This is a genomic window from Nocardia sp. NPDC059180 (assembly GCF_042754945.1).
Classification (GTDB): Bacteria; Actinomycetota; Actinomycetes; order Mycobacteriales; family Mycobacteriaceae; genus Nocardia.
Genome location: NZ_JBHZBU010000010.1, coordinates 54980 through 111866 on the forward strand (window position 1 = coordinate 54980; position 56887 = coordinate 111866).

Annotated in this window: 52 protein-coding genes (2 of these 52 cut by a window edge); 26 read left to right on the forward strand and 26 right to left on the reverse strand. The window is 66.4% G+C overall.

Going from position 1 to position 56887, the window contains the following annotated elements:
- Positions 1 to 669: the 3' portion of a PLP-dependent cysteine synthase family protein gene (locus tag ACFXNW_RS26145; RefSeq protein ID WP_379420437.1), read on the forward strand. It extends 417 nt beyond the left edge of the window; the window shows 669 of its 1086 coding nt (coding positions 418-1086); the start codon falls outside the window, past its left edge; its stop codon occupies positions 667 to 669.
- Here the strand turns inward: ACFXNW_RS26145 and ACFXNW_RS26150 are convergent.
- Positions 570 to 1283, reverse strand: a complete 714-nt coding sequence (locus ACFXNW_RS26150) for a TetR/AcrR family transcriptional regulator (RefSeq protein ID WP_379420438.1) — start codon at positions 1281 to 1283, stop codon at positions 570 to 572. The genes ACFXNW_RS26145 and ACFXNW_RS26150 overlap by 100 nt on opposite strands.
- A 129-nt stretch (positions 1284 to 1412) precedes the next feature.
- On the opposite strand from ACFXNW_RS26150, the gene ACFXNW_RS26155 reads away from it, so the two are divergent.
- From ACFXNW_RS26155 to ACFXNW_RS26170, 4 genes are all read left to right on the forward strand, one after another.
- Positions 1413 to 2951 carry a long-chain fatty acid--CoA ligase gene (locus tag ACFXNW_RS26155; protein WP_379420439.1) on the forward strand — a complete coding sequence of 513 codons (1539 nt, stop codon included), beginning with the start codon at positions 1413 to 1415 and terminating at the stop codon, positions 2949 to 2951.
- A gap of 163 nt (positions 2952 to 3114) precedes the next feature.
- Positions 3115 to 3336 (forward strand): helix-turn-helix domain-containing protein, encoded by a 222-nt coding sequence (locus ACFXNW_RS26160; RefSeq protein WP_163827917.1) that lies wholly within the window; start codon positions 3115 to 3117, stop codon positions 3334 to 3336.
- Positions 3336 to 3914, forward strand: a complete 579-nt coding sequence (locus ACFXNW_RS26165; protein WP_379420440.1) for a Clp protease N-terminal domain-containing protein — start codon at positions 3336 to 3338, stop codon at positions 3912 to 3914. Before ACFXNW_RS26160 ends, ACFXNW_RS26165 begins: the two co-directional genes overlap by 1 nt.
- A gap of 202 nt (positions 3915 to 4116) precedes the next feature.
- Positions 4117 to 4500 carry a phage holin family protein gene (locus ACFXNW_RS26170; protein WP_379420441.1) on the forward strand — a complete coding sequence of 128 codons (384 nt, stop codon included), beginning with the start codon at positions 4117 to 4119 and terminating at the stop codon, positions 4498 to 4500.
- 101 nt (positions 4501 to 4601) lie between these two features.
- On the opposite strand, the gene ACFXNW_RS26175 is transcribed toward ACFXNW_RS26170, so the two are convergent.
- The 5 genes from ACFXNW_RS26175 to ACFXNW_RS26195 all read right to left on the reverse strand — a co-directional run bounded on the left by ACFXNW_RS26175 (position 4602) and on the right by ACFXNW_RS26195 (position 9684).
- A complete protein-coding gene (locus ACFXNW_RS26175) occupies positions 4602 to 5249 on the reverse strand; it encodes a hypothetical protein (RefSeq protein ID WP_379420442.1) in 648 nt (215 codons plus the stop codon).
- The gene (locus ACFXNW_RS26180) at positions 5246 to 7198 is read right to left on the reverse strand and encodes a hypothetical protein (protein WP_379420443.1); all 1953 of its coding nucleotides are present in this window, start codon (positions 7196 to 7198) and stop codon (positions 5246 to 5248) included. Before ACFXNW_RS26180 ends, ACFXNW_RS26175 begins: the two co-directional genes overlap by 4 nt.
- A gap of 895 nt (positions 7199 to 8093) precedes the next feature.
- Positions 8094 to 9005, reverse strand: coding sequence for an NAD-dependent epimerase/dehydratase family protein (locus tag ACFXNW_RS26185; protein ID WP_379420444.1), 912 nt, complete (start codon positions 9003 to 9005; stop codon positions 8094 to 8096).
- The gene (locus ACFXNW_RS26190) at positions 9002 to 9352 is read right to left on the reverse strand and encodes a hypothetical protein (RefSeq protein ID WP_379420445.1); all 351 of its coding nucleotides are present in this window, start codon (positions 9350 to 9352) and stop codon (positions 9002 to 9004) included. Before ACFXNW_RS26190 ends, ACFXNW_RS26185 begins: the two co-directional genes overlap by 4 nt.
- Positions 9349 to 9684, reverse strand: a complete 336-nt coding sequence (locus tag ACFXNW_RS26195) for a hypothetical protein (protein ID WP_379420446.1) — start codon at positions 9682 to 9684, stop codon at positions 9349 to 9351. The genes ACFXNW_RS26190 and ACFXNW_RS26195 overlap by 4 nt, the downstream gene beginning before the upstream one ends.
- A gap of 901 nt (positions 9685 to 10585) precedes the next feature.
- On the opposite strand from ACFXNW_RS26195, the gene ACFXNW_RS26200 reads away from it, so the two are divergent.
- From ACFXNW_RS26200 to ACFXNW_RS26215, 4 genes are all read left to right on the forward strand, one after another.
- Entirely contained in the window at positions 10586 to 11482 is an 897-nt protein-coding gene (locus ACFXNW_RS26200; RefSeq protein ID WP_379420447.1) for a helix-turn-helix domain-containing protein, read from the forward strand.
- Complete coding sequence (locus ACFXNW_RS26205; RefSeq protein WP_379420448.1) at positions 11479 to 11682, forward strand: DUF397 domain-containing protein; 204 nt, start codon at positions 11479 to 11481, stop codon at positions 11680 to 11682. Before ACFXNW_RS26200 ends, ACFXNW_RS26205 begins: the two co-directional genes overlap by 4 nt.
- Positions 11683 to 11918: 236 nt before the next feature.
- The gene (locus ACFXNW_RS26210) at positions 11919 to 12473 is read left to right on the forward strand and encodes a DUF3558 domain-containing protein (RefSeq protein WP_379420449.1); all 555 of its coding nucleotides are present in this window, start codon (positions 11919 to 11921) and stop codon (positions 12471 to 12473) included.
- 23 nt (positions 12474 to 12496) lie between these two features.
- A complete protein-coding gene (locus tag ACFXNW_RS26215) occupies positions 12497 to 12865 on the forward strand; it encodes a hypothetical protein (RefSeq protein WP_379420450.1) in 369 nt (122 codons plus the stop codon).
- Between the two features lie 83 nt (positions 12866 to 12948).
- Here ACFXNW_RS26215 and ACFXNW_RS26220 read toward each other — a convergent pair whose 3' ends face one another.
- Positions 12949 to 13203: a hypothetical protein gene (locus tag ACFXNW_RS26220; protein WP_379420451.1), complete on the reverse strand. Its 255-nt coding sequence runs from the start codon at positions 13201 to 13203 to the stop codon at positions 12949 to 12951.
- Here ACFXNW_RS26220 and ACFXNW_RS26225 point away from each other — a divergent pair.
- Together ACFXNW_RS26225 and ACFXNW_RS26230 are read left to right on the forward strand one after the other, a co-directional pair.
- Complete coding sequence (locus ACFXNW_RS26225; RefSeq protein WP_379420452.1) at positions 13189 to 14310, forward strand: hypothetical protein; 1122 nt, start codon at positions 13189 to 13191, stop codon at positions 14308 to 14310. The genes ACFXNW_RS26220 and ACFXNW_RS26225 overlap by 15 nt on opposite strands.
- A gap of 16 nt (positions 14311 to 14326) precedes the next feature.
- Positions 14327 to 15136, forward strand: a complete 810-nt coding sequence (locus ACFXNW_RS26230) for an ESX secretion-associated protein EspG (RefSeq protein ID WP_379420453.1) — start codon at positions 14327 to 14329, stop codon at positions 15134 to 15136.
- Between the two features lie 135 nt (positions 15137 to 15271).
- Here ACFXNW_RS26230 and ACFXNW_RS26235 read toward each other — a convergent pair whose 3' ends face one another.
- From ACFXNW_RS26235 to ACFXNW_RS26270, 8 genes are all read right to left on the reverse strand, one after another.
- Positions 15272 to 17815 carry a DEAD/DEAH box helicase gene (locus tag ACFXNW_RS26235; RefSeq protein ID WP_379420454.1) on the reverse strand — a complete coding sequence of 848 codons (2544 nt, stop codon included), beginning with the start codon at positions 17813 to 17815 and terminating at the stop codon, positions 15272 to 15274.
- On the reverse strand, positions 17812 to 19818 hold the full coding sequence (locus ACFXNW_RS26240) for a site-specific DNA-methyltransferase (protein WP_379420455.1): 2007 nt from the start codon (positions 19816 to 19818) through the stop codon (positions 17812 to 17814). The genes ACFXNW_RS26235 and ACFXNW_RS26240 overlap by 4 nt, the downstream gene beginning before the upstream one ends.
- A 354-nt stretch (positions 19819 to 20172) precedes the next feature.
- Positions 20173 to 20412 carry a hypothetical protein gene (locus ACFXNW_RS26245; protein ID WP_379420456.1) on the reverse strand — a complete coding sequence of 80 codons (240 nt, stop codon included), beginning with the start codon at positions 20410 to 20412 and terminating at the stop codon, positions 20173 to 20175.
- The gene (locus ACFXNW_RS26250; protein WP_379420457.1) at positions 20400 to 25373 is read right to left on the reverse strand and encodes a DUF6531 domain-containing protein; all 4974 of its coding nucleotides are present in this window, start codon (positions 25371 to 25373) and stop codon (positions 20400 to 20402) included. The genes ACFXNW_RS26245 and ACFXNW_RS26250 overlap by 13 nt, the downstream gene beginning before the upstream one ends.
- Positions 25370 to 25522 (reverse strand): hypothetical protein, encoded by a 153-nt coding sequence (locus tag ACFXNW_RS26255; RefSeq protein WP_379420458.1) that lies wholly within the window; start codon positions 25520 to 25522, stop codon positions 25370 to 25372. The genes ACFXNW_RS26250 and ACFXNW_RS26255 overlap by 4 nt, the downstream gene beginning before the upstream one ends.
- A 68-nt stretch (positions 25523 to 25590) precedes the next feature.
- Positions 25591 to 25920, reverse strand: coding sequence for a type VII secretion target (locus ACFXNW_RS26260; protein WP_379420459.1), 330 nt, complete (start codon positions 25918 to 25920; stop codon positions 25591 to 25593).
- 156 nt (positions 25921 to 26076) lie between these two features.
- Positions 26077 to 26952 (reverse strand): 1,4-dihydroxy-2-naphthoate polyprenyltransferase, encoded by an 876-nt coding sequence (locus ACFXNW_RS26265; protein WP_379420460.1) that lies wholly within the window; start codon positions 26950 to 26952, stop codon positions 26077 to 26079.
- A 21-nt stretch (positions 26953 to 26973) separates the two neighbouring features.
- Positions 26974 to 27441, reverse strand: coding sequence for an SRPBCC family protein (locus tag ACFXNW_RS26270; RefSeq protein WP_379420461.1), 468 nt, complete (start codon positions 27439 to 27441; stop codon positions 26974 to 26976).
- An 85-nt stretch (positions 27442 to 27526) separates the two neighbouring features.
- On the opposite strand from ACFXNW_RS26270, the gene ACFXNW_RS26275 reads away from it, so the two are divergent.
- Positions 27527 to 31480: a BTAD domain-containing putative transcriptional regulator gene (locus ACFXNW_RS26275; RefSeq protein ID WP_379420462.1), complete on the forward strand. Its 3954-nt coding sequence runs from the start codon at positions 27527 to 27529 to the stop codon at positions 31478 to 31480.
- A gap of 34 nt (positions 31481 to 31514) precedes the next feature.
- Here ACFXNW_RS26275 and ACFXNW_RS26280 read toward each other — a convergent pair whose 3' ends face one another.
- Both ACFXNW_RS26280 and ACFXNW_RS26285 read right to left on the reverse strand, forming a co-directional pair.
- Positions 31515 to 32333, reverse strand: coding sequence for an ABC transporter permease (locus tag ACFXNW_RS26280; protein ID WP_379420463.1), 819 nt, complete (start codon positions 32331 to 32333; stop codon positions 31515 to 31517).
- Positions 32330 to 33328, reverse strand: a complete 999-nt coding sequence (locus tag ACFXNW_RS26285; protein ID WP_379420464.1) for an ATP-binding cassette domain-containing protein — start codon at positions 33326 to 33328, stop codon at positions 32330 to 32332. The genes ACFXNW_RS26280 and ACFXNW_RS26285 overlap by 4 nt, the downstream gene beginning before the upstream one ends.
- Positions 33329 to 33507: 179 nt before the next feature.
- On the opposite strand from ACFXNW_RS26285, the gene ACFXNW_RS26290 reads away from it, so the two are divergent.
- A complete protein-coding gene (locus tag ACFXNW_RS26290) occupies positions 33508 to 34083 on the forward strand; it encodes an NADPH-dependent FMN reductase (RefSeq protein ID WP_379420465.1) in 576 nt (191 codons plus the stop codon).
- A gap of 34 nt (positions 34084 to 34117) precedes the next feature.
- Here the strand turns inward: ACFXNW_RS26290 and menE are convergent, their stop codons facing one another.
- From menE to ACFXNW_RS26305, 3 genes are all read right to left on the reverse strand, one after another.
- Positions 34118 to 35275 carry an o-succinylbenzoate--CoA ligase gene (menE, locus tag ACFXNW_RS26295; protein WP_379420466.1) on the reverse strand — a complete coding sequence of 386 codons (1158 nt, stop codon included), beginning with the start codon at positions 35273 to 35275 and terminating at the stop codon, positions 34118 to 34120.
- 280 nt (positions 35276 to 35555) lie between these two features.
- A complete protein-coding gene (locus ACFXNW_RS26300) occupies positions 35556 to 35948 on the reverse strand; it encodes a VOC family protein (RefSeq protein WP_379420467.1) in 393 nt (130 codons plus the stop codon).
- Between the two features lie 57 nt (positions 35949 to 36005).
- On the reverse strand, positions 36006 to 36899 hold the full coding sequence (locus ACFXNW_RS26305; RefSeq protein ID WP_379420468.1) for a 1,4-dihydroxy-2-naphthoyl-CoA synthase: 894 nt from the start codon (positions 36897 to 36899) through the stop codon (positions 36006 to 36008).
- A gap of 115 nt (positions 36900 to 37014) precedes the next feature.
- Here ACFXNW_RS26305 and ACFXNW_RS26310 point away from each other — a divergent pair, with 115 nt between their 5' ends.
- Entirely contained in the window at positions 37015 to 37671 is a 657-nt protein-coding gene (locus ACFXNW_RS26310) for a PaaI family thioesterase (RefSeq protein ID WP_379420469.1), read from the forward strand.
- A 76-nt stretch (positions 37672 to 37747) separates the two neighbouring features.
- On the forward strand, positions 37748 to 38194 hold the full coding sequence (locus ACFXNW_RS26315; RefSeq protein ID WP_379420470.1) for a DUF6918 family protein: 447 nt from the start codon (positions 37748 to 37750) through the stop codon (positions 38192 to 38194).
- 127 nt (positions 38195 to 38321) lie between these two features.
- On the opposite strand, the gene ACFXNW_RS26320 is transcribed toward ACFXNW_RS26315, so the two are convergent.
- Positions 38322 to 39152, reverse strand: a complete 831-nt coding sequence (locus tag ACFXNW_RS26320; protein WP_379420471.1) for a siderophore-interacting protein — start codon at positions 39150 to 39152, stop codon at positions 38322 to 38324.
- Positions 39153 to 39238: 86 nt separating this feature from the next.
- Here ACFXNW_RS26320 and menD point away from each other — a divergent pair, with 86 nt between their 5' ends.
- The gene (gene menD, locus ACFXNW_RS26325; RefSeq protein ID WP_379420472.1) at positions 39239 to 40873 is read left to right on the forward strand and encodes a 2-succinyl-5-enolpyruvyl-6-hydroxy-3-cyclohexene-1-carboxylic-acid synthase; all 1635 of its coding nucleotides are present in this window, start codon (positions 39239 to 39241) and stop codon (positions 40871 to 40873) included.
- Between the two features lie 22 nt (positions 40874 to 40895).
- On the opposite strand, the gene ACFXNW_RS26330 is transcribed toward menD, so the two are convergent.
- Entirely contained in the window at positions 40896 to 41111 is a 216-nt protein-coding gene (locus ACFXNW_RS26330) for a hypothetical protein (RefSeq protein ID WP_379420473.1), read from the reverse strand.
- Positions 41112 to 41309: 198 nt separating this feature from the next.
- On the opposite strand from ACFXNW_RS26330, the gene ACFXNW_RS26335 reads away from it, so the two are divergent.
- From ACFXNW_RS26335 to ACFXNW_RS26360, 6 genes are all read left to right on the forward strand, one after another.
- The gene (locus tag ACFXNW_RS26335) at positions 41310 to 41906 is read left to right on the forward strand and encodes a TIGR03086 family metal-binding protein (RefSeq protein WP_379420474.1); all 597 of its coding nucleotides are present in this window, start codon (positions 41310 to 41312) and stop codon (positions 41904 to 41906) included.
- A gap of 175 nt (positions 41907 to 42081) precedes the next feature.
- A complete protein-coding gene (locus tag ACFXNW_RS26340; protein WP_379420475.1) occupies positions 42082 to 42762 on the forward strand; it encodes a GAP family protein in 681 nt (226 codons plus the stop codon).
- A gap of 71 nt (positions 42763 to 42833) precedes the next feature.
- Positions 42834 to 43538 (forward strand): demethylmenaquinone methyltransferase, encoded by a 705-nt coding sequence (locus tag ACFXNW_RS26345; RefSeq protein WP_379420476.1) that lies wholly within the window; start codon positions 42834 to 42836, stop codon positions 43536 to 43538.
- 109 nt (positions 43539 to 43647) lie between these two features.
- A complete protein-coding gene (locus ACFXNW_RS26350; protein WP_379420477.1) occupies positions 43648 to 47871 on the forward strand; it encodes a molybdopterin-dependent oxidoreductase in 4224 nt (1407 codons plus the stop codon).
- Between the two features lie 293 nt (positions 47872 to 48164).
- The gene (locus tag ACFXNW_RS26355; protein WP_379420478.1) at positions 48165 to 49112 is read left to right on the forward strand and encodes an NADP-dependent oxidoreductase; all 948 of its coding nucleotides are present in this window, start codon (positions 48165 to 48167) and stop codon (positions 49110 to 49112) included.
- Between the two features lie 19 nt (positions 49113 to 49131).
- Positions 49132 to 49668 carry an ester cyclase gene (locus ACFXNW_RS26360; protein ID WP_379420479.1) on the forward strand — a complete coding sequence of 179 codons (537 nt, stop codon included), beginning with the start codon at positions 49132 to 49134 and terminating at the stop codon, positions 49666 to 49668.
- Here the strand turns inward: ACFXNW_RS26360 and ACFXNW_RS26365 are convergent.
- Positions 49591 to 50214 carry a TetR/AcrR family transcriptional regulator gene (locus tag ACFXNW_RS26365; RefSeq protein WP_379420480.1) on the reverse strand — a complete coding sequence of 208 codons (624 nt, stop codon included), beginning with the start codon at positions 50212 to 50214 and terminating at the stop codon, positions 49591 to 49593. The two genes, ACFXNW_RS26360 and ACFXNW_RS26365, sit on opposite strands and share 78 nt — an antisense overlap.
- Positions 50215 to 50356: 142 nt before the next feature.
- Positions 50357 to 51391 (reverse strand): aldo/keto reductase, encoded by a 1035-nt coding sequence (locus ACFXNW_RS26370; protein ID WP_379420481.1) that lies wholly within the window; start codon positions 51389 to 51391, stop codon positions 50357 to 50359.
- 82 nt (positions 51392 to 51473) lie between these two features.
- Here ACFXNW_RS26370 and ACFXNW_RS26375 point away from each other — a divergent pair, with 82 nt between their 5' ends.
- On the forward strand, positions 51474 to 52130 hold the full coding sequence (locus ACFXNW_RS26375; RefSeq protein WP_379420482.1) for a TetR/AcrR family transcriptional regulator: 657 nt from the start codon (positions 51474 to 51476) through the stop codon (positions 52128 to 52130).
- Positions 52131 to 52243: 113 nt separating this feature from the next.
- Here ACFXNW_RS26375 and ACFXNW_RS26380 read toward each other — a convergent pair whose 3' ends face one another.
- The gene (locus ACFXNW_RS26380; RefSeq protein ID WP_379420483.1) at positions 52244 to 52549 is read right to left on the reverse strand and encodes a hypothetical protein; all 306 of its coding nucleotides are present in this window, start codon (positions 52547 to 52549) and stop codon (positions 52244 to 52246) included.
- Between the two features lie 166 nt (positions 52550 to 52715).
- Between ACFXNW_RS26380 and ACFXNW_RS26385 the strand changes: the two genes are divergently transcribed.
- On the forward strand, positions 52716 to 53942 hold the full coding sequence (locus ACFXNW_RS26385) for a helix-turn-helix domain-containing protein (protein ID WP_379420484.1): 1227 nt from the start codon (positions 52716 to 52718) through the stop codon (positions 53940 to 53942).
- A gap of 58 nt (positions 53943 to 54000) precedes the next feature.
- Entirely contained in the window at positions 54001 to 54165 is a 165-nt protein-coding gene (locus ACFXNW_RS26390) for a hypothetical protein (RefSeq protein WP_379420485.1), read from the forward strand.
- 579 nt (positions 54166 to 54744) lie between these two features.
- Here the strand turns inward: ACFXNW_RS26390 and ACFXNW_RS26395 are convergent.
- Positions 54745 to 55383 carry a GIN domain-containing protein gene (locus ACFXNW_RS26395; protein WP_379420486.1) on the reverse strand — a complete coding sequence of 213 codons (639 nt, stop codon included), beginning with the start codon at positions 55381 to 55383 and terminating at the stop codon, positions 54745 to 54747.
- A gap of 198 nt (positions 55384 to 55581) precedes the next feature.
- On the opposite strand from ACFXNW_RS26395, the gene ACFXNW_RS26400 reads away from it, so the two are divergent.
- A protein-coding gene (locus ACFXNW_RS26400; protein ID WP_379420487.1) for a BTAD domain-containing putative transcriptional regulator crosses the window boundary here: on the forward strand, positions 55582 to 56887 show its 5' end (the start). It continues 1829 nt past the right edge of the window; the window shows 1306 of its 3135 coding nt (coding positions 1-1306); its start codon is at positions 55582 to 55584; the stop codon falls past the right edge of the window.

Sequence of the window (56887 nt, forward strand, 5' to 3'; positions counted from 1 at the left end):
GAGGCGGCACGGCTGGCCGCCGAATGCGGCGGCCACTACATGGACCAGTTCACCCACGCCGAGCGGGCGACGGATTGGCGCGGCAACAACAACATCGCCGAATCGATCTTCCAGCAGTTGCAGTTGGAGAACCACGCGGTCCCGGAATGGATCGTCACCGGTGCGGGTACCGGCGGCACCGGCGCCACCATCGGCCGCTACATCCGCTACCGCAGGCATGCTACGAAACTGGCGATCGTCGACCCGGAGAACTCCGCGTTCTTCGGCGGCTATGAAACCGGTGACCCCGGATATACGACGGGGATGCCGTCGCGGATCGAAGGCATCGGGCGTCCGCGGGTGGAACCGTCGTTCATCGCGCAGGTGGTGGACCGGATGATCGAGGTGCCGGATGCCGCGTCGATCGCGACGGCGCGCCATGCGAGCCAGGTACTCGGCCGACGCGTCGGCGGCTCGACCGGCACGAACCTGTGGGGTGCGTTCGCGCTGATCGCCGAGATGCTGTCCGAAGGGCGCACCGGAAGCGTGGTCACCCTGCTCTGTGACGGCGGTGATCGATACGCGGGCACCTATTTCGACGACGCCTGGGTCGCGGCAGAGGGCTTCGATCTCGACGAACCGGCCGGTGTGCTGGCCGATTTCGCCGCGACGGGTATCTGGCGCGGCTGATCGGCGGCACGCACCGTCGCGCGAACACCGGCGATGATCGTGTCCACCAAAGCGGCGATGTAGTCGGCGGATTCGGCTTTTGCTCGTTCACGTAGGTGCGGCGGTGTCGCGGTGACGTGGTTGGACACCGCTCCCGCGATCAGATCGGCGACCAGGGCGACCGATGTCTGGGGTGGGAGCTCGCCGCGTTCGATGCCGCGCCGGATGATCGCACGGGTGGCACGCAGATGTTCGGGGTAGGGATCGCCGGCGAGGGTGTCGCCCAGTTTCGCCACACGGTGCGCGTCGGCCGACAATTGGCGGGCGAGCGACCCGTCGTCGGTGCTTTCGTGGGCCAGCCAGCTGGTGGCGAACTCGATCAGATCCGCCCGCAGGTCGCCGGTGTCGATATCGGCGATGAACCGGATCCGTGCACGCACCGCATCCACCAGTAGCGCCTCCTTCGACGGCCACCGTAGATAGAGCGACCCTTTGCCGATTCCGGAGCGGCGGGCAACTTCGTCCAGCGTGAACCCGCTCCATCCGCGTTCGGCATAGACCGAGCGGGCGGCCTGTTGGGCGCGATGTTCCAGCTCCGGATCGCGCGGGCGCCCGGCTCGTCGCGTGTCAACCACCGCCACATTGTGGCACCGGTCTCATTTCCTATTTACGACGGGCACCGTCCGTAATAGGCTGGCGCGAAACTACTGCGATGTCCGTCACAGTGGCCGGTCGGCTCGTGACGGTGAGCTGGAGGTAAGCCGATGATCACCCCGCCGACCGACCTCGGTTCCTGGATCGGGCGCAGGGCCGCATCCGGCCCGGAGCGTCCGGCCATCACCTTCGAAGGGCAGACGCTGACTTACGGAGCGTTGCTCGATCGCATCGACCGGATGGCCGCGGAGTTGGCCGCGGGTGGGGTGGAACCCGGCGACCGCGTCGGCTACCTGGGGCTGAACCATCCGGATTTCCTGGTCACGCTGTTCGCCGCATCGCGCGCCGGTGCGGTTTTCGTCCCGCTCAACTTTCGGCTTGCAGCCGCCGAGCTCGGCTACATCCTGGCCGACGCGGGAGTGCACACCCTGATCGCCGATGCCGAGCGCGCCGACGTGGTCGATCCGGTACTCGCCGAATCCGGGGTGCGGCGAGCGATTTCACTGACAGCCCGGCCCGGTTGGGAGGTGCTCGACGATGTGCTGATCGCGCGCGACCCGATCGCCGAACCGAAGCATCCGGACGTCGATGAGATCGCGGTGATCATGTACACCTCGGGGACCACCGGTCGCCCCAAGGGTGCGATGCTCACGCACGGAAATCTGTTCTGGAACAACGTCAACGCGTTGCTGTCCTTCGACACCCTGCACGACGACGTCACCCTGGTCTGTGCGCCGCTGTTCCATATCGGCGGGCTGAATGTGACCACCCTGGTCTGCCTCCAGAAGGGCGCCCACCTGGTGCTGATGCCGGTGTTCGATCCGGGTCGTGCACTCGAACTCATTGCCGAACACAAGGTCACCACGATGTTCGGTGTGCCCGCGATGTACCTGTTCATGGCGCAGGTCCCGCAGTTCGCGAGCACGGATCTGTCCAGTGTGCGCACCTTCATCTGTGGCGGCGCGCCGGTGCCGGAAGCGCTCATCACGCGCTACGGCGAGCGCGGGGTGCCTTTCGCGCAGGGGTACGGGCTCACCGAAACGGCGCCGCTGGCGTTGGTGCTGTCCACCGACGATGTCGCGACCCGGATCGGCGCCGCCGGACACAAGGTGCTGCCGCTGTCGGACGTCCGCCTTGTCGACCTGGACAACAATCCGGTCCCGGACGGCGAACGCGGCGAGATCTGTGTACGCGGACCGCAGGTCATGAAGGGCTATTGGAACAACAAGGCCGCCACCGACGCGGTCATCGATGCCGAGGGCTGGTTCCACACCGGCGATATCGGCGAGGCCGACCAGGACGGCTTCGTCTACGTGGTCGACCGGGTCAAGGACATGGTGATCACCGGCGGCGAGAACGTGTACCCGGCCGAGGTGGAGAACGTGCTCTATCGGCATCCGGCGGTCGCCGAAGTGGCCGTGCTCGGACTGCCGCACGAGAAGTGGGGTGAGGCCGTGACGGCGGTCGTCGCCGTGCAGCCCGGCACTTCGCTGACGCTGGACGAGCTGCGCGAGTTCGCGCGCGGTGACCTGGCGGGATACAAGGTGCCGTTGCGGCTGGAGTTCGTCGACGCACTGCCGCGCAATGCGTCGGGCAAGGTGCTGAAGTACCGCCTGCGGGAGGAGTTGAGCGAAGCGGCAGAAGGCTGATCGCCGGCCGGTCTCGCGGATCGGCAGCGCCCCGGATTCCGGACTCTCGGCACCGTCGAACCCGCGTGATCGTGGGAAGCCGGAGAGTCGGCCGGGGCGTTTCCTTTGGCCGGTGCGTCAATTTTTGTTGACAACGCCGACACCGTCAATCAATATTGACGACATGACAGAGGCAACAACGCTGGCGGCGGCGGCCGGCAGTCCGGACCCGGAAGTCGGGTTGCGGGCCGTGCTGGCGCTGCGGCGGCTGCTCGAACGGCTCGAAGCGATCCAGGTGACCAATGCCAGGGATCAGGGCTGGTCGTGGCAGGCGATCGCGGACGCGCTCGAGGTCAGCAAACAAGCGGTGCATCAGAAGTACAACCGGAGAGGCAGGGGTCGCTGATGTTCGAGAGGTTCACCAAGAACGCCAAAATGGCGGTGGTCGTCGCGCAGGAAGAAGCTCGCGAGCTGCGGGCGCCGGAGATTCGCGTCGAGCACGTGCTGCTGGGTGTGCTGTCTCAGGCCGAGCCCGCGATGAAGGACATGCTGGCTTCTGCCGGACTCACTCACGATGCCGTGATCGCCTTGCTGGCCGAGGACGGAAAGAACGAACCGCTCGGCGACCGCGACGCCGAGGCGTTGCGCTCCATCGGTATCGACCTCGACGCCGTGCGCGACAGCCTGGAAGCGACTTTCGGCGAAGACGCACTCGATCGGGCAGAGCCGCCGCAACCGCGCGGCCGCTTCGGTCGCGGCGGCATGAACTTCGGGCATATCCGCTTCTCCCGTGACGCGAAGAAGACGCTGGAGCTGTCACTGCGAGAGGCGCTGGCGCGTAAGGATAAAACGATCGAGTCCGGCCACCTGCTACTCGGTATCCTTCGCGCGCCCGACGCGACCACCACCACCCTGATCGGTGGACCCGAATCTGTTGCGGCTCTGCGCACCCAGGTTCACGGGCTGCTCGATCGAGCCGCCTAGGTCGACCCGCGAGCCCCCTCGTCCCAGGTGGGGAATCCGTCCGGCCGCCGCTCGGTGGTGGATTCACGCGCGGAAGCGCCCGTTGGGGTCGGCTCGCAGCACCTCGAATGTGGCTGCGTGCCCGGGCGTGTATCGCGATCGGAAGCGCGGAGGTTCGGCTCGGTACCGCCCGGATCGTGGTATCGGGCTCTAGCATGGCTCCATGCAGCTTGTGCTTCGGTTGATCATCAATGCCTTCGCGATCTGGCTGGCCGCGACCTGGATCGACAAGATCGACATCATCAGTCCGGAGGATCAGGGCAACGGCGCCAAGATCGTCACCCTGCTTGCCGTCGCGGCGGTGTTCACCGCGATCAACGCCCTCGTCAAGCCGATAGTGCAATTGCTGTCGCTGCCACTGGTCATCGTGACTCTCGGCCTGTTCCTGCTGGTGGTCAACGCCCTGATGCTGTGGCTGACCGCGTGGATCACCGAGTTCACCGAGTACGGCCTGCGCATCGACGGCTTCTGGGCCGCGTTCTGGGGGGCGCTGATCGTCACGGTGGTCAACTGGCTGCTCGGCGTACTGGTGCCCGACCGGGACTGAGGATCAGGCCGTTCTCGGCCGATGAATGCAGGCCTCGGATCCGCGTGTAAGACCACGTGGCCGAGGTCGCCCGATGGCAATCGCGCGGACGAGCCCTGGGTTCACAACCATTCGGAGACGTCCATGGGTTCCCCGTCCTCGTCGAGCGGGGGCTCGATACCCCGCGGTTGCGGGGTGCCGAAGGTCGAGGGCGGTCCTGGCTCGGCCGCGACGCCCAGCATCGTGTCGAAGCCGGCAAGTGTGGCGGCCAGCCGGGGCGCGTTGCCGCGGTGGATCTCCGGTTGTGGCCGGCCACGAAAGTCGTTGGTCAGCCAGATGTCGTGATAGACCTCGAGATCGACCATCGGCTCGGCGCCGGTGAGATCCACACCCAGCCGCAGCAGGTCGTCCTCGGTGTGGGGGGTGCCGGAGGCGTCGACGCGAGTGCCGGGGCCGGTCACGGTCAGCGCGCCGATGCTCGCGTGGGCGGGGACCTCTGCCGGGCGCGCGGATTCCAGCAGCGTCGGCAATGCGCGATCGGCGAGGTCACCGGCCACGGCGACTGCCGAGTGCGCGCCCGGCACCATCTGGTCCTCGACCAGCCAACGACAACTCACCTGCGACGGAGAGAGAACGCCGTGTCGCTCGGCGCAGGCCGCGAGCCGCGCCGCCAGCTCGAACTGGGCAGCCACACCCTCTCCGACGTCGGTAGGCCACCAGGTCCACCCGAACGAGAACGCCGGAGCCCGCAGCGGATCGGCCGCGGTCATTCCGGGAAGACTTTCGCGCCGTCGGGAATGGTCAACTCCTTGCCATCGGAAAAGCGCAGAACAAAGGCGATACCGCTGGAGGTGGATCTGTCGGTCAGCGATCGCAGCGTATCGGTATCCAGCGCGGTCGACGGCGCGGCCACCTCCAGCACGCCGACCTTCCGTTCGGCGGGTGCGTCCACCAACTGTTTGACGACCGACGCCGACGCCGACCGGATGCCCTTGATCGAGGAGACCTCCTTGGCCTGATAGGCGAAGAGCACCCGGCCGTCGGCTCCCTTGACGCCGACATCGATGTCGTAGCGCCCCTGACCCTCCTTTGTCCGCCCGAACACCAGCTCACGGCTGCCCCGCCTATACAACTCGTCGCCGAGGCGCAGCTCCTGCATGGCCGCGGGCCGGGCAGCGGCGGGTCCACGGAACTTGGACACCAGATCCTTGAAGCCTTCGGCGCCGGCGAGATGGCCCTTCCCGATGATGTCGGCGGCCTCGGCGCCCATCGGGGTGCTGCGCGCATTGCGCAGCGCCTGGATCGTGCGCTGTTGATCAGGCCCGGATATGCCGAGGCGATCCATGACGCTCGATACCTTCGCGACCTGATCCTCGCGCATCGGCTGCCCGGCGCTGCCGCGTTCCTGCGCCGAACTGTTCGCGCGGTCATAGCGCTGGGTCCACTTCGGCTTCGGCAGAGTGCCGCCGGTTTCGGCGTATCGCCGGTAGCTGTCCGGCGCTTCCTCGGCGATGTCCTTGACCTTCCGGCCACGGTCGATCGTCCGGTCGTGAAGTTCGGTGACCTGCTGTGGATCGAGCGCGCGCACGGTGATCTGGATGGTGGCCGTGATCGGCCTGGTCTGTCCGGCCGGGATCAGCTGCGGGTTGTAGGACGCGCTGCACGACAGCGTGGTCGAGCCGTTGGCCGGCATGGTGCCGCTGCCGTTGCACCCGGCTCCGAGCGCGATCGGCACCGACGACTGCATGGTGACGGTGTAATCGAAGGCGACCGTGGTGACTCGCATATCGGGCGAGGTGTTCACCGTATTGCTGATGACGAACTGGATCGTGCAGGTGCCCATGCACGGGTTCTGCAAGAAGTGGCCGTTGACATTGCCGCCAAGCGTCACCCGGGAATCGACGGCATCACCGAGACCGTCCACCCGGCCGGGCAGCTCCTCGTAGATGCCCTGGGCATCGTCGGCTTCGCCGGGCGTCGGATCGAGAATGAATTCGGGCAGCTCCGGTTCGTCGGCGCCGGGTTCATCCGACGCTGACGCGCTGACGATGCGGTCGATGACCGGCCGATCGGATCCGCCGGTGCTCGGCTCGTCCGCCGCATCGAGGTTGCTCAGGTAGGTGGTGATTGAGCCGCTGGTGATCGGCGTGGACTCGTGGCCATCGATCTCGATCGGTTCCCCGATGGTGACGTCTTCGCTGTGCTGCGCATCGGGGTCGAGCGCCAGCGCCAGCCGCGCAGGCGCCAAGGTGCTCGCCAGATCGAACCCGAAGCGATCGGGGCCGACCAGCACCGGTACTCCCGCGTAGCGGGCGGCGTTGTCCGCGGATTCGCCGAACGCGAGCCATGCCTGCTCGTCGCCCTGGAGAAAGGACTTCCCGCCGACACCGAGATAGTCCAGCTCCACGCCGTCACGCACCGATACCTTGCCCGTCGCATCGCCGACATTGGTGACGGTGAGATCTACCCGGAGCCGATCTGCCGAGGCACCTTTCGGTTTCATCGTTCCGGTGAAATGCGTGGCAGGCGTATCCAGCAGACGCAGCTGGGCGGTGGCCAGAGCAGCCCGGCCACGCTGCTCGGCACTCGGCTCGTTGCCGGTGAGCCGCCAGATCGCCACCCCACCACCGATCCCGAGCGCGCAGACGACCAGGATCACCAGCGACGCGATGAGCCACGGGCGGCGGCGTGAGCGCGTCGGCGGGGCTGCGGCGAGCATCGGCCCGCCTTGCCGCGGATCGAATCCGTACCCCGGACCCGGATACGGTGGAAACGGCCCACCTGGCCCCGGTCCGCCCAGTTGTGGTGGGACCGGTCCGCTGCCTGGTGTCTGTCCGCCGTGTTGCGGCGGAAATGGTCCGCCGCCTGGTGCCTGGGCGCCGGGTTGTGGTGGGAACGGTCGACCACCCGGTGTCTGACCGCCGGTTTGCGGCGGAAATGGTCCGCCACCGGGCATCTGTCCGCCGTGTTGCGGGCGAAATGGCCCGGTGGGCGGCTCCTGTCGTCCGGGCTGCGGGGGAAATGGCCCGCCGCCCGGCGTCTGCCCGCCGAGTTGTGATGGATGCGGTCCGCCGCCCGGCATCTGTCCGCCGTGCTGCGGGTTCGCGTACGGAGATCGTCCCGAATGCCCTTGTGCCGAAGCCTGATACGAGCCTGGATGCGGCTGGGCCTGTGGTGGGTAGGAACTCGGCGGCATAGCCGGAGGAGGCGAGTATTGGGCATGCGGAGGATGGGTGGCAGGAGGGCCCGGTACGGCCGGTGTTGATCCCGTGGGCGGGTGCTGGCCGGGCGGTCGGTTCGACGGCACCGGTGGCTGCGGAATCGCGGGTTGGCCCGGTCCGGCGGCGGCTGTCGGATTCGATCCGGTGAACGGCTGCGACTCCGGCGACGACGACTGTGGATTCGGTACAGGTTGCCCAGAAGGCGAATCGGTTCGCCGCTCCGACTTTTCGCGGTCGCCGTCCTCCGACATGGCCCCTCCTCGAAATTGCGGGGCCACTGAGCGCCGTGCCGCCGGATCCCTCGCCCCTGCCTCAACAGTACGGCCTGACCACGCTTTTCGGGTCCGATCCAGACACCAGTACCGGCGGCCACCGGCGTGGCGGTCTGCGATGTCATGGTGGGGCGCCTCGGCGGCGAAGCGTCGTCTGCATCCAGTTCACCGTGTGATGCAGTCCGGTATGCAGGGGTGTGGCCGGTTGCCAGCCCAGCAGCGCCTTGGTACGGGTGAGATCGGGTTGCCGTGGGGTGGGGTGCGAGGGTGTCGATCGGCAGACCTCCACCCAGCCGCTGCCGGCGATCTCGACTGCGGTGCGGGCGAATTCGGCGAGTCTGGTCGGTTGGGCGCCGACGTCCACGGGACCGGGTGTGTCGCTGTCGAGCAGCGCGACCAACGCGGCAACCGTATCGGCCACATAGACGAATGACCGTGCTTCATCATCGAGGTGGATCGTCTGATCGCGCAGCGCCGCCGCGCAGATCGCGGCGCTCACACCGCGCCCCGGCCATAGATGCGGCCCGTACACCTCGAACGGCCGCGCGATCGCGACGTTCGCGCCGGGATAGTGGCGGGCCGCGGCTTCGGTGATCAGTTCGATCGCCATCCGGGCACAGTCCCCGTCCGGCCCGGAATGAGCTGCGGGCCGGTGTCCGCGCGGTTCCTCGCGGGCGCGCGGCCCGGACACGATGACGATGCGGGCATCGTGGGCGGCACCCAGATCCAGCACGGCCAGCGTGCCGGTCGACGCGGTCCTGATGGCGTCGACCGGATGCCGTGCCCGCTCCCGCGTCCCGCCCGCGAGGTGCACGACATGGGTGACGGTGTCGAGTTCGGCGAACGCGCCAAGCGCGGTCACGTCGGTAGTGCGCAGGGTGAACAGCGGATACTCGAGCAGGTCGGCGATGGCCCGAGTGCCCGCGCCGCGCAGATCGTCCACAGCCGTGACGTGGTCGCCCCGATCGAGCAGCGCCCGGCACAGATGTGAGCCGATGAACCCGGCGCCCCCGGTGATGACGACATGGTTCACGACAGCTCCCACCGGGGGTACCGGCGCGACGAATCGGGTCTGATCCGCCCGGCCGCGACCAGCGTGGCGAACGCGGCCCGCTTGCGGGCGCAATCGTGTTCGCGATGATGGCGCATGGCTTGGTGCGCGTCGTCGATGGTCAACGGCGCCAACGGGAGATCGCAGGTCCACGCCGTGGGCCGGACGATCGTCCGCACGTGACTCGACGTGGCGCCGCGCCGATGTGCGGGCGTGTGCTGCGGCGAGTCGGTCGGCCACAAGCATCCGATGATGAGCACCGCGATACCGCATCCGGCCAGTACCGAAGCGACACTGGAGAGAATGTGCCACGAATCCACTGCGGTCATGTCGCTCGGCCCTCATCGTTGGTCGTGCGTATGAGCCCGTCGAGTACTTGGCGCAGGGTCGCGACGTCGGTCATGGCAGTCAGGGCCGTGCTGTTGCCGTCCGGCGTGGGTGCGGCCGAGACGGGTGCGACGGTCCGGCTGTGGGAACTCGAACCCGCAGAGGGGAACTCGATGCCCCGCAAGTAGGCCCGTTCCCGTGCGCTCAGTGTTTGCGGCGCGAGCCGCCCGAGGTGCACCAATGTGCAGTACGCGACCCACTTCCAGGCGCACCGCTCGATCCGGCACTCCCGATGCCGCCGCATCAGCCGATGCGCCGACTCCGCATCGGCCATCCCACACACCATCGGCGGCGCGAACCCGCCCTCGAACCCCCTCACGCAACCACCCGCTCTGGCTGCGGGATAGCCGGATTCGACCGCGGTGGCTGCGTGCCGCGACGAGGGAGACATGAGCCTGGGCTCTGCGGCGTGTCGCCGGTCTGATGTCTCCGTCGTGCGGAGGTGGTGGCAGTTGGGGCGGGGCGGCGTTGATTGGAATGTGGGGCGGGTGGTGGTGGGGTGGTGCGGGTCCAGAGGGTGGGTGGGCAGACGGTTTCGAGGTGGAAGCCGGCGTCGCAGACGCGGGCTGGGGTGTGGTTCGTGTGGGCGAGGTCGAAGACCACGATGGTGTCGACGGAATGGGCTGCCGCAAACCTGAGGACATAGCCGGTCGGGTCGGGGCAGTCGGCCGGCGGACGCACGGTGTAGATGTAGCTGCGCCCCGATCTGGTTGCGTAACGCTGGATTTCGGCCGCGTGACGAGCAGCGTGCGGCCCGGAGATTTCAGTACGAACGAACCCGATGACTGTGCTGCAGTCGCCGCTCGGCGCGGGTCCGGCGGTGTGCGGGGATGACATGGTCCCTCCGTGGATCTGATCGATGGGTGAGATGCGCGGCCATCCGAGCGGGTCACGGCAACGAATCCTCTTCGAGGGGGCAGAACTATCGGCACACTTGCCGTCGAAGCGAACTGCCCACAGATAGTGTTGTGGAACAGTGGGATTCATGAGGGTTGTGACCTGCGGTGATGCTCGAATGCTGACACCAGGACACCATGTTCGCTACTCATAGCCAAGGAGAATCGAATGGGCCGAACTCAGTTGGTCGAAAGCTCCAGAGTGGGACTCGATCGTCGTCGCGGGTTGATTCGATTTCGGGGTTCCATTTGGTTCGATTTCGCACCGGTGGTGCGCCGATGACGAACGATGACGCAACGGAACCATCGACCCTGCCCAGACGGCAGCTGGCCCGATTCCTGCGAGAGAAGCGCGAAGGCGTGGGGTTGAGCATCGCCAAGGCGGCGGCGCTCGTAGAACTGAGTCAAGCGGCTCTGCAACGCATCGAGGCAGCGAAGACTCAGAAGGTCCGGGCGGTCGACGTGCAAGCTCTGTGCGATCTCTACGAGGTGCCAAAGGCGGCCGCATTTGATGCGGTCGAGTTGGCCAAGCAGTCGAGGGTCACGTCTTGGTACTCGGCGTTTGCCGGTCTCTATAGCGACCCGACATTCAACATGCACGTCGAGTTGACAGCCGCAGCGCGCCAGCTGATCTCGTATCAAGAGATTGTTCTTGGTCTGCTACAGACCCCAGACTATGCGCGGGCCTTGATCAGTGACTTCTACAGGGATGACTGCCCGGAGAACATTGAGCGTCGTGTGGAACTGAGGATGCGACGACAGTCAATCATCACCCGAAAGGCCGATCCGGTTCATCTGGAACTGCTGCTCCACGAGTCTGCGCTCCACCGGGTCGTGGGCGGACCCCGGGTGATGGCTGCACAACTGCGACACTTGGCCGAGATCGGCAAACGGCCGAACATCAGCATTCGGATCCATCCGTTCAGTGCTGGGTATGCCCGGGGGTTGCTACACGGCCCGTTCGTAATCTTGAAGTTCGGTACCGGCGCCAAGGGCACGCCGATAGAACCACCTTTGGTCTACTTCGAGGGGCACGGGAAACCGGATATTTACCTCGAGAGCGCTGATGACTACCGGCGCTACGATGAGCTTGCTTCGACTGTACGAAGCACTTCGCACGATGAAGTGAAATCGCGAGACCTGCTCCGGCGGGTTGCAAGGGAGTATGAAGCGTGATTACGGATCTAGGCGGTACGACTTGGTTCAAGAGCAGCTACAGCGGTGGCCAGACCGACTGCGTAGAGGTGGCCTGGCTCCGGGGTGGGCGCGTTGGCGTACGTGACTCGAAGAACCCCGCCGGGCCTGCGTTGGTCTTTGCTCCGGACCAGTGGGATGTGTTCGCGAGCGCACTGCGATCGGGTGACTTCGACCGCTAGTCTCGCTCACCGGGCGGGAACCTGCCGATATATCGCGAGTGGCGCCTGAGCGTAGCGAATAGCGAGAAGACACCAGGCTCAGGTGCCGCTCGACGACCTGGATGAACGTCGATCGTCGCCTTGCGGTGCGTGGTGGGCGAACTGTGCGACCGCACGTGCAAGTCGATGGAACCGATCCGGCTATCCGTGCGTCCTACACTACGAGCGGATCAATCGGCGGCTGAACGGGAGCAGCGGTGGGACGACGAAAGACGGCAGTGGTTGCGGTGCTGGCGGGAGCCTTGCTGGCGGCCGCCGGGTGTGGCTCCGCAAACGAGGGCACCGCGACGCCAACTGCCACCACGGACCAGGCAGCGGCCGAGGAGGCCTTGTGGGATCCGTGCCAGATTAGCGACGACGTGCTCGTGCGGATCGGGGTGGATCCTTCTACCGAAGACAACACCATCGCTGGGGTGGAGAACGTCGAGGGGTGGGAGTTGTGCTCGTGGAAGGACAAGCCGACGAGGTCGAATTACACCGTCGGAGCGTGGTCGACCACTCACAGCCTCGAAGACATCAAGAGCGATTCGAACAACATCGAATACGAAGAACTTTCAGTTGCAGGGCGTACTGGCATCCAGTTTCGGAAGTCGCACGACGAGGATAAGAGTGAGTGCTATATAGCCTTTCCCTCAGGTGCGCAAACTTTGGAGGTATCGGCGTACAAATCGACTCTCACGGAAGACGTCCGCGATTCGTGTGAGATCGCCCTCTCCGCCGCAGAGGCGCTGGTTCCAATCTTTCCCAGTTAGAGAAAGTGGGCAAGGCTGTGGGAATGCAAGACGACATCTCCTTATGGCAGCACCTTTCCGATGAGGCGAAGGCTGGAAGCCTTTACCTCGACGATGCAGTGGCGAAAAGTTGCCGCACCGCGATCGACGACCAGATCGAGGTATACGAAGGCGTTCGACAAGGCATAAGTCAGATGGCGAACGTGACCGGACTCGGCGAATTCGAGTGTGGAAAAGAGCTGGCGAAACTTCTGGGATTGAAGGCGATCGATGCAGGTGGTGATGGCGACCTGGACACCGCACTCGCGGACCACCTCCGGGTCTTGGCGCTCATGGGCGATACCATCCAAGTAACTCTAGATCGTCTGCAAGAGCAGGATTCCAGCAATTCTCAAGGCTACAACGGCGTTTAACCACAGGGGGGTTCGAAATGCTCGGTCTTCCATCGTTCGAGACGGTCGTGTCGAATGTCGGCAAGCTGGTTTTGTCCGGACCTCTAGGTGCCGTCCTGACCTCCAACAATGAATTCGATGCCGCCGCAAACGCTTTGGCTGTCGCGCTCGGCGATCAGAGTCCGGAATCGATCGCGGCGCGCAACCGTATCAAAGATCTGGCCGATAACCATTTTGACGGCGAGTTTCATGATCCGCGCATTCCTGACAGCTTGTTCGGCAATGTTCGCAGCGAAGATCTGGACGAGTTGTACCGCAAAGCACAGGCCGTCGATGTCGCGGCGATGACCACGTTGCATCAGGCGTGGCAGTCGCGGGCCGACAAGCTGGAGCAGGGGCTCAGCACCTTCGGGCCGAAAATCCTTGCGGCGATGGAAGACACCTGGGAGGGCCAGTCGAAGAAGGCCGCCGCTCAGGGGATCGTCGACTATGTCGAGAAGGCCGGGAACCTGGTCTCGGGGACGAAGATCGTCGCGGGCAAGGTCGAGTTGGTGAAGTCGGCTGTCGAGGTCACCAAGGCCAATGTGCAGCCAAGTCCGGACACCAGCGGATGGGGCAGCAAGGTCGCCAGCTGGACGCCCGGCCCGACCTGGAAAATGAACGAAGACCGCACCAACGCGGCCGAGCTCGCGACCTACACCATCCTCGAGAAGGTCTATCAACCCGGCATCCGCGAAGGCGACACCGGCCAGCCACGAATCCCACTCGCCTACAACCCTGTCCACGATCCCGGCACCGTTCCTCCGGTCGTGCCCCCGCCCGGTTCATGGCCGCCCGACGAGCGCGGCGGCGGCCAATGGGATCCGCCGGCCACCCCCGGCGGCGACGAGGAAGAAGAAGGCCCCGGCACCACCGGCGAGGACACCGACGACACGACGACTGCGGGCGTCGACCCGTCGACCAACCCGTCGACCGTGAACAACAACACCACCTCGGGCATCGGCACCACACCCGCCTCCACCACCGCGGCCTCCACTGGCACCGGCAGCCTTGCCGGGACCGGCTACGCCCCAGGCGGTCTCGGTACGGGCACCCTCGGCTCCGGCTCGGGCGGCGGCTCCGACGCAGGCGGCACGGGATCCGGATCCCGTGCGGGCGGCTCAGTTTCCGGCGTCCCGGGCGGCGCAGCCCCCGGCGGCCCCGGACGATCCCTACCCGGCACCGGCGGACCCGGTATCGGCGCCGCCACCACCGGTGCGGGTGCGGCACCCCGCGGCGGCGCTCGTCCCATGGCTATGGGCCCGATGATGCCGCCCGGCGCCCGCGGCGGAAAGGGCGACGAGGAGAACGAAAAGGGCAAGTCGGCGATCGCCGAAGCGCTGGTGAATCAGCGCAACGGTGAAGAGCTGACCGGCCTCGATCCGGAGCATCGACCCAAGACCGTGCCGCCGGTCCTGGGCGAATAGCGCCGGGCGGAAATCAATGACGCAAAAAACCTGGACGATGTCCGGCCTGGAACTGACCGTGCTCTGGCACGCCATCGGCCGCGACATCCTCCCGTACCCACTGCAATACCGCCCGTCCGAAGACACCGCCGACGCCTACGACCGCGCCTACAAATCCGCCGCCACCCGCATCCAATCCATTCTCGACGAAGACATTTACGGCCCCCTGCGAGTGCTCGTCGAACCCGAAGCCCGCATCGAAATCGCCGGATTCGCCGGCGCCGCAACCCCGATCATGCCCCGCGCCGACGCCGACCCCACCGCCATGCTGCGCATCCACGCCGCCGTATCCGGCGGCGGCGCAGTCATCCTCACCCAGCAACCCACCGCGAAACCGAACACCGGCGGCGCCGTCCGCATGGAATACCTGCGCGCCCACAACGCCGCCCGCCGCATCATCGCCGCCCTCCCCGAAGCCCCCCAAGGCACCGCCCGCCCCTTCCAGATCAACCGCACCGACATCGAATCCCCCGAAGACGCCCCCTTCACCCGCTTCCGCGACGACGCCCCGCGCCCACAACACGACCGAATCACCCGCTTCTTCGAACGCCCCCGCACCACCGTCGCCCACATAGCCGTCTACCCCGGCCCCGCCTTCGACAACCGCCCCACCCCCACCCGCGACTTCCACCTCATCGACTACCCCGAAGGCCGCTACCGAATCCGCACCACCGCCTCCATCCAATCCACCCCCACCAACACCCCCGACCTCCAGTCCCACCTCCAATCCCTCCTAGACCGAACCCTCCAAGACCATCGCGAAGACAATGACCCCACCTACCGCTGAAGCTCAGGTCGCCAAGCCGTGTCATCGGTCATTCCCCGGCCGTCGCACTGACCACGTCGGAGCCCGATGATCCGTCCCGGACATGGCCGAACCCGCGACTAGCGCCAACGCTGTGTCTCCTGCTCGGTCGGACCGCTATGCGTAGTCCATCCCATCGCTATCGAATACGGCTTCTACCAGGCTCTTATTTGTGGCGGCACCGATTCTCTTCCCGATGCCCGGATCGGTGAGGGGCAATGCGCGGAGCTGGTCCCCGACCTTGATGACCGCCAGGCATCGTCGGATTCGGTCACCATGATCCTGGGCATATCGAGCCAGCGCTGCCCATTTCGCCGCGGTGTCGGCAAGGTCATGGCGGTGCGGATCTACTATGTCCATGACGTAGTCGCTGCCACCGTCGTCGTGCCAGAACAGGAAGTCGGGGTGCATCAGCTGGAACTTATCCCCGAACTCGTACGGGATGGCGAGCGCGTTCCGGCCAGAGGATGGGTTCCGATACCAGCCAACCAACGTCGAAGGACCCAGCTCCGCGGCCAGGACAGCTTCCTCCCATGATGACCGCGACGTGTCGACTGGGAACCGGCCGGCGTTTTGCTTGCCAGCAGGGATGACGTACAGGTGACCCGGGTAGGTGCCGATCGACTCGGTCGCATTGCCCTTGATCCGCTCCGTCGACGCGGGATACGCGTCGCGTGCTTCGACCGTGGTCGGATGCATCGGCGTGGTGCCGAGATACCACAACGGCTCGATCAAATCGCGCGTCGACCGCTGCATGCGCGAAACCGCGGATTGGTGCTGATCGCGCCACATGTCGATAAGAGCGGCGGCCTGCTCCTCGATGAGGCCCTTGAAACCCAGCTGCGCCATGGCCGTGACCCTCACGCCTGCGTCGACCTCGTCATAGTCCCGATCACATAAGTCGTTGTAATACCAGGACGCCGAGCCGTCAGGAAGGAGGCGAACCGCTCGGGCGTAGTACCCGTCGAGGTCCCGCTCGGCGATAGTAGCTTCTTCCTCGCCCACGCTCAGCATGAGTGCTTCGCCATAGCTGACGACTGTCGTACCGAGTCTCAACGACAGAATATCCTTGACCTTGGCATCGATCTCTTCCTTCTGCTGGCTGTCACCAGCCCGCATCTGATCGACGATCCAGGAACGAACCTTCAAGGACGCGTTCGGCACGAGGCCATGCTCGTTGAGCGCGGCTGCCAGCCGCACGAGCTGTGTCGTTCGGTTCGCGAAGACCGCCTTCGGGCGGGTGAACGACGGCAGCGTATCGAGGAGTTCGAATACAGCATTCGGAACCGCGGGCGATCGGACACAGACCTCCGGCGTGATCAGAATCTCGACCTTGACGTTCTCGTCTTCGGTGAGCGCGTTGACGACACGAACGACGTGATCGGTCTTGAACCCTGGCAAGTATGCGACAACCTCATTGAGGCGGTCATCGCCGCCATCGACCCGTTTCGCGAGCGGCGTTCGGACCAGTCGGCCGATCAGCTGAGCGATTTCGGTGTAGGACTCCTTGCCTTGGAACGACACCAGCACCTCGGCGCGCGGGCAGTCCCAACCAGTGGTCAGAGCTGATTTGAATAGCACGACGCGAGCCTTGTCATCGCCCGCGATAGCTTCCGGTGGGAGGTACCGGACCGTTTTGTCGCCGACCTTGAGCGGTCCGTGTGGATCGCCGAACGCGTGCGCCACCGAATAGTCCGTGAGTTCCGGCCAAGCTGATTCGATGACGGACAGAATCTCGGCGAGCCGGGACTCGGTCACCTTCGGCTCCACCTGCACGACGAGCAGCGGCTCAACAAGCCGGTCGCCGGTGTGTTCGTGATGCGTACGCCACGCTTGATCCGCATCGCGCAGGTCCTTGACGGCAAGTCCGAGCATCGTGTTGTCGGCCGACTGCGACTCGGCGATATTCCGAAGGAGGATCCGGTCCTTGAGCAGACCAGATTCTCTGACGTCGCCTGGCGGCACTTCGGCCAGCCGGATCGTGCGCCCGGCCGCCGACATGGCGGCCTGAAACCGATCCGGCGTCGCTGATATCCCCAACACGACGGGGGCCGGTGGCTGGACGGTGCCGATGTTGGTCTGACCGCCATCGACAATGGTGCCGGCAATCGACTTCCGCTCGGTCTTCGTCGTCCCGGACCCGCGGTGTGCCTCGTCCCAGATGACCAAAAAATCAGCGCCCCGGTCCTGGATCGTGTTGGCAATCATGTCCCATGCGCCGTAACTACGCTTGTCGTTTCGAGTGCCATCTGCGCGGACGGCATGCAACGTCGAATTCTTCTGCAGCGCTTGGATATGCACGAAATAGATGTATCCCGCTTCGAGTGTCCGCTCGTCCGTTTCGCCTAGGAACCGCACCCGATTGGCATCGATACGGCCACCGGATGCCGTCAGGATCTTGCTGATCGTCTGCGCATTCAGCGCCCGGTCATCGGTAAGCCACAGCACGGTCAAACCCGGCTGCGGGTCGCGGGTGGATGTGCCGAAGTACAGGTCTTCCAGCACAGCGGTGGCGATCACGGTCTTGCCAGCCCCGGTCGGCGCCGTCAGCCCGACAGCTGTCCGTTCACCGTCCTCGCGGTAGCCGTTCCGAGCTTTCGCGAGGGAGGACAGGATGCTGTCAACAGCTTTGTCCTGGTACTCCTCCAGCGTGAACTTCACCGAGTCCTCCCACCGATATTGATCGTGTAGTTCGACAGGTAGTCGGAGTACAGCTGCACCGTCTCGATGCCAACCGGGAGCTGCTCGACCGCCGCCTGGTACTCGGCTGGCGAGTCGGTGATGATGAACAGCACTTGCAGTACCGAGTCGGTTGTTGCGGTCTCGGCAACGGCCGTCGCGAACGGTTTCAATGCATCGATCGTGAACAGCACGCCGTAAGACTCGGTCAAGGCCCAGCCCACCTCAGGGATGGCTTGAATCCTCTCGCCTCGTGCCCCACCCTCCAACCACATCAGCGGTGCAACTGCCGAATACTCTGATCCACGCCGGACGCGGCCAGGATCAAGGTAGGTCAGTTCGAAGAACTCGACGTTTGCTTCCAATCCGTCCGAGTACACCGAGCCGTCAGGACGCTTGCCGGTCGCGACCGTGGAGATGCGAGGTCGGCAGACATGCTCGAAGACGCCTTTCGCCTCCCAAGCCGGATCGCCGGGATGGGCACCACCCTTGCGCATCGCGCTAGCCTGCTTAGCCCCGACCTCATTGTTCGTCACCAGGATCGACTGTCGGCTACCTCCATCCTGAGCGTTGAGCCGCATAGCCGCCTCGGTGGTAGTGCCCGAGCCACCGAAGAAATCCAAAATCAGAGCGTTCGGAGGAGCCAGGGGCCCCATCCATCGCATAATGACTTCTACGTCCTTTGGGTTCGGAAAGCGACGATCACCCAGGATTGTTTCAAGCCGTTTCGATCCAGCCATTCGGGATTCAGTAAATGTCGGGTAAAGAACACGATCCTCCTGGTCGGCGAGAAATCGCTTAAGTCGAGGTGTTGTCGTTTCATCTGACCCGAACAATATTCGATTATCGTCAATCAATGACTTCATTGTATCACGTGAGTAACGCCATCCGTTCACTGGCGTAGGCACGGCATTGCCAGTCACGGGGTGATCAACCTGATACTTCAGATTCTCGCGGGGATTAGGACTAACCAAACTGGTCGCCTGAAAGGCTCGGCCCTCGCTGTCGATTTGATCGTAGCGGAAGACTGCAGGCTCCAACTGATCTCTTAAACGGCGAAGAGCTGCCCGGTATTTTGTCGTCGCAACAATTGGATCATACGATGAATCGGCCCAGGAGCGGTCAGCAGCCGAAAGCGCGAGGCCTAGCCCGGGTTTCGGCTCACGCCAACGAATATCTGCGGCACTCAGCGAATCTTCGTCACGGGCATACAGAAGCATATAGTCGACGCCCCCGGCAGTGTACCGCGCATCATTCTTGCCCGCTCCTTGCCATGTAATATTCGCAAGAAAGTTTCCGGAGCCAAATACTTGATCGAGCAGCATTCTCAGACGGTGATGCTCCTCGTCTCCGATAGCAACAATTACAACGCCGGTCGGCTTCAGAAGATCACGAGCGACCAGCAGCCGACGCTCCAGGAATGAGAGCCACTTCGAAGACTTGGCCCGGTCATTCTGGTCGACATACCGATCGTTGTAGATCCAGCCATCGTTGCCGGTGTTATACGGCGGGTCGATGTAAATGAGGTCAACCTTGCCACGATGAGTCGAACGCAGCGCCTGCAGTGCATGGAAGTTTTCGCCCTTGATGACGACATGCCACGGAGCATCGTCAGCCCCTCGCTGGATCCGCTCGACTGTTGATAGGCCAGGGTATATCGGCTCCCCGAACTCGCGGACCACCACGAGATCGCCGACTGGACGCTCGCCGCCATCACCATCGAGTACCGCAACGGACCGTGAGGTGTCGGTGAATCCGAGGACCGTCCATGTCGCCGTTGTGGATTCGTCCCGCAAGGACACCCGGATACCTTTTCGGACCGGATAGTCGGTCAGTCGCACAGACTCGGGCAAGTGGCGATCGAAGACCAATCCGAATCGACGTGACCCACGAAGCAGCTCAACCTCGCGAGCGATCCGACTTCGTAGCGACTCGTCCCCAACCTGCGTGATCAGCTGGTCGAGGATGTTGGTCTCGTCCACCATAGGAAAACCACCCCTCTGTACTTGAGCGGTCCACTCAACCGACTCCTGCGTACCTTATCGTTTGGCGGCCAGTCTGCCTGCAGGCGGCGGCAAGGCGGGCTCGGCGGCTGAGGCGCGTCATCCATCGCCAACCAGGCTCGTGATGTAGCGCTATGGGGCCTCGGCAAATCCAGTCGTCCTGGCATGGAATCAGCGTGCGCGGACGCACTGAATAGCTCGAAACGTTCCCGTGCCCGTTTTCCAGTCCGCCGCTTGCGACTTGCTCCGTCTGTCGCGTCAGCCCGAGGTTCAGCGCAGGGCTATGGGGCGCGTTACCAACTCTCCGTGCCGCCGATGGTTACTGCGCCCACGCGGCTACTCGTAAATCAGCCCCGCAGCAATCAGGCGTGCGACAAATTTCCACTCCTCGAAACTGCTGATATAGGGATCGATTGACTGCGCATCTTCCAGCCATGCTGCTGCACCTTCCAGGAAATCCGAAGAGCTGACGTTCATGTAGGCGTCCGGATGCATTTCTAATTCACGTGACACCTCCCGCGCGAACCGGATGAACGAGCCGAGATTTTCCACTTCATTAGGATCTAGGATTGCCATACAAATCCTCCTTCGCCACGTATTCGAATGCTAAGACCTTCAGATCTGGACGTAAACTTGAACGCCTCGCGTGCAACCTGCGTGTCCGACGCCATCACATACGGGACGTCAACTCCAGCCATTTGGAACGCTACAAGTCTCCTGTTGTCGAGTGTGTATAGGTGGCCCTGTTGTTCAAATATTCTAATCGGCGGAATAGATTCTGAGTCGATGTCGCCCGACCGCAGGCCATCCACCAGATCGAACACCGAGGAACCGTCCTTGAATGTTGCCCTGACGGAGTCCTGTGTGAATCGAACCTGATTGGGGTCAATCGTATTGCACGGGGTAAGGCCTAGTGGGTCTGTCCAGGAAATTGGGTTGTGTGGATATGTAATCGGATTTGCCGCTGGTGAAAGACCGAGCGGATCGCCCGTGAGGAATCGCCCAGTTGCGGGGTCGTAGACCCTCATTAGGTTGTAATGAAGACCGGTTTCGTCGTCGTACAGCTGACCAGGCATACGAAGAGGAGTGCAGACCTCGCCGGTCCACAACGCTCGGCCCCATAGATCGAATTTCGCGCTGCCGACTGTACGACCCGTTACGGGCTCCACGAGCTGATTCGGGGTGCCGACCAGATCGCTAACAATGATGTTTAGTCGAGGTTCAGCACCTGCTCGGTGAGAAACCTCGGTGACGGGCGTATAGACACCCGGCAGGTAAGTCCACGACAAACCGGCGGTCGGGGTAGCCTGCCCGGCCAGCTGGGCGCCATCCCATTCGTATGTGGTTGTTTCGAGTACGGCCCGTTCGTTGGTTAGGCGTCGCTTGGTCGTCCTGCGCCCGAGTGCGTCGTAGGTGTAGTGCCACCACTGCTGATCCGGGGTGTAGACGTCCGTGAGCTGGTCGAAGGCGTTGTACCGGTAGTGCCAGACGTCAGGTTTCCGCGACAGGCGTGTAGTCGTTTTGCGGATGAGGCGGCCGGCGGGGTCGTAGGTGTAGTGGTTGCGGCCGTCTCGGATGAGGAGGTTGTTGTGGTATTCGCGGCGGGTGTTTAGAGGCGAGTTGCCCCGGGCGGCAGCTGGGTTCGGAGGGATGCCTGGTGGGGCGTAATGGTCTGGGGGAGTGGTCGGGAACCTAGGTGCGTTGCTGGGGTTGGAGGCGTCCGGGGTGAGGACGCCGACGGAGGTGATGTTGCTGAGTTTGTCGTAGGTGTATTGCTCGGCGAGGGTGCCGTTTCGGGTGATGGTGGTGACTCGGCCGATAGGGTCGAGGGTGTATTGGCGGTGGTCGGGGGCGGTATTGGGGTGGGTGGTGGTGTGGGAGGTGAGGTAGCCGTCGGGGCGCCAGGTGTAGTCGTCGCGGCGGAGAATGCTCGGGTTGGGGCCGGGAGGCGTTTCGTAGTCGTTGGGTTGGCGGGTGCCGTATGGGTCGAGCGATCCCGTTCCACCCATGTGGGTCATCGATCCGGGCGGTCCAGGGTATTCGCCTCGGGAGGGCGTGCCCGGCGTTGCTCCGTGGGCGGGGTTTTCGTCGGCCCCGCCTGTGTGTCCTGGGTATCCACCTGCGTTGGGTCGCGGGTTGAGCTCGCTCCCAGCAGGATTCATGGCGACACCCGGGCGGTGTGCGGTGACGATCTGGTGGGTGGTGTGACCGACCGGCGTGTATGCGCGGTCGATGGAGATGTTGCCGATGCGCCAGCCGGTGGTCCGGCCGAGGGGATCGTGGGCGAAGGTGATGGCGTGGCCGTCGGTGGTCATCGATGTGACGCGGCCGGTCTGGTCGTGGGTCCAGGCGGTGACGCCGCCGGAGGGGGTGGTGCGTGAAGTACGGCGGCCGTGCTCGTCGTGGGTGAAGACCATCGGTGGTTGGTCGTCGACCTGTTGGGTGGCGAGTCGGCCGGTGGGGGTGTGGGTGAATTGGAGGGTGTGGGTTCGGGTTTCGCCGGTGCCGGAGACGGCGGTCTTTACTCGGCCTGTGGTGTCGTGGGTGTAGTGGATCCATTCGCCGGTGTCGGCGGTGATCGAGACCAGGCGGCCGAGGATGTCGTGGGTGTGGTGGCGGGTTACGCCGGTGGCGGGGGTGACGGTCTTGACGCGGCCCGCCACGTCGTGGGTGTAGTGGGTGGTAGCGCCGGTGTAGTCGGTCTCCGAGGCAAGGTGCCCGGCGGGGGCATAGGTGTAGTGCCAGGTCTGGCCGATGGGGTTGGCGACGGCGGTGAGGCGGCGTTGGGTGTCCCAGCGGTAGTGGGTCATGGCGCCGTCGGGTTCGGTGCGGGCGGTGAGGAGATCGAACGCGCCGTAGACGTAGCGGGTGATGCCGTTCGCGCGGTTGACGTGGGCGGTGAGGTTGAGTTCGCCGTCCCAAACCCAGGATTCGCCGATGTCGTCGGGGTCGATGCGGCGCAGCAGTTTGCCCTCGCCGGACCAGATGTATTGCACGGTCGAGCCGAGGGGGTCTGTTACCCGGATCGGGCGGCCGAAGTGGTCGCGTTCGATGGTGGTGACTGCGCCGTAAGGGTCGGTGACACGGGTCGGGAGCCCGGCAAGGTCGACATCGATGGTGGTGTGCGCGCCGGTGGGTTCGGTGACCGTAGCGACCGCGCCGGAAACATGGTGTGTGTATTCGGTGCGGTTTCCGACGGGGTCGATGACGGCGGTGAGGTTGCCGTCGCTGGTCCATTCTTGGCGGGTGGTCGTGCCGTCGACATTGGTGACGGTGATCGGCCGGTTGTGGGCCTGGTAGGTGATGTCGATGGGTAGGCCGTCGGGGCGCGTGATGCGGTGGACGTCGCCGGCTGGGGTGTACTCGTAGGTCGTAGCGGCGCCGTCGGGGGCGATTACTTGGGTGGGGCGGCGGCGGTCGTCGTAGTCGGTGCGGGTGCGGGCACCGTTGGGGTCGATCTGTTCGATCAGGCGCAGGTCGGCGTTGAAGATGAAGGTGGTGGGCGCGCCGGTCGAGTCGGTGTGGATGGTGCGGTGGGTGCTGTTGTCGGGGGTGGTGAAGTAGTCGAAGGTGGCGTTGAGGATGCCGGAGTTGCCGTGCTGGGTTACGACGCGGCCGTCGGGGTCGTAGGCGTTGACCATGCGGTTGCCGTTGGAATCGGTCCACCCGGTCAGACGATGTTCGTCGTCGTAGTCGTAGCGGGTGGTCGCACCGACACCGTTGGTGACCGCGACCAGTTCACCGGCGTCGTAACCGAATTCGCGGACCTTCGTGACGATTTCGGCGACCGATCCAGGGCCGGTGGCAGCGTCGGAGCCGGTTCCGCTTCCTGCATTGTTGACGCCTCCGGCTCCCGAATTCGTGACCGAACCGTCTTCGGCGTCCGTGGCTGTCGGCTTACTGCTGTCCGGTTGGGAAGCCGGTGGGATGGCTGGATTCGGCCCGACCACGGATAGCCCGGTCACCCGACCGTCGGCGGTGCTCACACGGACCCGGTATCCGCCGGAGTGGGTGATTTCGACGGGGGCGCCGTCGCGGTCGTAATGGAAGCGGATGTGGTTGTGGTGGCGGTCGGTGATCTCCGAGATCGCGTGGTTGCCGAGCAGGCCATCGAGGCCGCCGAGTTCGGGGGCGGGGTCGAAATGCCAGGTCAGTTCGCGGTCGGGGTCGTAGACGCGGTAGCCGCCGACCTCGGTGCGGGTCAGGGTCCAGCGTTGACCGCCGTTGCTGGGGCGGACGGGCTTGCCGACCTCGGCGTGGGGGTAGACCAGAAGCAGGCCGTGTTCGCCGATGAAGGTGACCGTCTGGTCCTCGATCACCACGCGCATGTCCAGAGTTGCCGACCAGGATGGGCCGAACCAGCGGCCGAATCGGTAACTCGAGCGATGCCGCCGCAGCAACACCAGCGGTAGGACGCCCGGCAGGGTCAGGTCGGTTTCCGGGAGCAGGAATTCACCTGTGGCGACGTCGACGGGGTCGTTGCATTCGGTGACGTCTTTGTCGTCCTGGGTGTTCTTCGGGCCGCCCTCGGTGGCTTTGTCGCCGGCGCCTTCGTCGGCTTTGGCTTGGTTCTCCGGCTTCCCGGACTGATCCGGCGTGCGCTGCGTCTCCGGGTCACCGGTCTTCGACGGGTTATCGGTCGACGCCGTCGAGGTGTCGGGGGACTTGTCGCCGGGCTTGCTCGGGGTATCGGGGTCGGTGGTCTTCTTAGGGGTATCTGTCGAGGCGGTGGTGGTGTCGGTGGAGGTCTTCTTCGTCGACGATGGTGTGGATTTGCTGCCCTTGCCGAGGACCTTCGTGATGGCCTTCCATGCGTCCTTGAGCTTGGCGAGCAGGGGTTTGAGTTTGGCGAAGGTGGAGGCGACCTTGGAGAACAGGCGCGCGATGGTCGTCATCGTCTTCGCCACAAACGTTGCTGCCTGGGCGGCGATGATCGGGGTCGCGGTGCCCAACGAGAACACCGCCTCCGCCGCCCACACCGCGAGCCGCCCCACTGCTTGGGCGACGATGTCGCGCACCGTCATCCGGACCGCGGCCACGATCCCGCCCGCCATCTCGATGGCCTGCGACGCCGCCGTCGCCGCAGCAGACGCGGCAGCTAACGCGTCCGAGGTTTCCGCCGCCCGCGCCCGATACGCCGACGCCGACGCCCCGGTCCAGTTCGCGATATCGGCAGAGACGGCCTGCTTGTGCGTATCGACAGCCGAACTCACCTGCGTGGCAACGTTTTCCCACGTCTTCGCATACGCCGTGATCTGATCAGGATCCCCGGCCACCCAATCCAGAGCATCCGAGAGCGGCTGCACGTGCTCGATCAGGAAACTGACCCCGAACCCGGCCAGGGTGCCGATCGGATCGACCACCATCGCCGCGACTTCCATACCGGCGGCCGCGATCCCTACACCGGCCTCGATCCACGAACCCGACGAAATCGCATCACCCACATCAGCGACCGACTCGAACAACGTGACACCGGAATACCACTCGGTCGAATCCTCACGCGCGGCGATCAACGGATTCGACGCCGTGTCCGTCACCGCGACACCCCACAACCCGCCGCGCCAGGCACGACCGCCAGCGACGCAGCCCCACCAGCCACACCGACCCCGACGACCGCGTCGAGCACGTCGACCGCGTCGAGCACGTCGACCGCGTCGAGCACGTCGACCACGAGACCATCACCCACGACGAGGCCGGACTCCCTGCACCACAACTCGACCGAAACCCGAGCCGCGACCGCCGCCCGCGCGCCCGTCACTGCGACACTCCGTTTCCCGCCGCACGCACCGCCGCCGCATTCGAGGTGTCCGCCTGGGAGAACGAATCCGCTGCCGACCGCAGCTTCCCCGCATCCTCGGACAACGCCGTCAGCGCCGTCTCCAACGCCGTGATCCCGTCGGTCTCCACCGAATCCACGAACAACGGCGGCAGAAACGCACACAACTTCCCAAACGCATCCGACGGCGCCGACACCGCCTTCGCCGCCTCCAACGCCTGACCCATCGGGCCCTGCAAACCCTCCACATTCCCCGCATGAGTCCGTAAATCCTCCGGCTCCACCTGCACCGGCTGCGCGTCCGTCATCGAAATCCCCCGTCTAGCAGTAGAACAGTCCGTCAACCATACCGGCGCCGAACACCGGATCGGTTTGCTCGCGACGGCCGTGGGGGAACGACAGCCCTACCGAATTGTCGTGCGACGTGTCATCAGCGAACGTGCGTTAGGTGTAGTGAGACAACCTCATACAGTCGCGAATCCGAGCGCGAGCGCCGTCAGGATCGACCAGGTCAGTAGGGCGAGCCCGGAATCGCGCAAGGCCGGGATCAGTTCGAGTCCGCCACGGCCTGATCGGACCGGGGCGTTGGCGCGCACGGCCAGCGGGACGGCGAGCAAGCCCACCAGTGCCCACGGCGAGCGCACCACCAGCAGCAACGTCGCCACGAACGGCACCGCGAGCAGGACCAGGTGCAACGTCCGGGTTCGAGGGTCGCCGAGCTTCACGGCGAGAGTGACTTTCCCGGATTCGGTGTCGGTGCGGATATCGCGCAGGTTGTTGGCGACCAGGACCGCGCTGGAGAACGCGCCGACCGCGACGGCGAGGGCCGCGCCCACCCAGTCGATCCGCTCGGCTTGGACGAACTGGGTGCCGAGCACGCCGATCAGGCCGAAGAAGACGAAGACGGCGATCTCGCCGAAACCGCTGTATCCGTAGGGCTTGCTGCCGCCGGTGTAATACCAGGCGCCTGCCAGGCAGGCGGCGCCGATCAGGATCAACCACCAGGCCGTCAGGGCGACCAAGACGAGACCGAACACCGCGCCGATGGCGAGGCTGACGACGGCGGCGGTGCGGACGGCGGCGGGGGAGGCCAGGCCCGAGCCGACCAGGCGCAGCGGGCCGACGCGCTCGTCATCGGTGCCGCGGATACCGTCGGAGTAGTCGTTGGCGTAGTTCACGCCGATGATGAGCGCCAGCGAGACCAGCAGCGCCAGAATCGCTTTCCACCACACCACGGCGTCGATGGACGCGGCGGCGCCGGTGCCTGCGATGACCGGGGCGATAGCGTTCGGCAGGGTGCGGGGCCGGGCGCCCTCGATCCATTGCGCTGCGGTAGCCATGACCGCAGCCTAATCGGGTGGTCAGGACTGTGTGGCTTCGGCGGCCACCCGCAGCCGGCCCAGACCCTTCTCGAAATCCTTGCCGACCAGGCTGTCCATCGAGATGACCTTGCCCATCAGAGCCATCAGTCCGCGCTGTTCACCACTCATCCGCCACACCACCTGGGTGCCGCCACTCTCGTCGGGCGCAAGGGTGAAGACGACGTTGTTGGTGGACTTGAACGGCTTCTCGAAGTCCAGTGTTATCCGGATCTCCTGCTCGGTGCTGGAGGTGATCTCCATATTGCCGCGACCGGCGCGGCGATTGCCCTCCCAGGCGTAGCGCGCTCCGACTCCCGCGTCGGGGCCGCTGTACATGCGGCGGATCTCCGGGTCGAGATCCTCCCACGGTGACCAGGCGACCCACTCGTGGAAGTCGTTGATCAGCCCGTGGATGCGTGCCGGTTCGGCCGCGATGACGATCTGGCGCACCACCTCGAATTCGGCCATTCGCCCAGCGTATGCGACCGACCGGTCGGACCGCAGGTAAATCGGCGCGCTTCGCGGCCGGACCAGCGCATACGATGGCCACGGCATGGTTTCTGAGCTGAGCGGTCCGAGCGGCCGAATACCAGTGGTGACGCCCGCAGAATCGGTCGTGGTGGCCCTGCTGGGCGAGGTCGCGCTACGCCGGAATGGCGCGCTGGCGCCGGTGCCTGGGGTGCGGGCAAGGGCATTGCTGGCGGCGTTGGCGGTGACGCCGGGTCGCAGCCGCAGCGCGCAGGCCCTAATCGATGAGGTCTGGGGCGAGCAGCCGCCACGGGCTCCGATGAACGCCCTGCACACGCAGGTTTCCCGGTTGCGCACCGCACTGCCCGACGGAGCATTGGATATCGGGCCTGCCGGCTACCGCTTGCGGCTGACGGCCGAGCAGGTGGACCTCACCGCGGTCACGACGCTGCTGCGGCAGGCCCGCGAAGCCTGCGCCGCGCACGAGTACACCCACTGTCTCGACCTGGTGGCGCGGGCACGAGCGCTGTGGCGTGGCGAACCAGGAGCCGATCTCACGCCCGGCCCGCTCGCCGACGAACTCGCCACCGCGGCCGCCGGCCACTGGGCCGCCCTGGATGCGACCGAACTCGCCGCTCGAGAAGCGATCGGTGACCTGGACGGCGCCATCGCGCTGGCCCGCGTCGCAGCCTCCGCCGATCCACTCAGCGAACCCGCCGCCCGAGCGCTGATGCGCCTGCTGGCCACCGCAGGCGATGCGAACGCGGCCCTTGACGTCTTCGCCACGATCCGCGCCGCGCTGGCAGACCACCTCGGTACCGATCCCGGTCCGGCGCTGGTCGAGCTGAATTCCGCCATCCTGCGCGGAGAATTCGCACCGGCGGCGCCGTCATCGGAAGTGTCGGCGGCCGAACCCCGGTCGATACCCGGGGACGAACGGCCGTCCGAACAGCATGGCGGCAACGGTGTCGGATCACCGCCTGTGCCGCACGGCTGGGAACGGCCCCGGGCACCAGGAGGGCACTCGGCAACCGGATCGCCGTCGCTGCCGAGAAACGATCACGCGGTCCGGCCGCCGACAGCCATTGGTCCTGGTACGGCGATGGAGCAAGCTGGCCACGCGGAGCCGCAGCGGCGGCTGTCGGACGTGACGCACCCGTTGGTCGCCGCGGATGAGCGCACGGCATCGCCGGGCCGATCCGAGCGTTCGGCAGCGTCGAGTCCGGGAGCGGCCGAGCCGCCGTTCTCGCCGCGAACGGGTGCCGCGATCGGGGTGCGTGCGGCACCTAATGCCTTGCTCGGGCGTGCGGGCGATATAACCGCGCTCACCGCGCTGCTGCGGAACTCGCGCGTCACCACCGTGCTCGGTCCGGGCGGCACCGGAAAGACCCGGATCGCCAACGAACTCGGTGCGCGGATGGCGCGAGATCAACCGGTGGTGCTGGTGGAGCTCGCCTCGGTGCGGGCCGATGGCGCCGATGATGCGCGCGGTGAGGTCGAGGCGGCGATCGGCGCGATGCTCGGGCTCGGTGATTTCGCCCGTGACCCGACGCTGATCCGGTCCGGGCTTCGGATCGATATTCGGCAGCGATTGAGGGACGCGCTGTCGGAGCGGCCGACCCTGCTGATCTTGGACAACTGTGAGCATCTGATCGACGCGGTGGCCGAGGTGGTGGCCGATCTGGTGGGTGGGTGCGACCAGCTGACCGTGCTCACCACCAGCCGGTCGCCGCTGGCCATCACCGCGGAGACGGTCTATCCGCTGGCTCCGCTGACGATCGACGCCGCCGGATCGCCGGCCACCGAGCTGTTCATCGCCAGGGCCAAGGCGGTGCGCCCGGCCGCGCGGCTGAATCCGGAGGTGGTGGCGCGGCTGTGTCATCGCCTCGACGGGCTGCCACTGGCGATCGAATTGGCCGCCGCGCGGGTGCGGACGATGAGCGTGGAGGAGATCGACACCAGGCTCGAGCACCGGTTCGCGCTGTTGCGCAGCGGCGATCGGTCCTCGCCGGAACGACACCGCACCCTGCACGCCGTGATCGCCTGGAGCTGGAATCTGCTCGATGAACCGCAGCAGATCACCCTGCGCAGGCTGTGCCGGTTCCCGGCCGGATTCACCCTCGATGCGGCGGAATTCGTGGCCGGCGGCCCCGAGGTCGGCGATGTGGTCGCCGCGGTGGAAGGGTTGGTCGGGCAGTCGCTGCTCACCGTGCTCGAGGACGATCGGCCCGATCCGGACGTCAGCCTGCCGCTGCGCTATCGGATGTTGGAAACGGTCCGCGAATTCGGTGAGGAGCAACTCACCGCGTCGCGAAACTGCGCCGACGAGGGCACCCGGGCAGTCGCCGACGAGATAAATGCGGCGGCGACCGGACATCTCGGTGCCCCCGGGGCAGCCGCCCACCACCCATCGGCCCGCGCGGCCTGGACCGCCGCCAGCCCGGATTTCACCGACGTGCGCGGCAGCGCTGGTGGACAACCTGGCGTTCCACCACCTCCCGCCCGTCCGCGAACCGGAACTGCCGATACATCGGGCCGAGGCGATACCGGCGGCCCACTCACCGAATCGGAGCTGGTCGCCGACCGAATGTGCGGATGGGCACGTCATTTCGCCTTGACCGCCACCCGCCGCTATCACGACGACGACCAGGTGACGCTGGTTCTCACCGTCGCCGCCGAGATGGACAATCTCACCGCGGTGCTGCGATTGGCCGACGAGCGCAGTGACACGCGAACGATGTACACGGTCTTCCCGGTGACCGCGTTGCTGTGGGTGATGCGCGGTGCGCATATGGAACTCGTCGGGTGGGTGCGCCGGATGCTGACCATGGAGCCGCCGGTCAGCCACGGCACCGAAGCAGACCTCGAGATGCTCGGCTATGTGTACAGCGGCCTGCATCTGATGTACATGGAGAGCAGCTTCCGCGATGCGGCGCTGGTTCGGATCCGCGCGCGCCGCCTGCTGCGAAGCGACTGTGGGCTCGGCGAACTGGCACAGTTCTTCGGCAAGCTCATCACCTGCACTGTCGACGGGTGGGCCCTGGCGCGGCTGCTCGCCGCGGGGGTGCGCTCGGCCGACCGCGATACCAAGGTGGCGGCATTGATCATGCGCGCCAATTCCTGGGAGAACCACGGTCAGCTACGTGGTTCGACGCGGGACGCGCGGATCGCGGCGTCGGTGATCACCGAACAGGATGTCTGGCTGGGCGCCATGATCAACCAGCACCTCGGCGGATTGGCCGGGCAGAGTGGTCGTTACGGCGAAGCGAACCGGTATTACGAGTTCGCCGCCGAGCAGTTGCGCAGGTTGGGCGCCTATGAGGAGAGCCTGGAGATGCGTAGTTTCCTCGCCGCATCGTTGACCGCGTCCGGGCAGACCGGCCGCGCACGGGACGAAATCGACATCGCGGTGGGCCTCACCGATTCCGCCACCTCCCGGCTGGCCGCGCTCGACGACCCCGGCATCCGGCGCAATCACCGGTTGTCGACGATCGCCGCGAGCCTGGCCGAAATCGAACTCGTCGAAGGCGATACCGATCGCGGCCTGTGGCTTTTCCGTCGTTCGCTCGAGTTGCTCGGCTGGCCCGGTCGCGAGTTCGTACCAGGGCCCGGCGTGCTGATGCTGTGCAGCGCGATGCTCGACGCGCACACCCTCTACGGGCATGCGGCCGAGGTCACGAGCACGGCCGCGCAGCTGGCGGATATCGCGGTGGAACGACTCGTCCAGTTCTGGGACGTGCCGCAGATCGGTTCGGTCGCCTGCGCGGTGGGATCGAACCGGCTCGCCACCGATCCGGACTCCAGGATCGGCCTCGAATTGCTCGCCCTGGCCCAGCCCGCGAAGGCCAGACAGGACTATCCGGTGATGGCGCTGTCGCGGCATCGGGAGCTGCATCGCGACACCGTCGGCATCGACCGCATCGATCAGGCGAGGGCCGAGGTGGCGGGTCTGCGCAAGCTGGTCGCCGCGGATCGGATCATGACATTGCTGAAACAAGTCGCGGGCCGCGCAGACGAACCGGGCACGCTCGCACGATGACGTGCAAGCGTGCCCGGTCGGGTGCGGCACAGTTTCAGACTCGCCGCATGTAGGCGCGCACCGTCAGCGGGGCGAAGATCGCCATGATCACCCCGGCGCCGACCAGCGACCAGAGCACGTGCGAACCGACATGCCCATCGTTCATCAGGTCACGGCACGCCCACACCAGATGCGAGACCGGGTTGACGTCGATGAAGGCCTGCAACCAGCCCGGCATGGTCTCCTTCGGCACGAACGCGGGGGAGGCGAAGGTCAGCGGGAACATCACCAGCATCGAATAGCCCTGCACCGCAGAGGCCTTGTTGGCGATGACGCCGAAGAACGCCCAGATCCAGCTGGTCGCGAACGAGCAGACGATCACCAGCGCGACACCGGCGATCGCGCCGAGCGGATTCGGCCGGAAGCCCATGATCACGCCCATGACCAGCGTCAGCACCGAGGCGATGGCGTAGCGAACCATATCGGCGGTCAGCGCGCCCGACAGTGCCGAGATGCGGGCGATGGGCAGGGATTTGAAGCGGTCGAAGACGCCTTTCTCCATATCCTCCTTGAGCTGCACACCGGTGACGATGGAGGTCATGATGACCGTCTGCACCAGGATGCCGGGGATGATGACCGGCAGGTAGCTCTGCACGTCACCGGAGATGGCGCCGCCGAAGATGTAGGTGAACATCAGCGTGAAGATGATCGGCTGGATCACCACATCGAAGAGCTGCTCGGGGTTGTGCTTGATCTTCAGTAGGCCGCGATAGGCCATGGTGAGGGTGTTGTCGAAGGTCTGTTTCAGGGTGATGGGGCCTGCGGGCTGCGGCAGCGGCTTGGTGGGCGCGGGGGCCGTGAGGGTAGTGGTCACGCCACACTCCGTTCCAGTTCGGATTCGTCGTTGTTGTCTTCGGCCGGATGGCCGGTGATGGTGAGGAAGACCTCGTCGAGGCTCGGCTTGCTGACCGAGATCTCTTCGATGCCGATCTCCCACTCGCGCAGCCGGATCAGCAGATCGGCGGTGACACCCGGATCGGGCAGTGCCGCGGTGAGGCGGCCTGCCTCGGGGGAGATGGTGGCGTCGGTGCCGAGGAAGTCGCCGATGATGCGGCCCGCGTCGGCGAGCTGGTCGCGCTCGGCCAGGGTCAGGTGCAGCGAGGACTGCCCGACCGAGGATTTGAGTTCGTCGGCGGTGCCGTCGGCGATCACCCGGCCGCGGTCGATCACGGCGATCCGGTCGGCCAGTTGGTCGGCCTCGTCCAGGTACTGGGTGGTGAGCAGCACCGTCGCGCCCTCGCGCACCAGCCTGCGGATGGTCTCCCACATCTGGGCGCGGGTGCGCGGGTCAAGGCCGGTGGTCGGCTCGTCGAGGAACAGCAGCGGCGGGGTGGAGATCAGGCTGGCGGCCAGATCCAGCCGCCTGCGCATTCCGCCGGAGAAGTTTTTCAGCGCCTTGTCCGCGGCTTCGGACAGGTCGAATTCCTCGAGCAGATCGGCGGTCTTGCGGCGTGCGTCCGCGCGGGAGAGCCCGAGCAGCCTGGAGAAGATCATCAGGTTCTCCGAGGCGGTCAGATCCTCGTCTACGGAGGCGTACTGCCCGGTGACGCCGATGAGCGAGCGCACGGCATCCGGCTCGGCGAGCACATCGTGGCCGAAGATCCTGGCGCTGCCGCCGTCGGGGCGCAGCAGGGTCGCCAGCATGCGGATGGTGGTGGTCTTGCCCGCGCCGTTGGGCCCGAGCACCCCGTAGACCGCGCCCTGTGGCACGGCCAGACTCACCCCGTCGACGGCGCGCTGGGCGCCGAACATCTTGACCAGGCCGTCGGCCTCGATGGCGAGGGTGCCGGTCGATGCGTAATCGTTCATGCCGACGACTGTGCGCGCCCGTTCTTGCACCCGGCTTGCATCGCTATTGCGTGCGTCGTGCAAGCGGACGCAAGCGGGCACGATGCCTTCGATTTGACCTGAACGTTTGTTGAGCTTCTACCGTCGTCGGTGACGGTCGAAAGCCGTTGAACAAGCCCTCCGACCAGCGAAGGTATCTGATGAACCCCAAGACCGCAGTGAGCGATCTCCGTGTGGCCGCGATCATCGGCAGTGTCCGTGACGGCCGATTCGGTGTCCGGATCGGCGCGTGGGTGCACGACCGGCTGACCAGCTCCGGCATCGATGTCGACCTCATCGATCTGGCTGAATCGACCATCCCGCACACGATGGGCGCGCACGAGGATTTCACGACTCTCACCGAACGTATAGGCCGTGCCGACGCGATCATCGTGATCACGCCCGAGTACAACCACAGCTATCCGGGCCCGCTCAAGACCGCCATCGACATGCTCGGCCACGAATTGCGCGCGAAACCGGTCGGATTCGTCTCCTACGGCGGAATCTCCGGCGGGCTGCGCGCGGTGGAGGCGCTGCGCCCGGTGCTGGCGGAACTGCATGCGATGACCGTCCGGGAGACCGTCAGCCTGCACAACCCGTGGCAGTCGGTCGCGGAGTCGGCGGACGGGTACCCGGATCAGGCGGCGACCGATGCACTGCACGTCATGGCACGACAGCTGCTCTGGTGGGCCGATGCGCTGCGCACGGCCAAGGAGCGGGTGCCTTACCCGGCCTGATCGGCGCGGGCTCTGCTCGGAAGTGGCCGCTTGCCTAGTGAGCCGACTCCGACATCAGGATCTCGCGCAGCTTCGCGCGGTCGGGTTTGCCGGGCCCGTGTAGCGGCAACTCGTCGAGCACCGCCAGCTCCCTTGGTGCTGCGATGGGATCCAGCTCGCGCAGCACATGATCGCGCAGGTCGTCGAGGGTCGGGGTGGCGCCGGCCACCGGCACCACCGCGACCGCGACGCGCTGGCCGAGCCGCTCGTCCGGTACGCCGAGCACCACGCATTCACTGATCGCCGGATGGGTGACCAGCACGGCCTCCACCACCTGCGGGATCACCAGCAGCCCGCCGGTCATGATGGCCTCGTCGAGGCGGCCGCTGATGCTGAGCACGCCGTCGTCGAAGGCGCCCGCGTCCTCGGTACGGAACCAGCCGGGTTCGGAGAAGGCGGGGTGGTCGGGCAGGCCGCGGTAACCCGAGGCCAGCATCGCGCCGCCGAGCAGCACCCGGCCGTCCTCGATGCGCACCTTCGCGCCGTCGAGCGGGACGCCGTCGTAAACGCAGCCACCGCAGGTCTCGCTCATACCGTAGGTCCGGACGACGTTGATACCCGCGGCTTTCGCGCGCTCCAGCACCGGGATCGGCGTGGCCGCACCGCCGACGAGCACCGCGTCCAGCTGGGCCAGCGCGGCGGCGCCCGCCGGGGCGTCGAGCGCCTTGATCAACTGGGTCGGCACGAGTGAGGTGTAGCGGCGCGGGCCCGGCATGCTCGCGACAGCACCTGCCAGGGCCTCCGGCAGAAAACCACCGGAGACGTCGAGCACGGTCGGTTCGATCCCGGCAAGGATGCTGCGCAGCAGCACCTGGATACCGGCGATGTGGTGAGTCGGCAGCGCGAGCAGCCAGCTGCCCGGCCCACCGAGCCGGTCATGGGTGGCAGTGCCGCTGGCGCGCAGGGCGGCCGCGCTCAGCATCGCGCCCTTGGGCACACCGGTGGTGCCGGAGGTGGTGACCACCAGCGCGACATCGTCTTCGATCGGCTCGCCGGGGGACAACGCGCCGCTCAGCCTGCGGGCCTCGCGCCGATCGCTGGTCGGGATAGGCAGCCAGGCAGGGCCGTTGCCTTCCAGCGCCTCGCGCAGATGCGGCAGCACATCGCCCAGCCCAGAGCCGGTGGGCATCGGCAGGGTACGCAGGGTACTCATGGCTCCACCTCGCCGCGCTCGTTCACGGTAGGGATCGTGTCATGCGAACCCGATCGGGCACGGAACGGGTTGCCGTGACGGTGCGTACCAGCTGCGACCGGCACGGGAAAAGAGGGCTCGGATAGGCCAAACATCGAAACTGCGATTCGTTCGTCGGATGTACGCGGGCTACGGTCACCCGGGCATCGACGGTCGGGCGGCCATCCGAGCGCTATCGTTCCCCTCGGCTGTCCGAATGGCAACTCGGTTGCCTGCCTACAGTCGCAGGGCGCGGCCGCGTTCACTCCGGCTGCCTGCGGTTGTCGCGGCGAATCGGATGATCGTCGGGCACTTCGACGAGCACGATCGCCACACCGTCGGGATCGCGCACCCACATCTCGATCAACCCCCACGGCTCCTGCACCGGCGCCCGCTCGATGGCCACACCCTTGAGCGCGAGCTCCACCGCGGCGTTCGAGGCGTCGCGGATCTGCAACCAGAGAGCTCCGTCGAAGCTCGACGAACCACCCGACCCACCGTGGCCGGCGATCTCGATCAGCGACTGCCCGGCGAAGAAGACCGTGCCGCCCGGATACTCCCTGGCGATGGCCAGCCCGAGATCGTCGCGGTAGAAGGTGAGTGTCCGGTCGTAATCGGCCGGTCGCAGCAGGATTCGGCTACTCAGGATGTCCATCCGTCTCCCTCGGGGTGTTGGTCCGCGCCGTGGTGCCCGGGTCCGGGCTGTGGCAGGTCAGAAGTACCAGGGGTAGGGGGCCCAGTCGGGTGCGCGCTTCTCCAGGAAGGAGTCGCGGCCTTCGACGGCCTCGTCGGTCATGTAGGCCATCCGGGTCGCCTCGCCCGCGAACAGCTGCTGGCCGACCAAACCGTCGTCGAGCAGGTTGAACGCATACTTCAGCATGCGCTGAGCCTGCGGCGATTTGCCGTTGATGTCGGCGGCCCACTCGAGCGCGACGTTCTCGAGCTCGGCATGGTCGACGACCTTGTTCACCGCGCCCATCTGATGCATTTCCTCGGCGGTGTAGGGCCTGCCGAGGAAGAAGATCTCCCGCGCGAACTTCTGCCCGACCATCTTGGCCAGGTACGCGCTGCCGTAGCCGCCGTCGAAGCTGCCGACATCGGCATCGGTCTGCTTGAACCTGGCGTGCTCACGGCTGGCCAGAGTGAGATCGCAGACCACGTGCAGGCTGTGCCCGCCACCGGCGGCCCAGCCGTTGACCAGCGCGATCACCACTTTGGGCATGAATCGGATCAGCCGCTGCACCTCGAGGATGTGCAGCCGGCCCGCCCTGGCCTGGTCGACCGTATCGGCGGTGTCGCCGCTGGCGTACTGGTATCCGTTGCGTCCCCGGATGCGCTGGTCGCCGCCGGAGCAGAAGGCCCAGCCGCCGTCCTTGGGGCTCGGTCCGTTGCCGGTGAGCAGGACCGCGCCGACGTCGGAGGTCATCCTGGCGTGGTCGAGCGCGCGGAAGAGCTCGTCGACGGTGTGCGGGCGGAAGGCGTTGCGCACCTCGGGCCGGTCGAACGCGATCCGGACGGTGCCCTGATCGATATGCCGGTGGTAGGTGATGTCGGTCAGGTTCTCGAACCCGGGTACGGGCCGCCACAGCGTCGGATTGAACGTCACGCCAGTGATTATGGCCCTGCGGTCGCCGAGTTCGGCCGCAGGTGTGAGCCGCCAGACTCCCGGCGTACGGGACACATCGACTTGACGGTGTAAAAAATCGCGTTAGCGTGCAGGTATGAGCGAGCGAGTGGAACCGGTTATCGACGACAGCGCGGTGGACGTGTCCCGGTACGAGGATCACGGCGGGTTTCCGAAGATCACCCCCGCACAGGTCGGACCCGAGTACGGGCAGTTCGTCGAGGCCATGCGCACCCTGCAGGACCTCACCGTTTCCGTGGACGCACCGGATGAGGTCTACGGCGCCGCGCTAGACCAGGCGCGCCGGCTGATCGATCTGCTCGAGCCCTACCGCGCGCCCGAACGTCAGGGCCCGGCCGGTCGCGCGGTCGAGCTGCCCGGCCGCGGCAGCCTGCTGCTGCTCCCGTGGCGGACCGTTGAAGCCGGCCCGGACGGCATCGTGATGACGGGTGTCTTCCGCCGCTTCCATCTCGGCGGCAATTCCGCCGCGCACGGCGGCGTGCTGCCGCTGCTGTTCGACGACCTGCTCGGCATGATCGTGCACTACTCCGGACGCCCGATCAGCCGCACCGCCTACTTGCATGTGAACTACCGCAAGGTGACTCCACTGGAGACCCCGCTGACCGTGCGCGGGCGAGTCGAACGAATCGAAGGTCGCAAGACGTTCATCAGCGCGGAATTGGCCGATGAGCAGGGCAGCGTGCTCGCCGATTGTGAAGGGCTGATGGTGCAGTTGCTGCCATGGCAGCCGTAGCCACCGCGAAGCTGGAAGCGATGCGTATAGTTGCGGCAGCTCGTCCATCGAAATAACGATCCGGAGGACCCTGAAAGTGGTTGCAGCACTGTCTGAATCCCTGCTCGACGAGGCCAAGCGTCCGGCCTTTCTCGCCGAGGCCGTCCAGGTTCTGGACGCCGAGGTCTCGGACAAGGGTGGTGCGTCCGGCCTGGCTGTGAAGGGTGGATACGCGGCGGTCAAGAAGATCAGCCCGTCCATCGTGCCCGACGCGCTGGAGTCGCTGGCGCCCAAGCTGCTCGCGCAGCTGGAGCCGTTCTGGCAGGAGTACGTCGCTGCCGGTTCGGGTAGTTTCGCCGACCTGCTCGTCGCCAAGTCCGACGAGGTCGCCGAGGCGTTGCTCGTGGTGACCGACGAGCGTGCCGAAGGCTCCACCCGGCCCGCCATCAAGAAGGTCTACTCGTCGATGCGTTCGTCGGCGAAGAAGAACGTCATCGAGGCGCTGCCGCGCGTCGGCGACCTGGTGCAGCGGCACGCGGGCTGATTTCGCCCCTGTGATGCCGCCGCGGAATCTCGCGGCGGCATCGCAATGCCGTGCGGCCTCCGGCTTCTCGTACCGGCCGGGGGTCCGCCACCGAATTCCTGGACCGGCGGCATGTTTACGGCTCTGATCAGCTCGGAGCGGCCTTGCCGAATCGCCAGTAGCCGGTGAAGGTGACGTCCGCCTTGGGAATTCCCCGCTCGTTCACCAGATGCCTGCGCACGCCCGAGGCGAGTGCCTGTTCGCCCGCGATGAATCCGTATACGCCCGTGCCGGGCAGCTCGGCCTCGCGGACCGTGGCCGCCGCCAACTCCCCGATCTTGGCCGCGCTGTCAGTGCGCGGCAGCCAATGCACCGCGACGCCTTCGGGTTCGTCCAGCTCCTGAACGTCATCGGCGTGCGGGATCTCGATATATGCCGCGCCACGCAGATCGCGCGGCGCCGACCGCAGCACACCCGCGATCGCGGGCAGCGCGCTCTCGTCGCCGACCAGCAGTGACCAGTCCGTGTGATCCGGCGCCTGGTACATCAGGCCTTCGTCGAACAGGCCGACCGTGGTTCCGGTGCTGACATTGTTCGCCCACGCCGAGGCTGGACTGTCGTCACCGTGCGATACGAAATCGATATCGATCTCTGGATGTTCACCGAACTGCCCGGAGCCCGCAGGGCGGAAATCGCGCACTGTGTAGTTGCGCACCAGCGGCCGGGTGTCCTTGCTCATCATCAGGTACTGCGCGTACCAGAGGTTGTTCGCGGCCGTCGGCAGGCGCAATTCGCTCTGCTGGGGGCGGCGCAGGAACAGCCGGAACCACTGGTCGTAGCCCATCGAGGTGAAGTCACCGAGGTCCGCGCCGCCGACGGTCACACGGACGAAGTGCGGACTCACCTGCTTGCTCGCCACGACCTCGGCGGTGCAGATCCGCCGGTCCTCCGGCTTGACGTACTTGGTGCGCTTGGCCATATGGCGTAGGTTAGCAAACCCTAAGTTGCTTCGGGTGTGAGCAGGCTGACGCACCGCGGCGGCGCACGGTCTGAGAGTCTGGAGACGTGAACCCGTCAACAGCACAGGCCCAGGTCGTCGTCGACGAGCTGGCGCGCGGGGGCGTGCGAGATGTCGTGCTGTGCCCCGGCTCGCGCAATGCGCCGCTGGCCTTCGCATTGCAGGCCGCCGACGCCGCCGGACGGCTGCGGTTGCATATGCGGATCGACGAACGCACCGCCGGGTTCCTCGCGATCGGGCTCGCCATCGCCTCCGGCTGTCCGGTGCCCGTCGTCATGACCTCCGGCACCGCCGTGGCCAACCTCGGGCCCGCCGTGCTCGAGGCCAACTACGCGCGGGTTCCGATCATCGTGCTCAGCGCGAACCGGCCCTACGAGATGCTCGGCACCGGCGCCAATCAGACCGTCGAACAGCTCGGTCTGTTCGGCAGCCAGGTGCGCGCAACCATCAGCCTCGGGCTGGCCGAAGCCGACGATCCGAGCGGCGGGTACGACCAGCACAACAGCGTCTGGCGCTCGGCGGTCTGCCGGGTGCTCGCCGCCGCGCGCGGCACCCGATCCGGCAATGCCGGGCCGGTCCATTTCGACATTCCACTGCGGGAGCCGCTGGTCCCCGATCTCGCACAGGGAGAACCGCTGCCGCAGGGCCGCGCCGACGGTAGCGCCTGGACCGCGACCCGCTACGCCACCCTCGACGTCCCGCTCGATATCGACCTCACCCTCGACACTGTCGTCATCTCCGGCCACGGTGCCGGGCTGCGGCCGGAATTGGCGCAGTTGCCGACCGTCGCCGAGCCGACCGCCCCGATGCACGGTCCCGCGCTGCATCCGCTGGCCCTGCCCCTACTGAAGCCGCGGCAGGCGATCATCACCGGCCGGCCAACCCTGCATCGTCAGGTGTCGAAGGTGCTGGCCGATCCCGACGTCACGGTATTCGCACTGACCACCGGCCCGCGCTGGCCCGATGTGTCCGGCAATGTCGTTGGCACCGGCACACGCGCGGTGACGACCGGGCAGCCGAGCCCGCAATGGCTGGCTCATTGCCGCGACCTCGACGCCAAGGCGAGCGAGGTCGTGCGCGATGAGCTGGCGTGTCATCCGAAGCCGACCGGCCTGCATGTGGCCGCTGTCGTGATGGACGCCCTGCGCGACGGTGATCAGCTGCTGCTGGGCGCTTCCAACCCGGTGCGTGACGCGGCGCTCGTATCGCAGCCGCGCCCGGGCGTTCGGGTGCTGTCCAACCGCGGTGTCGCAGGTATCGACGGCACCGTCTCCACCGCGGTCGGCGCGGCCCTGCATCATCCCGGCCGCACCATCGCGTTGATCGGTGACCTGACCTTCCTGCACGACGCGGCCGGGCTGTTGATCGGGCGCGGCGAGCCTCGGCCCGCCGATCTGACCATCGTGGTCGCCAATGACGACGGCGGGGGCATCTTCGAGCTGCTCGAACAGGGCGATCCGCAGTACGCGGGCGTGTTCGAACGCGTCTTCGGTACCCCGCACGGCATGGATCTCGCGGCATTGTGTGCGGCATACCGTATTCCGCATCAGCAGGTCACGCCGGAGAAGCTGGCGATCGAGCTCGGCGGGAACGCGCACGGGATCCGGGTGCTCGAGGTGGTGACCGAACGGTCCAGCCTGCGTGAGCTGCACGCGACGGTGCGCGCCAAGATCCAGGGCTGAATCCGGCGCGCGCGTCGTGCTGTCAGGCCGGGGCCTCTGACTCCTCGCCGTATTCGTCGTCCATCGGTACCGGGATGGACTGCTCCAGCAGGTCGGCGGGGTCGGCGTTCCAGTTGTCGCGGGTGTGGAGCTCGGCGCCGTCGGGGGCGGTGTCGTCCTCGGGTTCGACCTGCAGGGACTGCTCGGCCAGATCGGCGGTGTCGGCGGCCGGGACCGGGTCGGGTGTACTCGGGATCATCGTGGGCTCCTCTCCGCGAATGCCCCGGGCGAGTGCCGCCACGGGGCGGACAACAGTCCAACGCTGTCGAGCATGCCCCGCTTACCGCGATCCGGCAACCGGCCCTCTGCACTCGTTGTTTTCCACGGGCGCGATGAATTCCGGTGCGTCCGGCCGTCTCAACAACTGGACGTCCCACCCCTCGCTCCAGGAGAAACGATGACACCGGAGTTCGATTTCACACCGGCCGCCGCCACCCTCGCCACCGTCGTCGCAGGCATCACCGACGACCAGCTCGACGCCCCGACTCCCTGCGCCGACACCACCGTGCGCGATCTACTCGCCCATGTCGTCGACCTGACCGAAGCCTTCCGGCAGGCCGCCACCAAGGAAGCGGTCGGTGGTTCGGTCGCGCCGACCACCGGTCCGGAGAATCCGCTCGTGCCGGAGTGGCGTGCTCGCATTCCCCGGCAGCTCGACGCGCTGGTCCTGGCCTGGCGCGAGGATTCGGCCTGGGACGGTGACACCGAAGCGGGTGGGGTCAGCATGCCCGCGAACATCATGGCCCGCGTCGCCCTCGACGAAGTGGTGATCCACGCGTGGGATCTCGCCCGCGCCACCGGCCAGGACGTCACGCCCACCGATGCCGACCTCGAGATCCTGCTGGAGTTCCTGCACGACAGCCCCGCGGAGGGGACGCCGGGGATGTTCGGTCCGGTGGTGTCGGTCTCCGCGGATGCCCCGCGCCTGGACCGCGTGTTGGCGCTGACCGGGCGTGCGGCGAACTGGTTGTCGCCGGCAGATTCGACGGTCTGATTACGCGCAGACAACTGCGTGATTCAAGAGTTCGTTCAGTCGATTCCGAAGTGCTGCCCGGCTGAGCGGGTTCACGGCTGCCCAGGCCGGACTGTGGTCACGCTGAGCCCGGCGTCCGCGCTGCGGCGCATCGGCACAGAGCGGGCTGGTTCGACGCCGGTACGCTGGCGTCGTCATGCTGACCCTTTTTCTCGCGCTCGCCGGGTTCGCATTCATCGATTCACTAGACCTGTTGCTCATCGGAGTCACCACCGCGATCGTGCTCGACAGCAGGCTCGGGCGGCGCTCGCCCATCCTCGGTGGGCTGAGTTTCATCGCCGGTGTCTTCGCCGTTACCACGACCTTCGGTCTGCTGGCGGTTCTCGGGATCAACTTCCTGACCGGACTGGTGAGCTTCCAGCTGACGCCCACCATCCGGGCCTGGGGTGAGTTGGCGATCGGCATCGCACTCATCGCCGTCGCTTGCCTGCCCGCAGGCGCCCGCGCCGAACCGCCGCCCTGGGCGACGACGTTCCGTCGAAAACCCTGGCTGCTCGGCATCGTCGGTGTCGCCATCGGGCTCGCGCAGGCACCGACCGCCATCCCGTACCTCGCCGGGCTGGCGATGATCTCGGCCCGCGACCCACTGCCGACGCTGTGGCCGCTGATCATCGTCGCCTACTGCGCCCTCGCCCTGCTGCCCCCGCTGCTCGTCCTGGCGCTCGGCACCCGCCGCACTCCGACAGCCCAGCGGATCTACCGGAAAGTGGTGCGGGTCTGCACCCGATACGGGCCGGCCTCGGTCCGCGTGATCTTTGTCGTTCTCGGTATCGCGCTGCTGGTCGATGCGGGCATCCATTACGAGCACTTGTGGTGAGCCACGCGGGTAACCAAGGCAACACCGGTGCGAGCACCGAGACTCCGTCGGCGCCCGTTAATGTCGGTGGCGTGGCGAAAACACACTCGGTCCGGGCCTCGCTGGACAAGCAGCCCAATGAGGTCGCGGCGATGTTCGACGAGGTCGCGCAGAAGTACGACTCCACCAACATCCTGATCTCCGGCGGGCAGGACTGGTACTGGCGCCGCGAGACCCGCAAGGCGATCGCACCGCGACCCGGCGAGCGGGTGCTCGACCTGGCCGCGGGTACCGGAGTGTCCACCGCGGAGTTCAGCAAATCGGGTGCGTGGTGCGTGGCGGCCGACTTCTCGCAGGGCATGTTGAAAGCGGGTCGATTCCGCAACGTACCGATGGTCGCCGGCGACGCGATGGCGCTGCCCTTCGCCGACAACTCCTTCGACGCGGTCACGATCTCCTATGGTCTGCGCAATGTGGCCGACCCGGATCTGGCGTTGCGGGAGATGCTGCGCGTCACCAAGCCGGGCGGGCGGCTGGTGATCTGCGAGTTCTCCACGCCCGTGGTGCGGGCGTTCCGGGGCATCTACGTCAAGTATCTGACTAAAGTCATGCCGCAGATCGCCCGCGTGGCCAGCAGCAATCCCGAGGCCTACGCCTACCTCGCCGAGTCCATTCCGGACTGGTCGAATCAGCGTCAGCTCGCGCTGCGGATCGCCGACGCGGGCTGGTCCGGAGTCAAATGGCGCAACCTCAGCCTCGGCGCGGTAGCGCTGCACCGAGCCTACAAGCTGGGGTGATGCACGTCTCACCGACGTGAACCCCCTGGTCCCGGCCGAAAATCCGGCGCTGAGCGGAAACGTCATCTGCCGATAACATCGGGCAAAACTGCCGAAACCGAGCGCGGCAATGATCGGTGGCATGTCCGATGCGGCGACCAACCGGCAGCCGGGCACGACCAGGACGGCGTGCTCGTACTGCGGCGTCGGCTGCGGTATCACCGTCGAGACCGGCCGCGACGCCTCGGGCGCCACCGTGATCGCCAAGGTCAGCGGCGACAAACTGCATCCGTCGAACGCGGGCAGGCTGTGCACCAAGGGCGCCACCCACGCCGAACTCATGCGCGCCGACGGCCGCATGGGCACCGCCTACCGCCGCGACGGCCGTGGCGAGACGCCCGCGCCGATCGATGTGGACGCCGCGGTCGCCGAGGCCGCCAACCGGCTGCGCGCGATCCTCGACGAACACGGCCCCGACGCCATCGCCCTCTATGTCTCCGGGCAGATGTCATTGGAAGCGCAGTATCTGGCCACCAAACTGGCCAAGGGCTATCTGCGCACCGTGCACATCGAGGCCAATTCCCGGCTGTGCATGGCGAGTGCGGGCACCGGCTACAAGCAGTCGCTCGGTGCGGACGGACCGCCCGGCTCCTACGACGATATCGATCACGCCGACCTGTTCTTCGTCATCGGGGCGAACATGGCCGACTGCCACCCCATCCTTTTCCTCCGGATGGCCGACCGCCTGAAGTCGGGCGCGAAGCTGATCGTGGTGGATCCACGACGCACCGATACCGCGGCCCGCGCCGACCTGTTCTTGCAGATCGCGCCGGGTACCGATCTGGCCCTGCTGAACGGGCTGCTGCATCTATTGGTAGAGGCCGGCGATATCGACGCCGAGTTCATCGCCGAGCACACCGAGGGCTGGGCGGCGATGCCGGAGTTCCTCGCCGACTACACCCCTGACCGGGTCGCGGAGATCACTGGCCTGGCCGCGGACGATATCCGCACCGCGGCCCGCTGGATCGGCGAAGCCGGTGAATGGATGAGCCTGTGGACGATGGGCTTGAACCAGTCCACCCACGGCACTTGGAACACCAATGCGCTGATCAATCTGCATCTGGCCACCGGCGCTATCTGCCGCCCCGGTAGTGGGCCGTTCTCGCTGACCGGTCAGCCGAACGCCATGGGTGGTCGGGAGATGGGCTATATGGGTCCGGGCCTGCCGGGTCAGCGCAGTGTGCTGTCTCCTGCCGACCGGACCTTCGTGGAGTCGGCGTGGGGCGTCGCACCGGGCACTCTCCGCGCCGAGTCGGGGCCGGGGACCATCGAGATGTTCCGTGAGCTGTCCGCGGGCAACATCAAAGCGGCCTGGATCATCTGCACCAATCCCGTGGCCACCGTTGCCAATAGGAAGACGGTCATCGCGGGCCTGGAGGCGGCCGAGCTGGTGATCGCCCAGGACACCTATACCGAGACCGCCACCAACGCCTACGCCGATCTGCTGCTGCCCGCCACCCTGTGGGCCGAGGCCGACGCCGTGATGGTGAACTCCGAACGCAATGTCACCCTGCTACAGAGTTCGGTCGAGCCTGCGGGTGACGCCCGCCCGGATTGGCAGCTCATCGCTCAGGTCGCCACCGCGATGGGGTTCCCCGGCTTCGATTTCAGCTCCAGCGCGGAAGTTTTCGCCGAGCTGCGCCGGTTCGCCAATCCGGCGACCGGCTACGACCTGAGCGGGATGAGCTACGAACGGCTGCGCGAAGGGCCCATGCAGTGGCCGTGCCCGGATTCCGAGCAGCGTCGCAACCCGATTCGCTACGTCAACGACGGGGTGAGCCAGACAGCGTTCGTCGACGCCGACGGCCACCGTCCGCGACTGGCGTTCCCCACGCCGAGTCACCGTGCGATCTTCTGGCCTCGCCCGCATCTGCTGCCGGAAGAAATGCCGGATGACGACTATCCGTTCCTGCTCAATACCGGCCGCCTGCAACATCAGTGGCATTCGATGACCAAGACCGGCCGGATCGACAAGCTCAACAAGCTCAACGGCGAACCATTCGTCGAGGTCCACCCCGACGACGCCCGCGCGCTCGAACTGGCTCTCGGCGATCAGCTCGAGATCACCTCACGCCGCGGCCGTGCCGTACTGCCGGTCCGGATCAGCGATCGGGTGCGGCCGGGCGATTGCTTCGCGCCTTTCCACTGGAACGACGAACAGGGTGAGTATCTGACCATCAATGCCGTCACCAACGACGCCGTCGACTCCGATTCGCTGCAACCGGAGTTCAAGGCATGCGCCGTCGCATTGCGCCGGGTCGCTCCCATCGCGCGGCCGACGCGGGAAACACCGGGCGCGCAGCCTGAATCGGCACCGGCCGACGGCACCCACCCGCTGGCCGCGATGCTCGGCCTCGATGCACCCGCCACCCCGACCCTGAGCGAGACCGAACGGATCTACCTCGGCGGGTATCTGGCTGCCCTGCATTCCATGCCCGTCGCCGGTCAGCCGGTGCTGCCCGCGTCGGCGCCGCTGTCGCCGCAGAGCAGGCTGTGGGTCGACGGGATGCTGGCAGGCATGTATTCGCGTGGCGTCGCCGGTGATTCGATGCAGGCCGCCGAACCCGCAGCCGAGCCACGGCCGGTGACGGTGCTGTGGGCTTCGCAGACCGGCAATGCCGAGGAATTCGCGGCGGTGGCAGCGCAACGGCTGGCCGAATCCGGTTTCGGCCCGCGACTGCTCGATATGGATTCCTGCGAGCTGGGTGCGCTGACCGGCGACGTGCTCGTCATCAGCAGCACCTTCGGTGACGGCGGGCCACCGGACAACGGCACCGACTTCTGGAGCCGCCTCGACGACAGCGCGACCCGGTTCACCGGCTTGCGCTACGCCGTTTTCGCATTGGGCGATTCGTCCTACGACGACTTCTGCGGGCACGGCCGCAAACTGGACGAGAAGTTCGCCGCACGCGGCGCGACCCGGCTGTTGCCGCGGGTGGACTGCGAACCCGACTTCACCGATCCCGGCCAGGCGTGGCTGGACGAGGTGATGGTGGCGCTCGGTGGATCCGAGGGCGATCCGCCCGCAGGGCCCACCGGCTCGAATCCGCCCGATTCGGTCGGGTTCGGGCCGCCCACCGGGTCCGGCGGCACCGCCACCGCCGTGCTCGATCGCACCGTCACCACCGCGCCCGCGCCACAGCCCGCACGCCGCGCACCCGCACCCTTCAGTCGCAATGCCCCGTTGCGCGCACCGCTGGTGCGCAATGAGGTGCTGACCACCGCGGATTCGTCGAAAGAGGTGCGCAGGTTCGGTTTCGATCTGCGCGGGCTGGACGCCGGTTACGAGGTCGGCGATTCGCTGGGGGTGTGGCCGACGAACTGTCCGTCACTGGTGGATGAATGGCTCGCCGCGACCGGGCTGGACGGCCGCTGGAACGTCGAGGTCGACTCGACCGAGCTGCCGTTGGCCGAGGCGCTGCGCACTCGCTACGACATCACCAAGATCTCCCATGATCTGCTGGAATTCGTCGCCGACCGCAATCCGGACAAGCGGCTGGCCAAGCTCCTGCGCCGCGACAACCGCAATGAGCTGGCCGGGTATCTGTGGGATCGCCAGGCCGTGGACGTGCTGCGCGATTTCCCGGTGCGCGCCGATCTGGTCGAATGGCTCGGCGCGCTGAAAAAGCTACAGCCGCGTCAGTATTCGATCTCGTCCAGTCCGCTGGTCAGCCCGGATCAGGTGGAGTTGACCGTCGGTGTGGTGCGCTACGGCGATCCGGCCGCCGCGGGGTCGGCCGCCCGGCGTGGCGGCGTCAGCTCGACATTCCTCGCCGACCGCGCCGACGCCGCCGAGGTGCCGATCTTCCTGCAGCGCGCCCCGCATTTCCGGCCGCCGCTGGACCCGAGCGTCCCCATGATCATGGTCGGCCCCGGCACCGGCATCGCGCCGTTCCGCGGGTTCCTGCACGAGCGTCGCGCACTCGGCGCCACCGGGCGCAACTGGCTGTTCTTCGGCGACCAGCACGCCGCCCAGAACTTCTACTACCGCGCCGAGCTGGAAGACATGTTCCGTACCGGGCACCTGTCCCGACTCGATCTCGCGTTCTCCCGCGACCAGCGCGAGCGGATCTACGTGCAGCACCGCATGATCGAGCACGGCGCCGAGCTGTGGTCCTGGCTGCGCGAGGGCGCCCACTTCTACGTCTGCGGCGACGCCGCCCGCATGGCCAAGGACGTCGACGACACCCTGCTCACGATCGCCCAGATCCACGGCAAACTCGACGAAGACGCCGCCCTGGCCTTCAAAAAACAACTCGTAGCCGAAAAGCGCTACGTCCGCGACGTCTACTGAGAGCGCGTCGGTAGCCATCCCTCGGCCCCCTGCCGCCTCTCGGGGATGCCGAGTGGCACATGAGCGGGGGCCCACTCGCACGATGCCTCAGCCATGTGCCGTTCGACGTTTTCGTTGAGCGAGCACCCACTGCCGGCTTCTCGCCGGGCCATCCAACGGTGCGCCACCGACACGGGGTCCTAGCAATGAATCAGTACGACCGTCCTGGTCGAACTTCGTGCTAGTGGGGTATTGACGCCAACACTTCGCAAAACTTACAGTACAGTCGTCCACATAGTTTGGAGGTATGCGAGATGCGTGCAATACAGCAGCGGGAATGGGGCGGTCCCGAGACGCTGCAGCTGGTCGAGGTGGAGCAACCGCAGCCCGGTCCAGGCGAGGTGTTGGTGCAGGTGGTTGCAGCGGGCGTCAATCCCGTCGACTACTACACGCGCGAAGGCCACGCGTATAACCGAGTGCTCAGCCTGCCCTTCATCAACGGATGGGACGCGGCCGGCATCGTGTCCGCGGTGGGCTACGGCGTGACCCGATTCCGGCCCGGCGATCGGGTCTTCGGCATGCCGTGGTTTCCGCGGGAGGCAGGCGCCTACGCCGAGTACGTCACGGCTCCGGCACGCCACTTCGCGCTGATGCCGGATGAACTCGGCTTCGTGGAAGCCGCCGCGCTGCCGCTGGCCGGTTTGACCGCGTGGCAGATGCTGGTCGACGTAGCGAACGTCGCCGCGGGGCAACGGGTTCTCATCGCGGGTGCCGCCGGCGGGGTCGGCCATCTGGCCATTCAGGTCGCCAAGGCGCGCGGCGCCCACGTCATCGGCACCGGTCGCGCAGCCAAACACCCGTTCCTGCGCGAGCTGGGCGCCGACGAGACCATCGACTACACCACCTCGGATGTGGCGACCGAGGTACGCGATGCCGACGTGGTGATTCAGATGTTCGGCGGTAAGCATGGGCTCGGTGCCCTCGAATCCCTTCGTCCCGGCGGGATTCTGGTCAGCGGCCAAGCCGCCTGGACGCCCGGACTGCTCGAACGTGCAGACGAGCTCGGCGTGCGCGCCACCGGCTATCTCGTAGATCCGGACGATGCCGGGTTGGAGGCGCTGGCAGATCTCGTCCGGAACCGGCAGTTGCGTGTCCACGTCGACCACGAGCTACCCCTGGCGGAAGCGGCAAAGGCCCACGAGATCGTCGCGCAGGCCACAACCACGGGAAAGATCGTCCTGAATATTGCCGAAGCCGCGTGAGGCACGAGGAGAACAGCACATGCCCGAACCAGCACCGGCCGATATCGTCCGAGCCTATGCGTCCGCGAAGAGCCGGGCGGACGTCCCGGCCGCACTCACGGCCTGCCATCGTGACGCGGTCTTCGAAACGATTCCCTTCCAGGCACTGGCGCGGGGAACCGATGAAGCCGCACGACATTTCACCGGGTTCTTCCGCGCTTTCCCCGACTATCACGTGGAACTCGAATACCTGCACTCCGCGGACGATCTGGTGGTCGGCTCCGGCATCATTTCCGCGACCATGCGGGGCCCGCTCGCGGGCATCGAGCCGACCGGCACAAGCTACCGCCTGCCATTCGCATGCCATTGGACCGTGAGTGGCGGATTGATCATCCACGAGCGGTTCTTCTTCGATTTCCACCAGATGTGCGAGCAGCTGGGTTTTTCTACCGACTACGCCGCCGCCCAGTTCCGCATCTGGCGGGAGAAGGCCGAGGCGTCACAGGGGCGCCACGACGGCCAACCGGGCGTCGATCATTCGACGAGCCCGCTCGTAACGGGCGGGATCGTCGAATAGCAACGCGTCCTGCGCAGCCTGCCTGGCGACTGCGTCCAGTTCGAATGCGAGATCGGCGGGATCGATATCCGGATCGATCTCGCCGAGCGATATCGCTTCGGCGACAGTGGATTCATACAGCCGCAGCCAGTCCTGCCGAGCCGCTGCGAGAGCACCACGCACCCGCCCGGGGCGCGCGTCGAACTCCGAGATCGTGGACAGGAAGAAGCATCCGCCACTGAAAATGGGTTTGGCTGCGTAGTCGATCCACGACTCGGCCAGGGCGCGCACCCGACGCATTCCCCCGGGCGCTCGCCGGGCCGGTTTGACCACCTGGGTGGCGAACACGTCGATCGCCGCACGCACAGTGGCGAGCTGCAGTTCCTCTTTGGATCCGAACTGCGCGAAAACCCCGCTGTTGCTGAGTCCGAGTTCTGCGGACAGCCGCCGAGTCGACAGGCTTTCCAGCCCTTCGACCGAGGCGATGTCCATCGCTCGATTCAGGATGGCGCGCCGGGACTGTTCGCCACGGCGCACGCGGCCGTCGACCTTGCTGTTGCCAACCATGCCGTCCACCTTCCTCCTGCCCGGCCAGAATAATAGTACAACCGTCCACTTATCCCGGCGGACGCCGTAGGCGTGGCGACGAGTGGTACTTGGCTGCGGGGAGTTCTCGCGAAATGCCGCAGCCAAGTACCGCTCGTGCGCCCTACACCGCGGGCGGGTTGAGGCGGGTGAAGTCGGGGAGGCGGTAGTACGGGTAGTAGGGGTAGGGCGGGGTGACGGCGCTCGCCTTGTCGAGGCGGGCGATCTGGTCGGCGGACAGTTGCCAGCCGATGGCGCCGAGGTTCTGGCGCAGCTGGTCTTCGTTGCGGGCGCCGACGATGACGGTGGCGACCGTGGGGCGGGTGAGCAGCCAGTTCAGCGCGATCTGCGGGACGGTCTTGCCGGTCTCGGCGGCGATCTCATCGAGGACGTCGACCACGTCGTAGAGCTGTTCGTCGTTCACCGGCGGGCCTGCCGCTGCGGTCTGATGCAGGCGGCTGCCTTCCGGCAGTGGCTGTCCGCGACGGATCTTGCCGGTCAGCCTGCCCCAGCCCAGCGGGCTCCACACCACCGCACCCACGCCTTCGTCGCGGCCGAGTGGCATCAGTTCCCATTCGTAGTCCCGGCCGACCAGCGAGTAGTAGACCTGGTGGGCGACGTAGCGGGTCAGGCCGTTGCGGTCCGCGGCGGCCAGCGATTTCATCAGCTGCCAGCCCGCGAAGTTCGATGCGCCGAGGTAGCGGATCTTGCCCGCACGCACCAGATCATCGAGTGCGCGCAGCACTTCATCGATCGGGGTGTGCGCATCGAAGGCGTGCAGCTGGAACAGGTCGATGTGATCGACCCCGAGCCGCCGCAGGGAGGCCTCCACGGCACCGATCAGCCGGGATCGGCCCGAGCCTGCGTCGAAGGGGCCGGGTCCGGTGGGCAAGCTCGCCTTGGTGGACAGCAGCAGCTGATCACGCCGTCCACGGATGGCCGCGCCGAGGACTTCCTCGGAGGCGCCGTCGGAATAGACATCGGCCGTATCGAACATGGTGACGCCCGCGTCCAAGCTGATATCGACCATGCGCCGCGCCTGTGCCGCATCGGTGTCACCCCAGGCACTGAACAGTTCGCCGCGGCCGCCGAATGTGCCCGCCCCGAAGCTCAACGCGGGAACGAGCAGACCCGAGGCACCCAACCGCCGATACTCCATGACAACTCCTAAAGGGTCTATAGTTCCGTTAACAACTAAGAACGTACACCCGTTCGGCGATAAATGAAACTGGAGTCCCGTTATGACGGAAGATTCGACCGCCCCAGGGGCGGTCCGCCCAGGTGGACGCACCGCCCGCGTCCGTACGGCCGTGCTCGGCGCCGCCGGCGATCTGCTCGCCGAACACGGATTCGACCAACTGGATCTGGCCGAGGTCGCCGCGCGCGCGGAGGTCGGCAAGACCACCGTCTACCGGCGCTGGCGCACCCCCACCGGCCTCATTGCCGACCTCTTGGTGGACATGGCCGAACAATCACTGCCCCGCGCCGACACCGGCTCGCTGCTCGGCGACCTCACCGCCAACGCCCGCCTGGTCGCGAAAACCCTCACCGACCCGCGCCAAGGCCGCCTGTTCCTGGCCGTTATCGCAGCGGCCACCTGCGACGAGACCACTGCCGCCGCCTTGCGCCGCTTCTACGACATCCGCCTGACCGAATGGTCGCCGTGTGTCACCGACGCCATCGCCCGCGGTGAGGTCCCGCCCGGAACCGATCCCCGCGCGGTCCTCACGGCAGTGTCCGGCCCGCTGTACTACCGGCTGCTCGCCAGCGGGGATTCGATCGACGACGTTGCCGCTCGCAGCGCCGCCGAATCGGCAGCTGTTGCGGCCGGGCGTGGGATTTTTGTACGAACCCTTGATCTCGGCCGGAGTGGCGACGAACGGCCGCTGACGTCGTGACGACGCTGAGCACTACTCGTCGCCGCCCTTATCGGGCGGCCACCAGACCGCTGCGGCAATAACCAGCAACGGCAGACCGCCCGCGACGGCGTACCCGGCAAACGTCCAGCCGCTCACACTCGAGCTCCGGTAATCGACCAGCGGGCGAAAGACAGTCGCGGACACACCGATTCCACGTCGCGGTAGTGCATGACGGCGTTGAGCGTGAGCGGGTCTAGGTGCTCGGGCGCCGGAATGATCAGAGCTTCGGCGTCGGACTCGCGCACCTGATCCGGCAGCGGCAATTGCGAACCTGCGCGCGGCCACATGAGTTCGTAGCCGAGCCGTCGCGCGAGCTGCTGCACTCGTGCGGCATCCCATTCTGGAGCAAGTGTGAAGTCCGGATCTATCCATCCCAGCGCGGTCGGTCGGTATCGCATCGGCGGCCCCATTCGTCGGGTTGTGGTGTGCACCCGCCGCCGAGGAAACCGGGAGCGGTTCGGCCGCGTCCCGGCGGCGGGGCTGAAAGGAACCTTGACAGCGCTTGCGCCGGAAGCGGTCCCGCGATGGGACACCGGAATAGTCCCGCTATGGGACAGTGGGGAAATGAGCGACTTTCAGCCAGACGACGACCGCTATGTCGGTCGTCAGGTGCGCACAATCCGCGCCCGGCGAGGGATCTCGCAACAAGTACTCGCCGACCGAGCTGGACTGTCGCGTGGTGCGGTTGCCAAGTACGAGAACGGTGAACGGCCGATCGACTCACGCCGAACACTACTGGTGCTGGCATCTGCCCTCGGCGTCACCATCGGTGATCTGACAGGCCACCCAGAGCAAGAGAAGCTCGACCCGGTCGCAGCCGGATTCCACGCGGCCGTCCCGGATATCGAAACCGCGCTGTGGACCCATGGCGACCTGACCGAGAACCGCCGACCGCGCACCCTCAACGCGCTGACAACAGCGGCTCGGGAGGCAAACCGGCTACGGGCAGACTGTGACTACGCCACGCTGGGTCCGTTGCTCGCACCGATGCTGGTCGATGGCTACCGCTGGGTGCGTGAAAAGCCATCGGACGAACAAGCGTGGGATGTGTTCGGAAACGTCGCTTACGGCGTCGCATCGGCGCTGAAAGCGCGCGGGTATCCAGCGCTCGCATGGACGGCTGCGGCCGAGGCTCAGCGAGCAGCCCAACATACCGGCAGCCCGGCGGCTGCCGCAGGCTCGGCGTTCTACCGCTCTCAGATTCTGCTGACCCGGCCCGATGCTCTCCCGGCGGCGCTCCGGGAAGCCGAAGATACCGCCGACCGACTCGCGGCCGATGTGCGCACGGTCGGGGATGTCGAAGTAACCGGGATGCTGCGCCTTCAAGCATCACTGGTGACGGCAGCGCTCGGCGGTGATCCGGAACCGCACCTTGCCGAAGCGGCGGAGCAAGCAGGCAGGCTCGCTGAGGCGGCGCCGAGCACATCACTGGCGCGCAATGAGTCGTTCCGGCCGCCGAACATCACCCTTTGGCGGATGTCCGCTGCGATGGAGCGGCGCGAACCGGGTCAGGTGCTCGCGCTTGCTCCTACGCTGTCACCGGAGCACCTACCGAATCAAAATCGCCGCGCGCAGTACTTCGTAGAGGTCGGCCGCGCGCATGCCATGCAGCGCAACCACCGCGATTCGCTGTACGCGCTGCTGCGCGCCGAACACGCCGCACCACAGCACGTTCGAAATATGGTCCATGTGCGGGAACTGGTCGGGCACATGATGCGAACAGCGCGCCGAGAACTCACAACGGGAGATCTCGGTCGACTGGCTCAGCGGGTAGGTGTCGTGCCTACTTGACGGAGATGTACCGCGAATCGTCTGCCGGCCGGTTCTTAGTCATTTGGACAGGAGGCGGATGAGGATCTCAGCGGCTCAGCTGGCGGCGGAGTCCGATGAGGACCGATTGGTTGTGCTCGATCACGGCATCATCGTTCTCGATGGCGCCACCGCACTCGCCCCGGCGATCTCGTCAGCGGGCCGGTATGTGCATGTTCTAGGCGGCGAGTGGCGCGGCGTATGAACAATCCTGATCTCAGGGCGGCGTTAGCCGATTCGTTGATCGGGGTGTCGCAGCGACTTCGCCTACGGTCAGGGGAATCGCCGTCGAGCACAGTAGCGGTGATTCGGGTCGATGAGGACACGCTCGATCTTCTCGTACTCGGTGACACCGCAGTCGCGGTCGGGATGACAGACGGTTCGTGCCGGGTGGTCTTGGACAACCGGTTGTCGGATGCCGGGCTTCGCGATCTACTCGCACGTCTTCACGCTTGGGAGTCCGAGGCGGACCCGGACGGTCGTCGGCTACCGCGGTCGAAACGACACGACGACAAGACCATCGCCGTGATCGGTTTGCGTACTACCGGCGGTTCGCCAGTGGAGATTCAATCGACGAATTTGCCGCCCGGGCCGCCGCAGAATCAACAACTGACGCGGCCGTACGGGAGGTCTACGTGACTGCCCCGGCCCAGATGTCCTAGCCGTCGGCGGCGATCCATTCCATGCCGAGAATCTCGGCCGGTATCGATATCGACCCGACCGAGGGCCCCGGCCACAGCAGGGGACGGGCGGCCGGCCCGTCCCCACAACGTCGACACACAACTCAGGCGGCATCGGCGTGCCGGACGATGACGTTGCCGAGCGAGCTCCGCGCGAATACCTGCACGGTGTCCACGGGCTCCGATCCGACCGGTGCCAGTGTGTTCTGCACTGTGCCGACGGTGGCATCGGTCTCGAGGTGCACCGCGCTGCCGGGGTTGATACCGACCTCGAGTTCACCGACCGACGTCTCCAGCCGGATCTCGCCGCGGGTCGCGACGCCGATGCGGATATCGCCCTTGGAGGTCTTCGCGGTCACCGACCCCTGCGGACGTTCGATGGTGATATCGCCGAGCGCCACTGTCAGATCGCAGTGGCCGAGTGCGCCTGCGCCACGCACATGGCCGACTCCCGCGGTGCTCTTCAGCTCGGAGCCGGTCGGTACCTCGATGGTCACCGTGATCGCCGGGTTGCCGCCGAAAGGGGTGTAGGTCAGCCAAGTCTTCGGCGTGGTCACCCGCAGGGTGCCGTCGCGGAACTCGACCTCGGTGTGCTCGGCGGCGCGCACATCGGCCTTCTTGGACTCGTCGGCAGGGCGAACCACGACGACGGTGTCGGTGCGATCGGAGGCGGTGACGATGACATCGGCGGCCAGGGCATCGACGACGACGGCGATCGGCTGCGGAGTCTGGAAGGTGTGCATGGTTGTCTCTCCTCGAGTTCGGCGGTGTCGCTCCCGCAATCGGTGCGCTGCGGTCGCTGTTTCGTTGATGGGACTACCTTCGCGGACGTCGCTGATACGGACCTGACACCGACCTGATGCTCCCTCTGATCCCAGGAATGTCCAGCCTTTCCCATTGACGGAGGACGGTCACCTGGCCTCCCGTGCACAATAGGGCCGGTGCAGATCGGGATCCTTGGGCCGCTGGAAGTTCGAACAGAGAGCGGTGGCTCGATAGAGGTGCCGGGTGCACGGTTGCGGGCACTGTTGATCGCGCTGGCGCTCGAGCCCGGTCGCGCGGTGTCGAAAGCGAAACTGGTCGATTGGATCTGGGGGGAGCAGCCGCCCGCCGACGCGGCCAATGCGTTGCAGGCGCTGGTCTCCCGGCTGCGGCGGGTCCTCCCCGACGGCTCCCTCGATGTACAGCCAGGCGGATACCGGCTCGCGGTGCACCCGGGCGCCGTCGACGCGGTGCGATTCGATCAGCTGCTCGACTCGGCGCGTGGCGGCGACGACGCGTATCAGGCTCGGCTGCTGCGCGAGGCCCTGGCACTGTGGCGTGGTGCGCCGATGCCCGATCTCGGAGACAGCGCGGATGTCGACGCGGTGATCACCCGGTTCGATGGGCTGCGCTTGGCCGCAATGGAAGATCTGTACGAGGCGGAGATCCGGCTCGGCCGCGGCGGCGAACTCGTCGCCGAGCTGACCGACCTGGTCGCCCAGCACCCGCTGCGGGAACGGCTGGTGGCCGCATTGATGCGGGCACTGGGTGCGGCGGGCAGGGGCGCCGAGGCCTTGACGGTCTACCAGCGTGCACGGGAGGCGCTCGCCGACGAACTCGGCGTCGACCCGTCACCGGAGCTGTCCACGCTGCACGTCGCGTTGTTGCGTGGTGAAGTCGGGGCACGACCCGAGGAGCGCACCACCAACCTGCGCGCCGAGCTGACCAGCTTCGTCGGTAAGAGCGCCGATATCGCCGTCGTTCGCGAACTCCTGGTCGCTCATCGGCTCACCACGGTGACCGGGCCGGGCGGATCCGGGAAGACCAGGCTGGCCGTCGAGGCAGCGCGGACCATGCTCGGCGACCTGCCCGACGGCGCCTGGCTGGTCGAACTGGCCGGTGCCGATGGCACCGGCGATCTGGCGCAACCGGCGCTGGCCGCCTTCGGGCTCCGCGACGCACTGCTCGGCGGCGCGCCGAACGCCGAACCGGTGGACCGGCTGATCGCGGCGATCCGCGACCGCGAGACGCTGCTGATTCTGGACAACTGCGAGCATGTGATCGAGGCGGCGGCGGCCTTCGCGCACCGGGTGCTCGGCGAATGCACGCGCCTGCGGATCCTCGCGACGAGCCGGGAGCCGCTCGGTATCACCGGTGAGGCGCTGTGGCCGGTCGCGCCGCTGGCCTTGCCCCGCACCGACACCGACGCCGACGCGATCCACACCTCCCCGGCCGTCGCCTTGCTGCGGGACCGGGCAAGTGCGG

What these genes read in the sequence shown, in the direction of transcription:
- ACFXNW_RS26155 (WP_379420439.1), top strand. Translation starts at nt 1,413, where the DNA reads ATGATCACCCCGCCGACCGACCTCGGTTCCTGGATCGGGCGCAGGGCC.
- ACFXNW_RS26160 (WP_163827917.1), top strand. Translation starts at nt 3,115, where the DNA reads ATGACAGAGGCAACAACGCTGGCGGCGGCGGCCGGCAGTCCGGACCCG.
- ACFXNW_RS26165 (WP_379420440.1), top strand. Translation starts at nt 3,336, where the DNA reads ATGTTCGAGAGGTTCACCAAGAACGCCAAAATGGCGGTGGTCGTCGCG.
- ACFXNW_RS26170 (WP_379420441.1), top strand. Translation starts at nt 4,117, where the DNA reads ATGCAGCTTGTGCTTCGGTTGATCATCAATGCCTTCGCGATCTGGCTG.
- ACFXNW_RS26175 (WP_379420442.1), bottom strand. Translation starts at nt 5,249, where the DNA reads ATGACCGCGGCCGATCCGCTGCGGGCTCCGGCGTTCTCGTTCGGGTGG.
- ACFXNW_RS26180 (WP_379420443.1), bottom strand. Translation starts at nt 7,198, where the DNA reads ATGCTCGCCGCAGCCCCGCCGACGCGCTCACGCCGCCGCCCGTGGCTC.
- ACFXNW_RS26190 (WP_379420445.1), bottom strand. Translation starts at nt 9,352, where the DNA reads ATGACCGCAGTGGATTCGTGGCACATTCTCTCCAGTGTCGCTTCGGTA.
- ACFXNW_RS26195 (WP_379420446.1), bottom strand. Translation starts at nt 9,684, where the DNA reads ATGGCCGATGCGGAGTCGGCGCATCGGCTGATGCGGCGGCATCGGGAG.
- ACFXNW_RS26200 (WP_379420447.1), top strand. Translation starts at nt 10,586, where the DNA reads ATGACGAACGATGACGCAACGGAACCATCGACCCTGCCCAGACGGCAG.
- ACFXNW_RS26215 (WP_379420450.1), top strand. Translation starts at nt 12,497, where the DNA reads ATGCAAGACGACATCTCCTTATGGCAGCACCTTTCCGATGAGGCGAAG.
- ACFXNW_RS26225 (WP_379420452.1), top strand. Translation starts at nt 13,189, where the DNA reads ATGACCACGTTGCATCAGGCGTGGCAGTCGCGGGCCGACAAGCTGGAG.
- ACFXNW_RS26220 (WP_379420451.1), bottom strand. Translation starts at nt 13,203, where the DNA reads ATGCAACGTGGTCATCGCCGCGACATCGACGGCCTGTGCTTTGCGGTA.
- ACFXNW_RS26230 (WP_379420453.1), top strand. Translation starts at nt 14,327, where the DNA reads ATGACGCAAAAAACCTGGACGATGTCCGGCCTGGAACTGACCGTGCTC.
- ACFXNW_RS26240 (WP_379420455.1), bottom strand. Translation starts at nt 19,818, where the DNA reads ATGGTGGACGAGACCAACATCCTCGACCAGCTGATCACGCAGGTTGGG.
- ACFXNW_RS26245 (WP_379420456.1), bottom strand. Translation starts at nt 20,412, where the DNA reads ATGGCAATCCTAGATCCTAATGAAGTGGAAAATCTCGGCTCGTTCATC.
- ACFXNW_RS26260 (WP_379420459.1), bottom strand. Translation starts at nt 25,920, where the DNA reads ATGACGGACGCGCAGCCGGTGCAGGTGGAGCCGGAGGATTTACGGACT.
- ACFXNW_RS26265 (WP_379420460.1), bottom strand. Translation starts at nt 26,952, where the DNA reads ATGGCTACCGCAGCGCAATGGATCGAGGGCGCCCGGCCCCGCACCCTG.
- ACFXNW_RS26270 (WP_379420461.1), bottom strand. Translation starts at nt 27,441, where the DNA reads ATGGCCGAATTCGAGGTGGTGCGCCAGATCGTCATCGCGGCCGAACCG.
- ACFXNW_RS26275 (WP_379420462.1), top strand. Translation starts at nt 27,527, where the DNA reads ATGGTTTCTGAGCTGAGCGGTCCGAGCGGCCGAATACCAGTGGTGACG.
- ACFXNW_RS26285 (WP_379420464.1), bottom strand. Translation starts at nt 33,328, where the DNA reads ATGAACGATTACGCATCGACCGGCACCCTCGCCATCGAGGCCGACGGC.
- ACFXNW_RS26290 (WP_379420465.1), top strand. Translation starts at nt 33,508, where the DNA reads ATGAACCCCAAGACCGCAGTGAGCGATCTCCGTGTGGCCGCGATCATC.
- menE (WP_379420466.1), bottom strand. Translation starts at nt 35,275, where the DNA reads ATGAGTACCCTGCGTACCCTGCCGATGCCCACCGGCTCTGGGCTGGGC.
- ACFXNW_RS26300 (WP_379420467.1), bottom strand. Translation starts at nt 35,948, where the DNA reads ATGGACATCCTGAGTAGCCGAATCCTGCTGCGACCGGCCGATTACGAC.
- ACFXNW_RS26310 (WP_379420469.1), top strand. Translation starts at nt 37,015, where the DNA reads ATGAGCGAGCGAGTGGAACCGGTTATCGACGACAGCGCGGTGGACGTG.
- ACFXNW_RS26320 (WP_379420471.1), bottom strand. Translation starts at nt 39,152, where the DNA reads ATGGCCAAGCGCACCAAGTACGTCAAGCCGGAGGACCGGCGGATCTGC.
- ACFXNW_RS26330 (WP_379420473.1), bottom strand. Translation starts at nt 41,111, where the DNA reads ATGATCCCGAGTACACCCGACCCGGTCCCGGCCGCCGACACCGCCGAT.
- ACFXNW_RS26335 (WP_379420474.1), top strand. Translation starts at nt 41,310, where the DNA reads ATGACACCGGAGTTCGATTTCACACCGGCCGCCGCCACCCTCGCCACC.
- ACFXNW_RS26340 (WP_379420475.1), top strand. Translation starts at nt 42,082, where the DNA reads ATGCTGACCCTTTTTCTCGCGCTCGCCGGGTTCGCATTCATCGATTCA.
- ACFXNW_RS26350 (WP_379420477.1), top strand. Translation starts at nt 43,648, where the DNA reads ATGATCGGTGGCATGTCCGATGCGGCGACCAACCGGCAGCCGGGCACG.
- ACFXNW_RS26355 (WP_379420478.1), top strand. Translation starts at nt 48,165, where the DNA reads ATGCGTGCAATACAGCAGCGGGAATGGGGCGGTCCCGAGACGCTGCAG.
- ACFXNW_RS26360 (WP_379420479.1), top strand. Translation starts at nt 49,132, where the DNA reads ATGCCCGAACCAGCACCGGCCGATATCGTCCGAGCCTATGCGTCCGCG.
- ACFXNW_RS26365 (WP_379420480.1), bottom strand. Translation starts at nt 50,214, where the DNA reads ATGGTTGGCAACAGCAAGGTCGACGGCCGCGTGCGCCGTGGCGAACAG.
- ACFXNW_RS26370 (WP_379420481.1), bottom strand. Translation starts at nt 51,391, where the DNA reads ATGGAGTATCGGCGGTTGGGTGCCTCGGGTCTGCTCGTTCCCGCGTTG.
- ACFXNW_RS26375 (WP_379420482.1), top strand. Translation starts at nt 51,474, where the DNA reads ATGACGGAAGATTCGACCGCCCCAGGGGCGGTCCGCCCAGGTGGACGC.
- ACFXNW_RS26380 (WP_379420483.1), bottom strand. Translation starts at nt 52,549, where the DNA reads ATGCGATACCGACCGACCGCGCTGGGATGGATAGATCCGGACTTCACA.
- ACFXNW_RS26385 (WP_379420484.1), top strand. Translation starts at nt 52,716, where the DNA reads ATGAGCGACTTTCAGCCAGACGACGACCGCTATGTCGGTCGTCAGGTG.
- ACFXNW_RS26390 (WP_379420485.1), top strand. Translation starts at nt 54,001, where the DNA reads ATGAGGATCTCAGCGGCTCAGCTGGCGGCGGAGTCCGATGAGGACCGA.
- ACFXNW_RS26395 (WP_379420486.1), bottom strand. Translation starts at nt 55,383, where the DNA reads ATGCACACCTTCCAGACTCCGCAGCCGATCGCCGTCGTCGTCGATGCC.